The sequence below is a fragment of the Butyrivibrio sp. NC3005 genome (assembly GCF_000424545.1).
Lineage (GTDB): Bacteria > Bacillota > Clostridia > Lachnospirales > Lachnospiraceae > Butyrivibrio.
Genome location: NZ_AUKC01000007.1, coordinates 57,672 through 115,342 on the forward strand (window position 1 = coordinate 57,672; position 57,671 = coordinate 115,342).

The window sequence follows — 57,671 nt, forward strand, 5'->3', positions numbered from 1 at the left end:
AGTTGCAGCTATGATTATGGTTCTTACAATTGGTATTAGTTATTCTAGTGCTGGATGCCTTCCACTTTCATTTTGTAATGTATCTTTCTCGGGACTTGCAACTGGTTCTTTTGTGGGTATTTTGCTCAATGCAATACTTCCTGGAAAAGACTATAAGTTCGAGGAGGAATCTCCAAATGAAACAGGTGTTGACCTTGAAATGGCGCAGGGAAAACCTGTTGAAGAGGTTATGGAATAAAATTCGATTTTTAAATATATTGTAACAAAATATCGTTTACAAATTGCACTTCTTTGGTTATTATATTTACTGATAATAGGTGTTTGTAATTATATAACACTTTTCTTTTGGTAAATTATCATAATCAAAGGGTGCATTTTTTGTTAATTATTTTTACAAAAAAGTGTAAAGTTTTCTAAAGCCTTCACCGATATATATAAAGATTGGGTAGTTGTGTTGCTAGTAAATGAAATAAAGTTGCTGTTAACATGAATGCTAACAGTAATGTATAAAAAGAGGTACCGGCTATGGAGCAGGTTAATTTTCTAATTTTTCGTTTATTTGGCGCGGGACTGTTATCCATGATCTTATATAATATCCGTCGTAACCATAGTGGAAAGAATAAAGCGAGATTTTTTTTCTCGGTCGTTATTTTGGCACTACCGGTTGTTGGAATGAATATGCTGTGGCATATTGCAAGAATGCAGATAAGCACACTATGGAGTAGAGTTGCAGTTATTAGTAAGGCTTTATATTTTATTTCTTTTGCTTTGGTTCTCATTGCGCTTAGCGCTTATGCATACAGCTTTATTACTGTTCAACTTCCTATAAGGGGTAGGAAATTTCGGGAGGTCATGGAGCAAATTTTTATCTTTGTGCCAGAAGTTTTGCTTATTTTTACCCTTTTTGCAGAAAAAACTCAGACGTTTTCCTATGCGTGTTTATTACTATATCTCTTGTGGCTTTATAGTGACAATCAGAATGAACTGATTTCGCTTGATCCTTTAACACGGCTTAATAACCGAAACGAGTTTCAGGGTTATCTGTGGTATAAGCTTAGTACTCCGCTTCGTGGCAGAGTATGTCTTATTATGATGGATATGAATGATTTCAAATCTATCAATGATACTTATGGGCATGTGGAAGGGGATTTTGCCCTTACATGTGTCGCGCAGTGTTTAAAGAGAGCCTGCGGGGGAGTAGCCGGTCATCCGTTCCTTGCAAGATATGGAGGAGATGAGTTTTTGATTATCATGGAAACTTACAATGATGATGTTGTTAAGCATTTGATGGATTGTATTAATATGATGCTGGCAGTCGAGAATCATCGTTTGGAAAAACCATATACACTTAGTATTTCTATTGGGTGGGCGAGAAATGAGCAGCACAATCGATCTGTAAGAAAACTGATGCGCAGAGCAGATAAGCAGCTTTATGAAAAAAAGCGTATTTGGAAGGAGGGGAAAAAGACACTACAATATGGGTAATTACTACTTTGATTATTACTGCAGGGAAAATCAAAGTACAGGAATGTTAAGAAATTATTATTTAAAAGGTAGTTTATTTAGAAAAAAGATATGTTTGTTGTAAGTTTTTCCGATAAACACATTTGGTTTCCAGCACCATAATGTGAGGATTTCACAAAAGTGTGGAAGACATCGGAAAAAAGGGTGGAGAAGACTAAAGTTATTTGGGGTTCGACCGATAATGATAGTGAAAAGAAAAGTTACTAGCTAAGGATAGAGTCTCTCGTGACTAGGAACCGAATGAAGTATCGAGGGAAGTAACAAGGCATAAGGGTATATCTGACAAGGAAGCCGATATACTAGCGGTTTTTACAAATGGAGTAAAAACACAAGGTCCAAGAACTCCCTAGAAAGGAGAAGCAGTATGCGTATTGAAGCTTATAACCAGGTTCAGCAGATTTATAACGCATCATCTAAAAAGCATGTAGGTGCATCAGAAAAAATCTCAAAGGTAGATGGTTTTCAGATGTCATCAATTGGAAAGGACATTCAAGTTGCTAAACAGGCGGTGGCAAATGCTCCGGACATTAGAGAAGATGTAGTAGCAAGACTGCGTGAAAAGGTACAAAACGGAACTTACGATATTGATAACGATAAGTTTGCCGATAAGCTGCTTTCAAAGCTTTAAAGAGCGGCAGAGCAAATCGGCTGGAATATAAAAAGGAGATAATCCATGGCAAGTCTGATGCAAGATCTTATAGAAGTTCTTAATCAGGAAGTAGTAGCTTATAAACAGCTTTTGGGATTATCGAGCCAGAAGACGCCGGTTATAGTTTCCGGCGATCTTAAAAGACTTTCAGAAATCACGGATGAGGAGCAGTTGATAGTAGGAGATATACAAAAACTTGAAAAAACAAGAGTTTCTTCTATGGTTGATATTGCAAACGTTTTGAACATGGATGTCAAGACATTGAAACTGACCGATTTGGTTCGTATGCTGGATAAACGACCGTCGGAGCAACAGCAGCTTGCCAGGGTGCGCGATGAACTAAAATCTATCGCAGACCATGTTAGACTGGTAAACAGCCAAAATCAGGAACTCCTGCAGGGTTCACTGGAGATGGTGCAGTTCGAAATGAACATCCTGGAATCAACAGGCAGTGCTCCCGAAACGGCAAATTATAACAGATCAGCAGATACATCAGGCGATGTGATCGGAGTAAATATCGGCAGATTCGATGCAAGACAGTGATAAACTCACTAGCTCGAAGGTATGCTCGATTATTCCAAAGCAGACCAAGGATGTGTCTGCTTTTTTTATAGCAAAAGCATTATATGACAAGGAGTGATAGCCTATGCTGATGTCGAATTTATATGTTGGAGTAAGCGGATTGCAGACTTCACAAAATGCTCTTAATACAACTGCACATAACCTTGCGAATATAGGAACTGAAGGATATACAAGACAACAGGTTTCGCAGGGTACTAGAATATACAATACAATATCACAAACTCCGGCAATAGCAGATTCGCAGATTGGTCTTGGTGTTGCTTATACAAAGTGTAAACAGGTGCGCAGTGCTTTTTTAGACGCATCCTACAGACTGGAAAATGGTAGAGAACAATTTTATCAGATAAGCTATAAGGCTTTAAATGAAATTGAAGACCAGCTTCAGGAAATAAATGGAGCTGAATTCGCAGAAGCTTTGAATAACCTGTGGGTAAGTGTTCAGGAATTTTCTAAAGATCCTACAAGCGCAGTTACGCAAAATTCTTTCGTTCAGAGAAGTTCAGAATTTGTTGAATGTGCAAAATCTGTTTACAGAGGTCTTGTTTCCTATCAGGATAATCTCAATGACAATATCGCTAAGATAGTAAAAGAGATGAATAAAATCGGCGACCAGATTGATGAACTCAATAAAAAGATTGTGAGTATTGAAGCTGGCGGAGTAGAGCATGCAAATGATTTAAGAGATACTAGAAATTCTCTTTTGGATAGACTGGGTGAATTTGGAAATATAACATATGAAGAAGATCATCTTGGAATTGTAACAGTTCAATTTGAAGGAACCCAGTTTGTAACAAGCGATAATGTTCATCATCTAGGACTTGATACAGAGGAAACAGGTTGCGGGTACTATACACCATATTGGGAATTTGAAGCAAAAAAATATTATGACCTTGTAGGCGTGGAAAAGCTTGATATTAGCGGTGCACATATTATGGATTTGACACTGCCTGTTACAACGGGACTTAATACAGATGTTGGTATTCTAAGATCTACTCTTCTTGCAAGAGGTGATCACCATGCAACTTATCATGATATAGCAGATTCTGATGATACTTATTACAACACTATGGTGTCGCAGTCAGTAATGATGAACGTTGAGGCGGAATTTGACCAGCTCTTTAACAATGTAGTAACAGCAATAAACGATGTAATGTTGAATGCAGCAAGTAATCCTGCCACAATCGCAAGATTAAATGGAACAGATTATAATGATGATCCTCACAAATATCTTATGTTTGCGCTAGAGGATGATATAGATACACTTGATTATGCAATAAATGACAAGGAAGCTGGAACTATTTACAGTAAATATACGGTTTTGAATTCAAAGATGAATGATCATCTTTTGAGGAATCCATCAATATTCTCTTTTGTAACAATAGACAACGAAGCGGATAAGGCAGCAGCAACAGCTCTTAAACAGGCTTTTTCTCAGGAAAAATATACTTTAAATCCTAATGTTACTACAAAGATTAATTTGATTAACTACTATGATGCGCTGGTAGGGCAGGTTGCTAATACAGCATCGGTTGACAAGTCGATTTCAGATAACCAGCAGATTACTGTTGATACTATTTCTGCAGCTAGAGAACAGATTGTGGGCGTTTCGAGTGATGAGGAACTTGAGTTTATGATTCAGTTCCAGAATGCATATAATGCGTCAAGCCGCTTTATAAATGTTGTCAGTGAAATGCTTGAACACATTATTAATACTCTTGGACGCTGATAGGAGGTTTAGTTATGCCCTCTCAATTTTTTGGATTAAACATTGCAGCATCTGGTCTTAGAGCAGCTAATGCTGCAGTTAATACAACAGCCAATAATATTTCAAATGTTGAAACGAAGGATTATTCAAGACAGGAAGTTAAACAGCAGGCAAGTAATGCACTTAGAGTGTTTACAACTTATGGATGTGCCGGTGCGGGTGTTGATACTATCGCGATAGAAAGAATAAGAGATGCTTTTTATGATGACAGATATCGCACTAATGAAGCGCTTCTTGGCAATTATGCTAAGAAGAATTATTATAACTCACTTATTGAGCAGTATTTTAAAGATGACGGTACTACGGGATTTAATTCTCTTTTTGGAAAAGTACAGGCAAATCTTCAGTCTGCAATGACAGCTCCTAGCGTAACAACTACAAAACATACATTTGTTGCTGCTGTTGAAAAGATAGCAGACTATTTCAATGAAATGAGTACTAGTTTTAAAAATATGCAAAGTGATGTGAATGCTGAAATAAAGACAATAGCTGATGCTATTAACTCTATCGCAGAAGAAATAGCCCAGCTTAATGAGCAGATAAATGTCGTAGAAATGACTGGACCTAAGGCAAATGAACTTAGAGACAGGAGAGATGGTCTTGTAGATAAGCTTTCGGGTTATGTGTCTGTAAAAACGAAAGAAATTCCTATTATGGACGAGAATGACCCCAATAGAGAAACAGGTGCATCAAGGTTCCAGGTTTGGATAGCAGGTGGTCAGACGCTTGTAGATGCATATGATTACAGACAATTAAAATGTATCGCAAGGGATGGAAAAGAGACAGTTAATCAAACTGATATAAATGGCCTTTTTGATATCAAATGGGTTAGAAGTGATTTTACCGAAGAGACAGGATTTTATCTTGGAGATTTCGACTTGTATAATGCTAATATCGGTGGCAAAATGCAAGGACTTATCCACATGCGTGATGGTAATAACAGACAGTATTTTTCTGGTACCAGCACCGAGTGGGATATGGAGAACAGAACTCTTAAGGTTAGGGTATCTGATGACTATTTAAAAAACATGTCACAGTGTAATCTTCCAGGTGGTGGTCAGATTACGATAGGAACAAGAACATATGAGTATGAGAGCTGGGAATATGATGGAAAAGATTCTTATACTTTTGTTCTTCCTGAAAAGAATCACGCAAATGAGTTCTTTGATTTTTCCAGAGTTTTAGCAAGAGGTGATACGGTTAAAATTGGAGCTGGTATAGACTATCAGGGAATCCCGTATTATATGATGCAGATGAATGAATGGGTTAGAAATTTCTCTGATAAAGTTAACCAAGTGGTAACTTCCGGATTTACATCCGATGGAGAGGCTGGCATATATTTTTTGACTGGTAACAGAACGGTTAAGGCTGGCAATGATCCTGCGCAGTATACTTTTGAGGAATTGTCTATTACTAATAAAGGTTATTATTTTGTAAATGCTGAAAACTTTTCAGTAAATGATTTGATTTCTTCAAATGCAGCATTGCTTGCAACAAAGGTTGATATTTCAGAAGGTCAGGATGAAGGAAGATGCCTTAGAAAATTAAATGACATGATAAGTAAGACAGAGCTTTTCAGAGGAGCAACTTCGGGAGAATTTTTGGATAAAGTCTTAAGTGATGCAGCGCTTAATTCCAGCAACTGCAGAGTTATGGAAAAAACATATACAGCATTGCAGTCCACTATTGACAATCAGAGGCTTTCAATCTACGGAGTTGATTCAGATGAAGAAGCTGCTAACCTTGTTAAGTACCAAAATGCTTATGCGCTTAGTGCAAAGGTTGTTAATGTATTGCAGGAAATGTATGACAGGTTGATTCTGCAAACAGGCGTTTAACATAAAGCCGCAAAAAGAGGTAGTAATATGCGAATAACGAATAAGATTATGCACAATAATTCGATTTATAACATTAATAATAACAAGGTTTCTGAAGATACTATCAATACTCAGATTGCTACAGGTAAGAAGATAAATAGGGCTTCGGATGATCCGGTTATAGCTATTCGTGCACTGAGACTTCGAAGTAATGTTAGTCAGCTTACTCAGTATAGTAAGAAAAATGCAGAAGATGCTGCTTCATGGCTTAAAGTTACAGAAGATGCACTTGGAACTGTTACAGATGTTCTTACTGCAATGATTTCGGAAGCAAATAAAGCAGCTAATACATATAAGGAACTTCCGGATTTTAAGACTATGATTACTGAGCTTGATGCTCTTTCAAGAGAGTATTACGCAACAGGTAATGAAGATTATGCAGGAAGATATATTTTTACAGGCTATAGGACAGGTAATCCACTAACATTTAAGGATGCAGCTACCCTTCAATATAAGAATATACATGATGAATTTAACGCTAGGGATGTTGATGTTTCTAAAAGGATAGTAAATGCTCATAAACTTGCTGCAGGTGATAGTGATGTTTTTATAGAAAGTGATATTGAGGATGTAGAGGTTGGAAGAGTAAGACTTTCTTATGAAGATCTTGCAGATACTGATACAGATTCGGTTCGAATTCAGTATAGAAAGCCATTGGCAGTTGATGCTACGGCTGAGCTTACCAAAGCAGATGTCAGCAAATCGTTACAGATTTCGTTTAAGGATTCTTCAGGAACTACACATAGAGTTAATCTCTCAACAGGAGACAGATATGATGAAATAGGTAACACTGTTACGGTAACTGAGTATGACGAGCAGGGCAATCCTACTGATATAAAATACAATGCTCAGGTTGATACTGATGGAACTTTCAGAATTACAGGAAGTAATGATGGTGGTGCTACTAATATCTATGATCTTACAATAGATTCTGATGGAGTTATGAAAGCTCAAAATGGAACGGATGAAGTTAAAGATGTTGTTTGTAACATTTCTAAAACAGCGTTGTCAACAGTTACTTTCAAGACAGATGCATCTGATCCTTATACTGTAACAATTAAAGTTCCTTTAACAGAAGCAAGTGATTCACCGTATACAGTTGAAATTCCAAGTACAAGATCAGATGGAAGCGCAGGCGATTTGTATACTATCACAGTTAATACTGACGGAACTTTCCATCTAGAATCACCTGTAACTGGATCAGGAAACGCGTCAGATCCGTTTATGACAAGTGTAGTCAATCTTTCGACAAATGGTAGTATAAACAGTTCATATATAGAGCATACATTAGTTCCAGATGGTGTAATAACTGTTGCAACTACAGAGGATGAACTTGATAACATTTACAGAGAACTTGCAGATGGAACAAGTACTTGTTATTTAAATGCAGTTACAGGCGAAGTGCTTATGAACAATGAGTTGAAAACTACTTTGACGGCACTTACTGATGTTCATAATGCCAAAACAATCGATGTTGTGTACAGTAAAACAGCATGGAAATCAGGAGATACAAGACCTGAAAATCTCATGAAATGCACTAATTGGGATGGAAAGGCGCCTGTGGTATTCAATGGTGGTATTTCAGATCATATTATGGAATATGATGTTGGATATGGCCAGACTATTGAAGTCAATACTACAGCAGACGAAGTATTTACTACAAATGTTGCAAGAGACGTTGAAGATTTGAAGCGTGTTATTAATAAGTTATCAGATGTGACAGCAGTTCTTGGAAATCTGAAGGCAGCAGTTGACAGTGCAACAAACGATACGGATAGAGAAAGTGCCCAGAAAGAATATGATGCTGCAGCAAAGGCTAAGGATTACCTTATCAGGGATTTGAAAGATATGTGCGGCTCCAAGATTACTTCTTTCCAAAGAGCGCTTGATAAGGCAAATGTAGCGGTTTCTGAAAATGGAACCAGATCTAGCAGACTTGACATGATTTCAACAAGACTAACGAATCAACTTACAACATTTAAAGAGCTTCAGAGTAACAATGAAGATACCGATTTGGCAGAGGCAGCAACCGATCTTAATATGGCAAAACTTCAGTATCAGGCTTCTTTAATGGCTACCGGAAAGATATTACAGAATTCACTTATGGATTACATTTGATGCTAAAAAAATATAGGTTATTGTTTCTATATAGTCCGTTTTACTGTTTGTATATTTCGTCGCAGACACGCTTTCGCTTGATTATAAACGTAGTGGTACGTAATGCGCTAAAAAACAGCGCATAAGTAAATGCGGCATAATTTAAACACTTTTAAATTATGTCGTCTGCCGTAGGCAGATTTAAAGGCATTATTTATGCCTTTAAACCCCAGACCAACGTTTATAAACAGTTCTGCTCATGAAATATTACAAGCCAGCAAAACTCATCTATCATATGTTAAGAAACAATAACCTATAGGTTATTGTTTTCATCAGGAAAATCAATAACCGTACTAGACCAAAATTTGTCGTTAAGACAAATTTTGTCCTGTGAAGCAGGATTCTTGCTGATGATTATCCTAAATCTCAGCAAGAAGTCATAGATTATGGATTTTTGAGGTGTAGAATATGTGTTTTTTGCAAAAAAGAGTTTAAATTTTGTTGTTTTCTTATTATGAAAAAATAAAATTATTCCGACATATAAAATGATGGGAATTGGAATACTTAATCATTAAAATATGCGTCAAATGGAGGAACTATATGAAGCTTTTAACAAAAATATTTGGAGAGACTGAAATAAGTGATGACAAGATTTTAAGTTTTCCTAAGGGTATTATAGGTTTTCCAGATTTGAAGCGCTTTGCTCTTATGTATGACGAGGAAAAGGGAACACGGAATATCCAATGGCTTCAGTCTATAGATGAGCCGGCGTTTGCTATGCCGGTTATGGATCCTCTGCATGTTCGTGAAAACTATAGCCCCGAAGTTAACGATGATGTATTGGAAGATATTAAACCGATTGATGAGAATAACACGTTAGTGCTGGTTACAGTTACAGTGCCTCATGATCTTACAAAAATGACTGTTAATCTCAAGGGACCATTCTTGATTAATGCTGATACAAGAGTCGGTGTTCAGGTTATTTTAGATAGTGATGAATATCAGGTAAAGTATCCTATATACGATATTTTGAAGAAGATGAAAGAGCAGAATACTGTAATGTCATAAAAGTAATAACCCTCAGAATCCTGAATATCTTCAGTAATTAGCTGTCATGCAAATTCGTTATTGCAAGAATTGATAGACGGGCAAACGGTAATACGATTATGGATAAGTGCTATTAAATTTTGTGATTAATATTGCAATAATCGTATTAACGTGTTAATATAAAGCATAACTGGGATATTCTCGGGAAAAGTTTTGTCACGGAGGGACGTCGATGTTAGCATTATCAAGAAAGAAAAATGAAGCAATTATCATCAATAACAATATAGAAGTGACGGTGTTGGAGATTCGCGGAGATCAGGTAAAGCTTGGAATTGCTGCACCAAAAGAGATTCCGATTTATCGTCAAGAAGTTTATGCTCAGATTCAGGCAGAGAACAAGCAGGCAACAGATGTTGCGAACTTGGATGAATTGAATAAGCTGGCATAAACAGTATTTTGAATAGTTTTAGGACTGTTGCCTGAAATAGGGTGACAGTCTTTTTGCGTAGCAAAGTAAGACTCTTATGATTTTAATGGGAGTGGTATGCCTAAAAATGTAAGTAGTTTCATAAATATTTTTTAAGCATTTTTTCAATGGATTGAGGGAGGAGTATTATGAAGTATGATTATCTAGTTGTGGGAGCTGGTCTTTTTGGATGCGTTTTTGCACATGAAATGGCTAAGGCCGGCAAGAAATGTCTGGTAATAGATAAGAGAAACCAGATAGCAGGTAATATCTATACCAAAGATGAAAATGGAATTCAGGTACATGCTTATGGCGCGCACATTTTCCATACATCTGATAGTGAAGTGTGGAGTTATGTGAAGAAGTTTGCTAAATTCAATCATTATGTAAATTCTCCAATGGCTGTTTATAAGGATGAGCTTTATAATCTTCCTTTTAACATGAACACATTTTCTAGAATGTGGGGAATAAGAACTCCTGAGGAAGCTCAGGCTATTATTGGACGTCAGAGTAGAGAAGCAGTTGTTGAAATTTTGAAAAAAAGAGGTGTTAGCAACCCTGCTGAATATGATATTCAGAATTTCAAGGCAGAGAATCTTGAAGAGCAGGGGTTATCTCTTGCTGGAAAAGATATTTTTGAAAAGCTTGTAAAAGGTTATACAGAGAAACAGTGGGGAAGACCATGCAGTGAACTTCCTGCATTTATCATTAAACGTCTGCCTTTCCGCTTTGTATATGATAATAACTATTTTAACGATCCTCATCAGGGAATTCCCAAGGGTGGATACACCGCTATGTGCGAGAGACTTCTTGGTCTTTTGAATGACATGAGCAGCCAGATTTGTGGTATTCAGGCTTTTAGTAATATTACTGTTAAGCTTAACACAGATTATTTTACCTTCGTTGATCAGAAGCAGAAAAAGCCTGGAATGCCTTTCGTTTCTGTAGATGGCGATACTTTTGACAAGGTTGTTTATACAGGTATGATTGACGAGTTCTTTGGTTATAAGTATGGTATGTTAGAGTATCGTTCACTTTCCTTTGAAACTGAGTATCTTCCGGAAGTGGATAATTATCAGGGAAATGCTGTTGTCAACTATACAGAAAGAGAAGTTCCCTATACTCGTATTATTGAGCACAAGCACTTTGAGTTTGGTAAGGGCAAAGGTACTATCATTACCAAGGAATATCCTGCTACATGGAAGAAGGGTGATGAACCTTACTATCCAATGAATGATGAAAAGAACAATGCTTTATTTGAGAAGTACAAGGATATGTCCAAAGAATGGCCTCAGGTGATTTTTGGTGGACGTCTTGGTCAGTATAAGTATTTCAATATGGATCAGGTAGTAAGAAGCGCACTTGATGCTGCTAAAGCTGAGATTGGAAGATAAGATTAGAAAAGCTCTAGATGTACTTATTAGAACAAGATTATAGAATAATGAAAAAGAGAGTTGCCGGTTGTGCAACTCTCTTTTAGCAGTAATAATTAAACATCATTCCAGAATACTCACTTGTTATATATGGGGTTATTGTACCATGCCCTGGATTTTTATAATTTACAATAGGTCTGTTGGTGTATTTCATAGGGTCAAGCATTATTTCTGTAGTGTAGTTCTTTAATACATTGGTGAAATCTCGAAGAGGTTTTAGTGTTTCTTTCGGATCACTGGAATCTGAGATGAATTCACTCATAACCGCTTTCTCGATGTTCATTTTGCCTTTTTCATTCATAGTGAGGCCTAATTTATTCAAAGGTTCTTTTTCTAAAACGAAGTTGGCATTCAAACCTGAAATAATCTTAGAACAGTCTACTTTTCCCTTTGAATTTGTTGTCAGATTCTCTAAATTATCAACAAAATCGTTATAGTTATCTTTTAACTTTTCACTATTCTTTATTATAGTATTGTGATCAGATTTTAATCCTATTGTAATTGGGGGGCCTTCAGTTTCTTTTTTTAGTTCTACTTCGAATACATTGCCGAGTGTAAAATGATTAGTTGGACTATTATGTTCTGATCCATTAACTATGAATATGGCATTTGAAGGAGCCTGACTTACATTATCTAGTCCGAAATGCGGGACGATTCCGTGTCTTGGACTATTAAGTGAATCATGAATATCAAACCTAAGGAGCTGTCCATTTTCAGGATTGCCTGTTGCATTGGAGCTAATCTCTATTGCACAGTTGTTGTCTTCGTCTGTCAGGACATTAGCCGATAGTGAAACATTTGCCTTGTTTATTAATCTTGCTATTCTTTCTACCATTGTAGAGTTTGTATCCTGATTGTTAATGGAAAACTGAAATTCAAAATTGTTGTTTTCTATGCGCGCATTAAAGTAGTAACTCCCTTCCTGAATATCAAGCGAGTCACTAGGTAGGAACTTTCCAGTGTTTATTTGCGGCAATGCTAATTTCTTAATTTCGAGAGATAAGTCTGGAACATCATCCTTGTTATTACCGATATATGTGACATTTATTGCTTCTTCATCAGATGCAATAGCTACTTTCTGACAGAATCCATCTGTTTCTTCATTTTCAAGCATACATAGACTGTTGCGGAATTTTCTTGTATGTTCTTTTAGTGCTACAGCACTTTCTTCAATGTCACAATCCCGTTTTAGAAGATAAAGAGGTGCATCTTTGTTGATTCGCACTATGGACTTATAAATATCACGAAGTTCGTTTCGTTTATGTGTATCAGATTTGCTTGTATCTGGTGACGCATAAGTCGTCAAAAAGTGGTTATAAACACCACTCATGATTATATTTGCCATGACGTGCCCTCCTTTCTTCCTTGATAAACAGATCGGATTATATTGAATCATAACCCGTGGAGAAGTAGTTACTTATCCACATCCGCACTACGCATCCTTGCGTAGACTACTGTTGGGCATCGGCAATCGATATTATCTTGAAAATATATTATCACATTAACGATATAATATCAATGTTTTTAGTAAAAATATGATAATTAAAAAACAATAAAAAAGGATACCGCCATAAAGCGATACCCTTAAGTAGTTTGATAAAATTAACCAATTTCAGAATAGCCAAAACCATTACAGATAGCATCAACTTTTGCGCCTTCCTGACAAAGCTTACAGTTGTCATGACTATAGGAAGCATAATCAGGAATATCTGCCTTGGAATATAGGCTGTGAATATCATATCCGGCAACTTTGTTTCCTGCTGAAAATATTGCAGAAACACCTGAAATGAAACCACCATAGTACTTGATTCCATCTATTGCTCTGGAAACAGTTTTACCTGTAGTCATGGAAGCAAGAAGGAGAAGTACGTTCTTTTTGTCCAGCATCATTTTCATATTGTCTCTGAATATCATCTGTCCAAGTTGATCATATTCAGGGGTAACTACGTAAATTGTTTTGTGCTGGTTCATGGACATAACACCTGCTTTGGTAAGTTCATCAGCCAAATATGCACCTATAACTTCAGTTCCATCCATGCAGATAATAGTATCTACAATTGTAGTAGCAACATAATCATGTGCAAGTGCGTGCGCAACAGCTCTTGCTTCGCTTTGACGAGTTTTCATTGTCGTCATATCGATATAATAATTGATATGTGAATTTGGTGTTACGAAATGTCCTTTGATAACTTTGAGAGTGATGTCTGGATGCGTCTTCGAAATAATCTTTGTGTAATTCAACATTTTATTTGTCTCCTATTCTGGAAATAAAATTGTTGCCACCGTTAATGCAAAAACAAACAGTTATAATAATATATTAACTCATTAACGCTTTTACAACAATATTTTTTTGAAAAATAGGGTATACTAAATGTAGAGAAAGTGGCAAAAACTATACTTTATTGTTTCTATAATAGTCCGTTTTACTGTTTGTATATTTCGTCGCAGACACGCTTTCGCTTGATTATAAACGTAGTGGTACGTAATGCGCTAAAAAACAGCGCACAAGTACCAACGTTTATAAACAGTTCTGCTCATGAAATATTACAAGCCAGTAAAACTAATCTACTAAGTATTCAAAACAATAAAGTATAACTTTTTTGTCAACTTCATTCAGAAACTCGCATTTACTGCGAGTTTCGTGAGAACAAAAGTCAAGTGGCAAACTGGTCCAAGGCGACGCCTTTTTTAATGGCCAGTTTGCGTAGTTTTTGGAACGCAGTGACAAAAATCTATAGTTTTTGATGAATAATGTGGAGGAAAAAATGAATGTAAAGTCAGATATTGATAAAATCCTTGAAGAAGCATCTTATTATGAGTCGATTTTTGACACTGTGAATGAGAAAAAGGCGATTAATAGGGGGCTTTTAACATCGATTGATAATTACGAATTTTATTATATGTATGGACTTATGGAGGAGGTATTTAACTGTAATACGGCTTTCTTGTGCTTTGAGCATGCTCTTTTTTTGTGTGACAACGAGGATGATTATCGAATAATAGAGCAGGAAAAAAATAAGATGGAAAAGGAACCGGGATTTTGCGTTCACGGGACGTCCATTATTATCCTGTCTTATAATAATCTTGATATCATGAAAGAAAATCTCGAGGCAATTTATAGGTTCGCTAATATTGGCGGTTCTAATAGTGAAGTTATTGTAGTGGATAATAAGTCTACTGACGAGGTTACAGAATTTCTTTCGGTGCAAGATGATATTAAGTTTATTAAAAATGATGAAAATATGGGTTTTTCTTATGGTTGTAACCAGGGATTTAATATTGCCAAAAAAGAGAATGATATTTTACTTTTAAACAATGATGCTGTGCTTATGCCTAATTCGTTATTTTTTCTTAGAATGGCTTTATATGAATCACCTGAGATTGGGGCAAGTGGAGCTGTGTCTAATAATGCTCTTTTACAGATTGTTTCAGAGAAACTACAGGAAGATTTATCAGTAAGAAATAATCCTGATATTTCGATGCGTATTAAAAAGGCTATAGAAAAGAGTTGTAAGATAAATCTTTTTATAGATAGGGCTCTAGAAGATAGAACAAGGCTTACTGGATTTTGCGTACTTATAAAAAGAATAGCTGCGGATATTGTGTCAATAAATAAGAAAGCAGACAATAGCGAATTGTTAGATGAATATTTTTCTCCTGCATATTTTGAAGACGATGATCTTGGGATTAGATTAGCAAAAGCTGGTTTTAGACTGGTTTTGTGTCACAATGCTTTTGTCTATCACGTTGGAGGAGAAAATGATGGTAAGTCTTTTGATAACAGTCAAAAGAAAAAGGATAATTCAGTAAGTCTAATAGAGATAGGTAGAGAAAAATTCCAGAAGAAATGGGGATTTGATATATGGTCTTATATATCTTTTGATGAGAATATGCTGGAAAAGCTTTCTGGAATGTATCTGGAGACGGATTCTTTTACTCTTCTTGAGATAGGGTGCGGAATGGGGGCTTTTCTATCAGCAGTAGCCTATAGATTCCCTAATGCAAAAGTATTCGGAGTAGAGAATTTTGCACTTGTAGCTGGTATTGGTAAAAGAATGGGGAATATTACTTCTTGCAATATAGAAAAAGGTGAGTGGGATTATCCAGAGAACTTTTTTGATGTTATATTTGTTCATGATAGTATTCAAAACACAGAAAATCCTAAGGCATTTGAAGAAAAAATAAAAAAATATTTGAAAGATGGCGGAGAGATTTTTTACTAAGACTGCAGTACCACCAACTATTACATAAACTCTTTCAATCATAAGCACTCCTGTTATATAATAATTATAGAATAACGATAAATTGCCCTGTGAAAGCAATTTAAATTACTGATGTACTAAGGGAGAACATGCTTACATGTCAAATAAAGTATCCATCTGTATTATTGCAAAAAACGAAGAAAAAAACATACAAAAATGTCTTCGTGCCATAACTCCACTCCAATGCGAGATCATCTTGACAGATACTGGTTCAACAGATAAAACAGTTGAAATAGCAAGTCAATATACAGATCATATCTATCATTTTGATTGGTGTGATGACTTTTCAGCAGCTAGAAATTTCTGTGTCTCCCGAGCTTCAAATGACTGGATACTTCAGGTTGATTGTGATGAATATCTTGTTCTTGCCAACCTGATTAGACTAAGAGAAGTCATAAAGGATCACCCAAAAGAAATTGGACTTATAAATCGTATTAGTCCATATCCTGGAAATGATGTCCAGCAAAAAAAACACGAATTTCTTGCTCGACTTTATGACAGAAATTATTATTCCTATCAAGGAAATGTACAAGAACATATTGAAGCTTTCGATAAATCAACAGTTCCAACAACAAACGATAATTTAAACTATTTTGAAGTGCCATTGACGTTTTATCACGATGGATTTAAAAACACAGGTATGCGTAAGCAAAAAGCTGAAAGAGATTTAACACTCTTGCAGGAAAGTTTGAGTATCGAAGGACCTTCGCCATATATTTATTTTCAAATGGGAAAATGCTACGTAGCTATGAATGATCCGGCACTTGCGGCACACTATTTTGACCTGGGGTTATCAATGAATGTTAACCCGTCGCATACCTATGTACATGAGATGGTTGAAAGCTATGGATTTTGTCTCCTCGATTTAAAACAATACGATAAAGCTCTTTCGCTTGAAAATCTGTACGATATATATAATAACAGAGCAGATTTTGTATTCCTCATGGGTTTAATCTATATGAATAATGCCCGTTTTCAGGAAGCTATCAAACAATTCGAAAAAGCTACTAAGATGAACAATTATTCAATTGATGGTGTAAACAGTTACGCAGCTAATTACAATATAGGGCTTATATATGAAAGTATGAATGAGCCTCAAAAAGCAATTGAGTACTATACAAAATGCGGTAATTATCCTCCTGCTATAAAAAGAATCTCTGTGATTCGATGAAAATGTGGATTTGGACATGATGTCCAAATCCACATTTTAAATAACAAATCTTTTGTGATAAAACAAATTCACTGAAAAAATATTTCGAGAATGCCTATACTTTAGAATATATAAAGAAATTAGAAAAAATGTATACTAGTATAAGTGAGAATTTTTGGATAAAGAGTATCAGATGTTAAAATAGATTAATTATTCTATTATTAAAATAACAGGAGTATTTATGAATGAAAGAGTTTGTGTAATAGTTAGTGGCGCAGCGGGTTTTTTGGGGATTAATCTTGTGAAAGAATTATTGGAAAATGGTTATGAAGTTTTTGCGCAGGTTAGGCCGTTTTCTGCGCATAATAAAAGATTAGAAGATATTGAGTCTGAAAATCTTCATATCTTTCCTTTGGAGATGAATGAGTTTTCAAGGCTGCCAGAAGAGATATCAGAAAGGTTTCCTGAAATTTTTGATGAAGATATTAGGTTTAAGGCCTTTTTCCATTTAATGTGGGGGGGAGAAAGAAATGATTTTGAAAAACAGAAAATAAATATAGAAGAAACTCTTACTGCAATAAATATTTGCAAAGAGCTTCAGGTTGATAGATTCATTGCAACTGGTTCACAGGCAGAATATGGATATTTTTATAAAATTCAGAAAGAAGACTGTATGCCAAGGCCTGAGAATGCTTATGGGAGTTGCAAAACAAGTGCTATGTATCTTTCAAGAGAGCTTGCAAGGCAGTATGGAATTGAGTGGATCTGGACTAGAATTTTCAGTCTTATAGGTAGTTTCGAACCTGATGGAAGAATGTTTCCTATGCTTATAGACAATCTTTTGTCTGGGAAAGAAATAAATCTTTCTTCAGGAAAACAGATGTGGAACTATCTTGACGCAAAAGATGCAGCTAGAGCGCTTAGGCTGTTGTGCGAAAAAGGAAAAGATGGTGAAATTTACAATGTTGCAGGAAATGTTTCTATGCCGCTTATGAACTATGTGAAGATGGCAGAAATCTATATTTCTCAAAAAAATGGAAAAAAGGGCAGGATAAACTTTGGAGATGATGCCAATCCTTTTGTAAATCTAGTTCCTGATATTTCAAAGCTTGTGAATGATACAGGTTTTGAACAAGAAGTAAGCTTTGAAGAAAGTATTGAAAATCATTTGAAATTTAGAGATTAAAGAAGGAAAAATTATGTGTTCATTATTGTTGGAAACTTTTATTAGCGGATGGGCGTTATCCCTTGTTCTGTTTGTAGGAATGAGGAATATTTGGGAAGTTGCTATATTTGGATTTGTATATGCTTTTTTTAGGTGGAATAAAAAAGAAAACAGGACAAAGCTTTCTGATTCTAGAATAAAGCTAAGAAGACTGTTTGCGGCTGTTTTCAGTATTATGGTCCTTTTGGGAGGCTTTGAATCATATGTAAGTCGTTATAGTAACAAAGCATTCAGGATTATCATATGTATTTTAATTGCAGGTGGCATGCTTATTTTCTTTGAGAATACGCTTCTTTTTATAGAGAGTGAACTTATTTATAAGAAGAGAATTTCCGGCATATTTGAAAAAAATTCTGACAGCGATAATAAGTGCGAAAAGAAGCTGTTTTTTATCTATTTTGCAGTGATTTTACTTGCATATATTCCTTATTTTCTGTATGAATATCCGGGAATAATATCTCCTGATGGTATTAATCAGTTCTATCAGGTGGTTGGAATATCAAGATGGTCTAATCATCATCCAATTGCACATACGCTTTGCATTGCATTTTTTACAAAAATAGGAAGCTTTTTTTCTGATGATATAAATGTGGCATTTTCGTTTTATACAGCTTTCCAGATGGTATTTCTTGCATTGTCAGAAGCCTTTTTGTGTGTGACACTTATTAGACTTGGAGTGAAGAAAAAACTTTGCCATGTAATTACTTTTTTGTATGCATTTATACCGTTTAATGGTGTATTTTCTGTGTATATAACCAAGGATACAATGTTTTCAGCGATTACTATGATGCTATTGTCTGTTTTGGCGAGAATAATAATCGAAGAAAAAAATAATAAAAATTCAAAAAAACTATGGATTTTTTTCACGTTTTTGTGTATTCTATTTTCTTTGTTTAGAAGTAATGGTTATTATGCATATATTATTTTTGTGCCTTTTCTTATATATAGATTTAGAAGTAGAAAAGTAGTTTTTTTGAGTGTGCTTGCAGCTTTATTTATAAGTACATTCACAAAAGTATTCATTATGGACAAGATGAATGTTATTCAGCCTGATTTTGTAGAATCTTGCTGTGTTCCGCTCCAACAGATTGGAAGAACGATTACAAATGGGCATGAGCTTGATAATCGTGATAGAGAACTTCTTGAAAAAATCATGAATCTTGATGGAGTTCCTGTTATGTATAGGAAAGATCTTGCTGATGGTATGAAGGAATTGGTAAGAGCAGGGAATGAAGATTATCTTATAAATCACAAAAAAGATTATTTTGAATTGTGGCTTAGGCTTGGGGTAAAGCATCCTGGTTCTTATCTTCAGGCTTTTGTCGATTTAACAAAGGGAATTTGGTTCTATGATCAGGACTATGAAGTTGGTACTATTGAAGGTGTTATTGCAAATGAAGCTGGATTGTATAGAAAACCTTTGATTTCAGGAAAAGTTGTAGTAAAAACACATGAGCTTATGCTTAAGTTTGGAGATTTTATTCCTTTGTATAGCCTGCTTTTTTCTATGTGTACCTATACCTGGGGGGTGCTTGTTCTACTTTATTTGATGCTTTCTAATAGAGAGTTTAGAGGAAATATTATTGTAATACTTCTTCCTTTTATGATAATAGCAACGCTTCTGATAGCGACTCCTATATCAACAGAATTTAGATATATGCTGCCTATAGTTATGACGACACCTGTTTTCGTAATAACGTTTCTAGAAACACGCAAAGTTGCCTAAAAGAAATGCTTGTTAAAATGTTACAAAATTTTTTTGGTAAAAAAGTGTATTTTGTGTATAAAACTTATAAAAAGGCTAAAAAGGCTTATTTTGCGGCTATGTTATGAAACCGCATTATTTGGGCATTTTTATAAAATTCATAAAAAAGCGTATAATAATTCTACATCGTTTCACAGAAATTTTACACATTTTGGGGTTGTCGAAAAAAAGTTTATGCATTATACTTTGTTACTGATGTGCGTAGAAAACGCAGAATTAAGTTAAGTCAGACAACAATTTTGATTTATTTCACGATTATTGCCAGATATATTTTTAAATATTCAATTAAGCAGTATGAATATAATAAAGCATTTTGTTTTAGTTTTAGGAGGAAAGCATCATGACAAAGGCAGAAATATTAAAGAAAGAGATTCTAGCACAGTATAAGAGCGTAAGACAGTTTGCAATTGATATGTCTATTCCATATAGTACACTTGTAACTGCTTTGGATCGTGGAATTGAAGGAATGGCTTATGGTACAGTTATTCGTATGTGTGATAAACTCAACCTCAATCCTATTGATTTCACACCACTTGAAGGATCAAAGGATCTTGGCAACATGATTATTGAGAATCGTGTGATGCAGCAGTATATTAAGCTTAACAAGCCTGGTCGTAAGAAGATTCTTGAAATGATGAGTGATTTTTCTGAGCTTGAGAAATATCAGGCAGATTGATTATCATATTAAGATTAAATGTGAATATGATCATGTTTAGAATATGAGTAGTAGAAGCCTCTATATATTAAACTGTTTATGAGTTTAATATATAGGGGTTTTTATTTTGGTTTCTTACGAAACTCGTACTATATAAATACTATCTTATATGTTATGATACATTTAGTTAAGAGTACTGCGTGGTTTTTGGAATTAGTTTCCAAAAATCTAGAAATTTTTATGGTGGGAGATACATTTAGGTCATGAAGATCAAATGTTCAGATTATGTTGCTGCCTTTCTGGCAGAACGAGGAATTCATCGTGTATTTATGGTGGTAGGCGGTGGTGCGATGCACCTTGATGACAGCTTTGGTAGAGAGAAATCTTTGAAACTTACCTTCAATCATCATGAGCAGGCATGTGCAATAGCAGCGGAAAGCTATGCAAGGCTTAGCAAAGAGATGGCATGTGTATGCGTTACAACAGGTCCTGGTGGTATAAATGCGCTGACAGGTGTGGCAGGTGCTTATTTGGATTCTATTCCAATGATGGTAATAAGTGGTCAAGTTAGATTGGATAACACTGTTGTAAGCACAGGGCTACCTCTAAGAAGCCTTGGTGATCAGGAGTTTGATATAGTATCTGCAGTTAAGAAAATGACTAAATATGCAGTAATGATTAAAGATGCTTCGCTGATTCGTTATGAACTTGAGAAAGCCTATTATATAGCGGAAACTGGAAGAAAAGGTCCTGTATGGATTGATATTCCTGTTAATATTCAGGGAACATATATTGATACTGATAAACTTGAATCTTTTTTTGATAATTCTTCTAATTTTTTGCAGGAAGTTACCTATAGAAACGAGAAAGATATTCCGTCAGACTGTAAATGTCCATTGGTGTCAGAGAACGATATAGATAAGGTAATTGAGAGAATAGCTGGTGCTAAAAGACCTGTTTTGTATGCCGGTAACGGAATAAGACTTTCCGGAGCGCATGATATTTTTATTAAAGTGATAGATAAACTAGGTGTTCCAATTGTTACAGGATGGGACAGTATAGATGAAATATGGAATGAACATCCATTGTATGTTGGCAGAGGCGGTATGATGGGTGATAGAGCAGGTAATTTTGCTGTTGAGAATTCTGATTTGTGTATTGCAATAGGGAACAGGCTTTCAATAAGGCAGGTTGGGTATAACTGGAAGAATTGGGCGAAGAATTCGTTTGTAATAGATGTTGATGTAGACAGATATGAATTGTATAAACCTACGATTCATGTTGAAATGCCAATTTGGGCAGATGCAAAAGATTTTTTGCAAAAGCTTGATGATAGGCTTGATATTTATCTAAAGGATAAAGGAAAAGTTTTCTTGTACGATTCACAAACAGTTGTTACTGATTGTGCAGAGGGGGTTAAGAAGCGCCCTGATAATTGGAGGGATTTGTGTAGCTTTTGGAAAAAAGAGTATCCAGTTGTTACAGATAAGCATTACGCAGAAATAGAAAAAGTAAATGTATATGCTTTTTTCAACGAGTTGGGAAAGGCTTTACCACAGAATCAGACTATTGTGGTTTCCAATGGATCAGCCTGTGTTGTAGGAAGTCAGTCTTTTTACATAAAAAAAGGACAAAGGTTTATTATCAATTCTGCTATGGCTTCAATGGGATATGGACTCCCTGCCGCAATAGGGGCTTTTTTGGCCGACCATAAGGAAGGTAAAAATAAAAGTACGGTTCTTATAACAGGCGATGGTAGTATTCAAATGAATTTGCAGGAACTACAGACGATTGTTACTAATGATCTGGATATCAAGATATTTGTTATCAATAACGATGGATATCATTCGATAAGGCAGACACAGACTAACCTGTTCGAGAAGAATTTTGTTGGAATAGGAAAAGAAAGTGGTGGACTATCTTTTCCTGAATTGAAGAAACTTGCAGCAGCTTATGGATATCCATATTTTTGTTGTGATAATAACAAAAATCTTCAGGATATAATAAGTAAGACTATTGAAACGCAAGGTTATGCTATATGTGAGATAATGTGTTCGACAGATCAGTTCTTTGAACCAAAGTCTGCTACAAAGAAACTTGATGATGGCACACTTGTCTCTCCTATGCTTGATGATTTGAAACCGTTTTTGTCAAGCAAAGAACATTTGGCAAATATGGTTATAACTGATTGATATTAATGTTTGAAGCTATTATAAATTTGGCAGTAAAAAGACTAAGATTAGAGAAGGGTTTATGAAAAAAATAAGTATACTTATACCTTGTTTCAACGAAGTAGAAAATGTTGAAGCAATAAGTAGCGCTGTGGAAAAGGAGATAACGACTTCTTTGCCGGAGTACGATTATGAAATTGCATTTATAGACAATGCATCTACAGATGGAACTAGAGATAAGATTGAAGCAATATGTGCTTCGAATCCCAAAATAAAAGCTATTTTTAATGTTACTAATTTCGGACAGTTTAATTCTCCATTTTATGGAATGTGTGCACTTGATGGTGATTGCGTTATTCCAATATGTGCCGATTTTCAGGATCCAGTGGAGATGATAACAGTTTTTGTCCATGAATGGGAAAAAGGGCACAGAATAGTAAGCGGTGTAAAGACATCCAGCAGAGAGAATGGCTTTATTTATCTTCTTAGAACGGCGTATTACAAGCTTATAAAGAATATGTCAAGTACTCAGATGATTGAGCACTTTACTGGGTTTGGACTTTATGATAAGACTTTTATCCAGCTTTTAAGAAATTTGAATGATCCTGTTCCTTTTATAAGAGGTATTGTGGCAGAATATGGATCTGGATTTAATCTTAAGCTTATTCCATACGAACAACCAAAAAGAAGAGCAGGAAAAACTCATAATAATTTTTATACTTTATATGATGCAGCGATGCTGAGTATAACTTCTTATACGAAGGTCGGACTAAGACTTGCAACAATTGTAGGTTTTATTTGTTCATTATTATCCTTTGGAGTTGCGGTTGTCTACCTTTTTATGAAGCTTACCAATTGGTATGGATTTGATGCTGGGCAGGCTCCGCTTATAGTAGGTTTGTTCTTCTTTATGTCTATAGAGCTTTTTTTCATAGGACTAATGGGAGAATATATTCTCAATATAAACACAAGAACAATTCATAGGCCATTGGTAGTAGAGGAGAAACGAATCAATTTCTGACAATAGTTTAAGAGTGAGGTTTTTATGAAAACATTTGATATGTCTTTTTATAAAGGAAAAAAAGTACTGATAACAGGACATACAGGTTTTAAAGGTTCATGGATGTGTCTTATGCTTTTAATGCAGAATGCAAAAATAATAGGATACTCAAATGATGTTCCAACAAGTCCTTCTCTTTTTGATATTGCTAAGATTTCAGATGATATAGTTGATGTTAGAGGTGATATCAGAGATTTAGACAAGCTTATGGATGTTTTTAACAGATATGAGCCTGAAATTGTGATTCATATGGCAGCACAGCCAATTGTTAGGACTTCTTATGAAGAACCGGTTATGACATTTGAGACGAATGTTATGGGAACGGTAAATGTTCTTGAGTGTGTAAGAAAGACAAAAAGCGTAAAATCTTTCGTAAATGTAACAACTGATAAGGTTTATAAAAACAACGAGTGGGAGTGGGGATATCGTGAGAATGATGAACTATTTGGATTTGATCCTTATTCAAATTCTAAATCTTGTAGCGAACTGGCAACTAAATCCTATAGAGATTCTTTTTTTGAACAAGATGGAAAGTATAGTGTTGCAATATCGACACTAAGAGCTGGAAATGTTATCGGCGGAGGAGATTTTGCCAAAGACAGGATAATCCCTGATTGCGTTCGTTCTGCAATTTCCGGCAAGGATATAGTAATCAGAAACCCTAATTCTATTCGTCCTTATCAGTTTGTGTTGGAACCAGTTTATGCTTATCTTATGATTGCGGCTATGCAGTATGAAGAAAAGTCGTTTTCTGGTTCATACAATATAGGTCCTGATGATGAAGACACAGTCAATACAAGAAAACTTGTTGAAACTTTTTGCAGGCAGTGGAATTTAGAAAACAATAGTAATATAGGCTATGTATGCGAGAATAATAATGGCCCTCACGAAGCTTCATTTTTAAAACTGGATACTACGCACATTAAGAACACTTTTTCGTGGAAACCGCGTATCCATCTTGAAGATACTATGAAGAATATCATATGTTTTACTAAGGTTTGGCAGCAAAACGGTGATGTCAGAGATTGTATGAATAGACAGATTGAGGATTTTTTGAATTTATGAGTATTTTGAAAAAAAAAATTTCAAATCAGAGAAAAAAACGATAATAAAAAAAGCATCAAGAGATTTTTTGTTTTCTATTGCAGCGTTGCTTGTCTATAATGGTATTTTGCAGCTTATAGTAAATCCTAAACTGGAGAGTTATATAGGAGTTAAAGAATTCGGAACAGCGCAGTTTTTTATAGCAATAACATCTATTATGGGAACAAGTTTTGGTTCCGGGGCAAGCTATTCCAGAATGGTTGCAAGCAGGATAAGAACTCAGAAAAATGGAGATTATAATGTTTTTCTGAGTTTAATATTTTGTGTTTCAATTGCTTTGTCATCAGTTGTTATCATGATGGGGAAGAGTCTTAGTAAAACAGAAAATGTTGTAGTAGAGACTTTGTTATTGTCAGTGCTTATTGGAATAACAGTCATGCGTTATTATAGCGATGTTGAGTATCGTATGACTATTTCGTTCCAAAAATATTTTATTTTTTATTTATGTATTGCACTGGGCAATCTTGTAGGAATTGCAGTTTTTCCATACACAGGCAGTTGGTATTTTACTATTTTTTTAGGGGAAATCCTAGCAGTTATGTTTACTGTTTTGTCTGGAAGCATATATAAAAAACCTTTCTTTGAAAAATCTGATTCTTCGTGTGAAAATGTAAAGTCCTGTTTTGTACTTTCATTTGCGAATCTTTTAGCTTCACCTGTTATGTATGCAGACAGAATACTTACAGGAACTTTTGTTGGAGATGAAGCTGTCACCTGTTTTTATACCGCATCGTTAATCGGGAAGATTGTCGCAATGGTAACAACACCTTTAAATGGTATTATTATTAGTTATTTGACAAGGTATAAGGTTTCGTTCAGTAAAAAAGTGTTCAGACTTATTACAATAACAGCATTTATAATAGCTATTATTGGCAGTATTTGTACAAGTATAGTTTCGGAACTGTTTGTTCATACGCTTTATCCAGATGTTTATGGGATGGCAAAGCCATATTTTTTGCTTGCAAATGCAGGGCAGGTATTTTATTTTATTTCAGGTTCATTAATGGTTATCGTGCTTAACTTTACAAAGGAAAAGTGTCAGTTTTTAATAAATCTTATATATTTTGTCTTGTTTATGATAATTGTTGTTCCTGCAACTTTTTGGTTCGGATTATATGGAATTGCATATGGACTTTTGACTGTTAATATTGCACGTTTTCTGTTAGTATTTATTTTTGGACAAAAATCGTTGACAGCTATGGAAAAAGTATCTTGAAAGAATGACTTCTGCTGAGATTTAGGATAATCATCAGCAAGAATCCTGATTTGCAGGACAACATTTGTCTTAACGACAAATGTTGGTCTGGTACAGTTTTGGATTTTACTGATGAAAACAATAACCTATTTTTTGTTATTTGAACAAATTATATAAAACAAAAATCTATGACTTATTATTTTCTATAAAAAGAGGTAAAGATGGGAAATATTGTAACTTTAATTCGTATACTATTCTGGCTTATAGCAGTTCCGCTTGGAATAGGTATACTTCCGGGAAGTTTACTTCCAAAGAGTAAAAGAAGTGTTTTTATAACATATATATGTGGATTTTTGACAACAATAGCAGTCTTTGAAATTATTGCAATTCCTTGTATGTTGCTTATTATGTATGATGCATTCGAATACTGCAGGCTTATTAATGCTTCAGTACAGATGATTTTATTTGCGCTTGGAGTAAGCTATGCGATTTTAGTGGTTCATAAGGAAACCAAAAAGAATATTTTGGCTTTTGAAATAAAAGGTTTTAATTACAGAGCAATTAAACATAGGCTTGAAGCAGTTTTTCCGGGAGAATCGCATCCTGCTGCAGAAGATTACTTAAGTCCTCTAGACTGTGTTTTTGACAAAAAACAGCGCTACTCCAAGGAATCCAAGATCTTATGGGGGGTATTTTTTGCTATACTTCTTTTGCAAGTAGGCATGGGGGTGTTTTTTGCTTCATTCGATGGTGATGATGCGTATTACGTAGTTGAATCTGTTTTGGCATATCAGGCAGACGTTATGAATACAATTCTTCCCTATACAGGAAGTTCGACAGCGCTGGAAATCAGACATGCGTTTGCAGTTATTACTATGTGGATTGCGTACATCTCATCTATGTGCAAGGTACATGCTACAATCGTGTCACATACGATTTTACCTGCATTTTTGATACCGTTTACATATATGATTTATATGGAAATAGGAAGACTCCTTTTTAGAAGAAAAAATGATATGCTGCCTATGTTTATGATAATAATGGCTGTATTTATGATGTTTGGAAATACTTCGATTAATACTAGCGAGACTTTTTTTCTTACTAGAACATGGCAGGGAAAGGCAATGCTTGGTAATATCACAATCCCAATTATTATCTGGATTTTTTTGTGGATTGCACAGGATTACAGGTATGAGCGAATTACAGGCAGCATTGCACCATGGATGATTCTTACTTTGAATAATATGGTTTCGGGAACTTTTAGCTCAATGGGAGTTATGTTTGGATCGATTCTTATTATGATTTTAGCTATGTTAATAGCACTTTCCTACAGAAAGTTTTCCATAATATTTAAGTCGATTGTTACCATTGTGCCTAATGTTATATATATTGGAATGTATTTGGCTATGAAATAGTGGAGGAGCATGAAAACATATTTTTTATCTAACATAGATACGTTTTTTGCATATTGTGGAAAAGGAATACTACCTTTTCTTGCAATAGCTGCAGCTGTTTATATTTTAATAAAAGAAAAAAGTATATATAAAAAGCTTATACTAGGTTTGTTTCCAGTTGTTTATATTGTTATTTTTTTCTTTCCATTAACAAGGATGATTTTCGAAAAAGTCGGAATGGAAGATGGAACTTATTATAGAATGTTATGGCTTTTTCCGATGGGGTGTGTAATAGCATACGCAGCCTGTATTATTTTTTATGGTAAAAGAAGAATCGGAATTGCAGCTGCGGTACTTGCTATTATAGTATGCAGCAAAGCATCGCTTGTATACAGGAGTAAGTATATTACTCTGGCTGAGAATAAATTTCATATTCCGAATGCTGTAATACATATCTGCAATTTAATAGAGCCTAATGAAGGCGAGCCTAGGATAAGAGCAGCTTTTCCACCAGAACTTGTATACTTTGTGAGACAGTACAATACCAATATTATGATGCCATACGGAAGAGATTATGTTGAAGCACAGTGGGATTATTGGAATCCAGTATGCGAGCAGATGAACGTTACATCAGATGATGGCTATAAGATTAGAGATCTTGTAAAAACTACGAGAGAAAGTAAATGCATGTATGTTATCTTGAATATGAGCATTCCAACAGATATAGACCCTCAGGAAGAAGGATTAGCATTAATAGCTCAGATGGATGGATATTCAATTTATAAGGATCTTAAAGCTGAACAGTAACAAGCATTTAGCATAGTAACGTTGACTTGTGTGATAAAATAAAAGGTAGTGTGTTTGTTACTGCGTTGTTATGAAGACAAGAAAATGGTAACGCGTATTACATTTGTACTACTTAAGTTGGGAGATAGATTTTGGAAAATAATACGGGAAATAGGGATAATAGAAATAGAATAATTGATGGCGAAAGAAGTGGCAGGCAAAATATGTCAAGGAAAGCACCTTCAGAAAGTAATGGGGAAAGAAAAATATCCAGAGAAAACAGTTCAAGATATAATCAGAAAAGAGAGAACATTTCAAGAAATTCTGAGAATGGAAGAGTAAAAAAGACTTTATCAAGATCTTCTTTTGAATCGGCTGGAAGGATGCCAAATAGACGAAAGAAAAAGATATCTCTTCAAACAATTCTTCTTTTGGTTATATTGGCTTTTATACTTTTATTTGTTGTAATTTTTTGGAAGTTTCAGTTCGGGGGGATAAAACTTGAATATGATCCAAATTATACTCCTGAAATAAGTTTAGATGCTGAAGACATTGTGCTTTTACCACATGATGAGAACGGAGAACTCATATCCCAGGAAGGTGCAACAGATATTCTTTGCATAGGCAATGATGTTTTTTCTGATGATAGAGATAACGATACTTCACTTGCCAAAATGATAGAGAATAACACTAATGTCAAGGTATATAATGCTTCTTTTCCAGAAACCACAGTAGCTCTTAGCATTCCTGGAGCAGATGGAAATGTTGATCCAGCAGATTTCTTTTCCTTTTCCAAGGTGGCGAAGGCGATTTCAACAGGCGATTACTCTGAGATGGAAAGCCTTGCGTCAAATATGGGAGATGCATATGTAAAGGGGCTGGATACGCTTAAAAGTGTAGATATGTCAAAGGTTGGTACAATCTGTATTATGTATGATGGAAGCGATTATTTGAAGAATCGTATGTTATATGCACCTGACGATGTATCTGCAGGTGGTGCGGCAGTTGTTCAAGGCGAACATACTTTTAATACATATACATATCTTGGCGCACTTATTGATGGTATGCAAAATATCCATAAAGCATATCCTAAAGTTCGCATTGTAATGAATACATTTACATATTGCAGAGCTTCAAGTAGTGAAGGCAGCGATGAAAACGGAGATTTGTATTCAATTGGTAATGGAACACTTGTTGACTATTTCGGAAGACTTGTTCAGGCGTGTGAGTCAGAGAATGTTACTATGATAGATAACTATGACGGATTTATCACAACAGACAATTATAAGGAATATTTGACAGATAGTAAGCATTTGGCACCTAAAGCCAGACAGTATGTGGCATATCATTTCGCATATATAGTTTTTAATAAGGATAAAGATAAAGGAAATGAAGAAAAGAATTAATCTAGTAGATCTGGCTTTATTGCAACTGGCGGTTGTGATTTACAGTGTTAATACCGTTGTTGGTAAATATGTTGGAATTTCATTAAAAGAAAATGGAGTTTTTGATATTCAAACTCTTGGGCTTATGTTTATTGAAGTGGCAATTCTTGGAGTATATGCAATTTTTTGGCAGCAGATGATAAAAAAATTCGAGTTATCAATTGCTTATGCCAACAAAGCGTTAACTTTGTTATGGTCACTTTTATGGAGTACATTTTTGTTTCATGAGGCAGTAACTATAAAAAAAATACTTGGAGTATTGCTTGTTATTGCTGGAACAATTATTTTAAATGGTACAGGTAAGACTAAAGAGCAGGAGGAGGAACTTAAATGAATATTTATCTGATTCTTGCGCTGATTGGTCAGCTTATTGCATCTTTTTCACAAATTCTTTTGAAGAAAAGTTCCGCGAAAAAGTATGATAGTATTATTAAAGAGTATTTAAATGTTTTGGTAATAGCAGGTTATCTTATGCTGGGTATTTCAATGGTTGTAGCAGTTGTTTGCTACAGCGGACTTGATTATATGCAGGTCGTTGTTATAGAACCTATAGGTTATGTAATAGTAATGCTATTATCACGTTTGTTTTTTGATGAAAAAATAACGCTGCGAAAAATAATAGGTATGGCTGTGTTGCTTGCCGGAATTTTTGTTTTTTATAGTGTATAACAGTCAATGATTTTTTGTGGCAAACTTTTAAATAATAGTTCCAAATTGTTGCTGTTTATGAGTGATTGCAGGTAAATAGTAACCAAAAAACGTGGAGGAAAAAATGAAAAAACATCATAGTATATTTGGAACAAAGAGTGTTCCGAGGTATAAGAAAAAGGAATTTCACGAAAAACATACAAAGAGGAAAGATGCAAGTGTTTCTAAGAGTGTTGCTTCCAAAAAAACAGTAAATTATAAGAAAGAAAAAGCTTTTGATATTGAGTCTGAAACATTGGAGCCAGAGCATCTTAATGGAATTCTAGATGCTGTGGAGTCAGCAGGTGCAAGGCAGGTTGAAGTTCAAAAAGATAAATATATCGAGCAGGCATCAATGACTTTAGGAGTTGCCAATGATGAAGAAATTGATGAAATGTTAGAAACATCTGGTTTAGATGACTTTGAAGGCAACTTTGATAAGACATATGATGATCTTCATTTTCCCGATGAAAACGTAAAAGAAACGTATCAGGAAGATTATGAAGATACAGAAAATTATGAAGATAACGATGAAATCTATGATCTGGATAATTCAGATGAATTTGACGAACAAAAAGAAGATTCATATGAAGAGGATTTGTATGATGAATATGAATCAGAATCGGCTCAAGATGATATATATGAGGATGATTCATATGAAGAGGAATCGGCTCAAGATGACAGATATGAAGATTTGATTGATGATGACAAGTATTATGAAGATGAGTCTTATGAATCAAATGATTATGAAGAAATTCATGAAAATGTAAACAGCCCCAAAGATTCTTTTAGCGATAACGAAAACTACGATTTTGAAGACGATTTTGATAATACATTTTCTTTTGTTGAAAAAGATGATTATGATGATCTTTTAAGACCAAGCGAATTAAATAATAAGGTATCGAGCAAAGTTAAGAGAGGCCAGGAAAAGTCTTTTAGCTCAAAAAGTGTAGTAAATAACGACAAGAAAAGTGATACTAGAGAGAAAGCTGTACCTGTTTCTGGAAACAGAAAATCTTCGGGCAGTTATAAAAATAGGCGAAAGGCTGCAAGTTCTTCTAGAAAGATGAAGAAGTCATTTCTTGCAAATAAGACATCACTTGAGAGAGTATCTCTTGTGATTGGACTTTTAATTGTAATAATGATAGTTACTATGGGATCTGTCTTTATTCAGAGCAGAGCTAAAGCGAATGAGATTGCTTCTTTCGGAAATATTGGCTCGCAGGTTGAAGGCCTTACTATGATTGGCGAAGATGGTCTTGTAGCAGTATCAGATGCTCAGGCGGCTAAGAAGATGGTTGTAGATAACACGGCGCAGGAAGCGTCAAGTGCAGCAACCGAAAGTACTACTGCGGAAGAAGAAAAAGGTGTAAATGTTAAGATGACTCTTTCCAGTATCAAGCAGGACCTTAAGATTAAGTTTATTAATGCAAAAACATCAAGACTTGTTTCCAAGGTTCCGTTTGAAGTTGAGGTAAGTTACCCTGATGGTAAAGTAAGCAATTGGAAAGATGAGAATACAGATGGTATAATCTACCATTATGATATTCCTTCAGGAAACTATAAAGTAACATTAAAGCCGCTAGATGCAGATAAGTATGCTGACTATACAATCGATACCAAGCCTCAGACTATTAATGTCAAGGAAACTATTGCATATCAGGAAGTTGATGTTCATGATGAAGTTAAAACAGAGGCAGAAGTTAACGTTGCCAAAGAAGATACACAGGTACAGAAGACTGTAGTAGAGTCTGTTAACAAAGATACAGTTGAGTGGGTTGAATCTACAAAGACAGAAATTGGTTCAAATGGAACAGTATCTTATGAAGAAGTTAATAAGAGCAATATTAAAGATCCTAATTCTTCAATGATAATAAATTCAAAGATTAAGAAGATGTCTGCTGTTGATAATGCACTTCCTACTGAAACAACTGATAATAATTCTCAGCAGACAGATACTCCGGCACCTTCCACTGAAAACAATGGTACAGAAAATGGTGAAGGAAATAATTCTGGAAAAGAGAATACAAATTCTTCAAGCGGAGGAAATAATTCAGGAACAGGAGAAACAAATAATTCCTCAGCAGGAGGAACAACATCCAGTTCAACAGGTGGTACAAGCAACGCTTCAACAGGAGGAACAACATCTAGTTCAACTGGCGGTACAACAAAGCATGAAGTTAAAGAGTATGAATATAAGGTAAGCGAAAGTGGTGTCACAATTGAAGCAGGAAAGACACATAAGATATCTGCTTCTACAACAGATCCAAAGAATAATGTGTCATTTTCATCCTCTGATAATTCTATCGCAACAGTAGCTGCAGATGGTACAATAACAGCGATTAAGGCTGGAACAGCTACAATTACAGCTACTTTTAATGGAGGAATTACAAGAACTTGTACAGTAAAAGTAACTGCATCAAGTTCGTCTGCGTCAACAGCTAGTACTCAGGGAAAAGATAGCCTGAAATTATCAGCTTCCAGTATAAAAGTTGGTGAAACAATTACTGCAACTGCAACAACCGACTTAAAGGATAAGACGGTTGTATGGGCGACTTCTGATCCGTCGGTTGTTGAAATTAAACCAAACGGATTAACAGCTGCAATAAGAGGCCTTAAACAGGGAGCTGCCAAAATTACTGTTAGGTTTGCTGATAAAACAGAAAAAACATTACAAATAACAGTTACAAACAGTAATGTTAAGCTTGAAATTACTTCACAGAAATCAGTCCTTCTTGCTGGAAAAACACTTCAGCTTAAAGTTAAAGTTACTGGAGCAAAGACAGCAAATGTTAAGTGGGCAAGTTCAGATGCTTCAATTGCTCAGGTTAATGAAAAAGGTCTTGTTACAGCACTTAAAGCAGGTACTGTTGATATAGTTGCAAGTCTTGTTGAAGATGCAAATGTAAATGCTAAGTGTACTATCACTGTAAAGGACGGTACCGCTCCTCTTACAACAAAAGATGGAAGAACGGTTTATGTATCTGATGGAAATGGCGGTTTTAGACCTGCAACTACAGCAGATTACGATACAGCTAAAAAGTTCTTTGTACAGACAGAAGGAAAAAACTACAAATACACTGGATGGCAGACTATAGATGGTTATACCTATTATTTTGATAAAAACGGCAATCCTGTAACAGGTGAACAGGTAATTCAGGGAGCCAAGTATACATTTGGAAGTGACGGAAGACTTTCTAATGGTTCTGGTGTGTTAGGTATTGACGTTTCGAAATGGAATGGTAACATAGATTGGTCACAAGTAAAGAATTCTGGTGTATCTTATGTTATAATCAGATGCGGATATCGAGGTTCTTCGTCAGGCGCACTGATTCAGGATCCGAAATTTAGAGCCAACATAAATGGTGCAACAAGTGCAGGATTGAAGGTTGGTGTGTATTTCTTTACACAGGCTACAAGTGATGTTGAAGCTGTAGAAGAAGCTTCAATGGTATTGGAACTTGTAAAAGGTCACTCGCTTCCATGTGGAGTATACTTGGATGTTGAAGGTTCAGGCGGAAGAGCAGATTCTATTAGTACTGCTACTAGGACTGCAGTCTGCAAGGCTTTTTGCGCAACTATTGCTAACAGAGGATACAGAACAGGTATTTATGCCAATAAGACATGGCTTAGCAGCAGAATTAGTACATCAAGTCTTACAGGATATAAAATTTGGCTTGCACAGTACAGAGCTACTCCAACATATACAGCAACAAGATATGATATGTGGCAGTACACTTCTAGTGGTAATGTTAGAGGAATATCTGGCAGAGTTGATATGAATATTTCATATATGAATTTTTAATAAATTGAATAATGAACCGAAAGGGGTTATATTAGTAATGAAAGGTATTATACTTGCCGGTGGATCCGGCACAAGACTTTATCCACTCACAAAGGCTGTTTCAAAGCAGATTATGCCTGTTTATGATAAGCCGATGATTTATTATCCATTGTCAACACTTATGTTGGCAGGAATAAGAGAAGTTCTTATTATCTCAACTCCTAGAGATATTTCAGCATTTAAAGAATTATTTGGAGATGGAAGTCAGCTTGGACTTTCAATGAGTTATGCAGTTCAGGAACAGCCAAGAGGACTTGCTGATGCGTTCATTATTGGAGCAGATTTCATCGGACAGGATTCTGTAGCATTGGTTCTTGGAGATAATATTTTCTATGGACAGAGCTTCACTCATCTGCTTGGAAAGGTTTATGAGAGACATAATAAACCAAAGAGTGGTGCCACTATTTTTGGTTATTATGTAAGAGATCCAAGAGAATATGGTGTTGTTGAATTTGATAGTGAGGGAAGAGCTATTTCTATTGAAGAAAAGCCTGAGAAACCAAAGTCAAATTTTGCTGTACCAGGACTTTATTTCTATGATAATGATGTTGTAGAAATCGCTCGTAACGTTAAGCCAAGTGCACGTGGAGAGATTGAAATTACAAGTATTAATAATGAGTATTTGAGCAATGGAGCGCTCTATGTTGAGACTATGGGACGTGGTTTTGCATGGCTTGATACAGGAAATCATGATGCACTTTTAGATGCAGCAGATTTTGTGGCAGCATTCCAGAAGCGTCAGGGCTTGTATATTTCCTGCATTGAGGAAATTGCTTACAAGAGAGGATTTATTGACAAGGAGCAGCTTTTAAAGCTCGCGGAACCGTTAATGAAAACCAATTATGGTAAATATCTTGTTGAGGTAGCAAATGGACTCTAAAGTCATACGACTGGCAGTTGCAGTTTTTGTGAGCCTTATGGCTCTCATCTTGGTAATTGTATATGCAGTTAATGCCGATAAGATAAATGCTTTTTTGGGCATAAAAAGTTCTGATGAAGCAAGTTTGGATTCAGCCTTCGTTTCATCTATTGATATAGGTGAGCCTATCGGTAATAATATGCATGGTTTTATGGCAAAGAAGAATTTTTTTGATGAACCTGATGCTCTCGCCAGCATTCATGTTGAAGACGTAACAGGTCTTTATATGGATGTTAAGGCTGGCGCAGGTCAGATAAGGATAAGCATAAAGAATGCAAGGGGAGGCCTTGAAACGGGTACGCCCTTTGCAGTTATGCTTCAAAAAAGGGATGAAGAAGAATCTCATCCTGCAATCTATTCAGATGATGACCAGAATGGACAAATCCTTATTTCTGATTTGGAAAAAGGAAATTACGTATTAACATTACAGCCACGTGATGGGTATCATATCCCGCTTTCACCTGTAAATGTTAACATTACTGAGTCAAGTGTGTCACTTTCAGCTGCAAGTAGCAGTGTAAGTGCTACTACAGCTTTAGAAAGTAATGATGAAAGTGTGTCCTCTACAAGCGCATCAAAAGAATCATCTGATGACAGTTCGATAAAGGGAGCTTCAGGTCGTTCGTCAAGACTTGAAATGACAGACGTGTCATCGGGAGCTATTACAAGTGATTCTGGTGCTACGACTAAAAAATGAATTAGAAAGATACAAAGCAAATTTGCTTTGTTTGAGGAAAGTGTTTTGGTTAATAAAGGAAATAGAAGACAGGATTCTGCTGAAATAAAGCGACTTCCAGGAATAGGCATACTTCCAAAATGGGCAGGAATCCTTGTTTTTGTTGTACTTGCAGCAATTTTAGCATCTCTAATTATTTTTCATTATAATCCAGGAGCAGATGCTCACACAGAAATGCTAAAAAAAGTGTGTGCATGTGTTCTTATTTCATTATCCTGTATTATCTACATAGTTAAATATGACCGAATCATGGTTGTTCCAATGGAACTTTGGGATAATCGTAGACTTATTTGGAGAATGTCACTTAATGATTTCCGAAAGCGTTATGCTGGTTCTTATCTTGGTTCAGTTTGGGCATTTACACAGCCGCTTGTCACTATATTAATGTATTGGTTTGTGTTTGATAAGATTATGCAGGCAAAAGCAAGTGTTTTTGGACGTGGTCTTCCTGTTCCCTATGTAATCTTTCTTATGGCTGGTCTTGTTCCGTGGTTTTATTTTATGGAAGGACTTTCAAATGGTACAACATCCCTTTTGGAATATAGTTATCTGGTAAAAAAAGTCGTATTTAAAATAAGCATTCTTCCACTTATTAAGCTTATTGCAGCAACATTTACACATTTATTTTTCTGCATTATATTAGTTGCGGCAGCATGGATTGGCGGTTTTGCACCAAGTGCTTATACTTTGCAAATATTTTATTATATGTTTTGCGAATTTATGCTTCTTTTGGCGATGAGTTATGTAACAGCAGCAGTTCAGGTATTTTTTAGAGATTTAATGCAGATAATTAATATTGGTCTTCAGCTTGGACAGTGGGCTACACCTATATTGTGGAATATTGGCGGTTTTGATTATAGAATCCAGTGGATTATAAAGTTGAATCCTGTAACATATCTAGTTGAAGGATATAGAAGTTCAATTTATGAACAAAGATGGTTTTTTGAACACTTCTATTCCACAACATATTTTTGGATTGTAACAATCGGAATATTCTGCCTGGGTTCATTGATATTCAAGAAATCCAAGGTTCACTTTGCAGATATGTTGTAATGCCTAATCATGAACGAGATGGAAAAGGAAAATATGATAGAAAAAAAAGATGTGGCAATAGACGTAAGTCATGTAACCAAACAATATAAATTATACGAGCACAATATTGACAGACTTAAAGAGGCACTTGGTTTAAGTAAACAGAAAAAATATCATGAAAAACTTGCTTTAAATGATATTGATTTAAAAATATATCGAGGTGAGACTGTTGGTATTATAGGAACAAATGGTTCTGGAAAATCAACACTTCTTAAAATCGTAACCGGTGTTTTGACACCAACAAAGGGAACTGTAAAAGTTGATGGTCATATATCAGCTTTGTTGGAACTGGGAGCCGGATTTAATATGGAATATAACGGAATAGACAATATCTACCTAAATGGTATGATGATTGGATTTTCCGAAGAAGAAATAGAAAAAAGAATTGATGCAATTCTTGATTTTGCTGATATAGGCGAATATGTTTACCAACCGGTTAAAACATATTCAAGTGGTATGTTCGTAAGACTCGCATTTGCACTTGCAATAAATATCGATCCAGAGATACTTATTATTGATGAAGCTTTGTCAGTTGGTGATGTTTTCTTTCAGGCAAAATGTTATCACAAGTTTGAAGAATTCAAGAAGCAGGGTAAGACAATTCTTTTTGTTTCACATGATCTTTCGAGTATTAGTAAGTATTGTGATAGAGCAGTTCTTATAAATCAAGGTGTTAAAATAGGCGAAGGATCTCCAAAAGAAATGATAGATATCTACAAGCAGGTCTTGGTTGGTCAGTATCAGCCAAAAGAAAATCCTGTGCCCGTAAAAAATCTTTTGGAAGATGAGGATATAAGAAAACTTGCCAAAGAAGATTCAGATGCCTCAGATGCACTTGTAGGATCAAAGGCAAGTGAGCAAAAGTTACCAAAGAAAAAAGATTTAAATACCAGAAATCCAAATGCTTTTGAATATGGTAATGATACAGCTGAAATTGTCGATTATTATATGACCGATGAAGCTGGAAGAAAAATATCAACTTTACAAAAAGGGACTACATTTTCTATACATATGGATGTAGAATTTAAAAAGGATGCAGCGGCACCTATTTTTGCATTTACAATAAAGAATATACTGGGTATAGAGATAACTGGAACAAATACAATGTTTGAGAAGGCATTTCTTGATTCAGTGAAAGCGGGTGATAGAAAGCATATCACATTCGTTCAGAAAATGGACCTGCAGGGCGGAGAGTATCTGGTTTCATTTGGTGTGACAGGGTATGAGCAGGAAGTATTTACGGTTTATCACCGCCTCTATGATGCACTTAACATTACGGTTATATCTGATAAGAATACCGTAGGCTACTATGATATGAATTCAAAGGTAACAGTGGAATAATGAGTATTAATTTGTCTGGCGAAGCCAAAATCGGAAATGTAAAGCTTAATTTAGATCACTACAGTGGAAAGGATCTTTACTGTGATGGTGCAGTTGAAGATCAGCTTTTGGATATTGTGAAGAATCATACCAAAGAGGAGTTTCCACAGATTATTGAAGAGTATGCTAGTTGGCCGGTACTCTATCATCTTTCTGAGATGAGAAGTAATATCGTTGAATGGATTCCAATGAATCACATGGAGAAAGTTCTTGAAGTCGGAGCAGGATGCGGAGCTATTACAGGTAAGCTTGCAGAAAAAGCGGCTTCAGTAACATGCGTAGAGTTATCACAAAAAAGAAGTGAAATAAATGCTTATCGAAACAAAGACTGTGATAACATCACTATTCATATTGGTAATTTTACCGATATTGAGCCAGATCTTCCAAATGATTTTGATTATATATTCCTTATTGGAGTATTTGAATATGGTCAGAGTTATATTGGAGGTGATACTCCATACGAAGATTTTATTAAGATGCTTCAAAAGCACCTTAGTATCAATGGAAGAATAGTAATTGCGATAGAGAATAGAACAGGTCTTAAATATTTTGCAGGATGTAGAGAAGATCATCTTGGAACTTATTTTTCAGGAATTGAAGGGTATACAAAAGAGAGCGTAGCCAGAACCTTTACTCGTAACGCTCTTATCAGCCTTATGAAAAAATGTGGAATAAAAAATTACCATTTTTATTATCCATATCCTGATTATAAACTTCCTACAATGATTCATTCTGATATATATTTACCAGGACTTGGAGAATTGTCTGATTGTGTAAGAAACTTTGACAATCCGAGAATGCGTCTTTTTGATGAGAAGTATGCATATGATTCCTTGATAAAGGATGGAATGTATCCGGATTTTGCAAACTCTTTTGAAATAATAATTGGAAATGGATTTCCTACGGTGTTTAGTAAATTCAGTAATGACAGAGGTGATGAATTTAAGATTCGTACAGACATAACTCTTGATATTATGAGACATACTCTCATTACTAAAACGCCTATGACAGAAAAGGCAAAGGTGCATATAAAGAATATAAGAAATGCCTATGTTGCGCTCAAAGAGCGTTATGAAGGTGGTGAATTGGAAATAAACGAGTGTAATGTCAATCCTACAACAGGTGCAGCAGCATTTCCGTTTGTAGAGGGAGAACCACTTTCAGCGCTTATGGACAGATGTATTATGGCAGATGACATGGAAGGATTCAAAGCTCTTTTTGAAGAATATATGAGAAGAACTTCTTACCATGAAGATGTAGAAGTTGCTGACTATGATCTTATTTTTAGTAATATTCTGGTAGATAAAGATAAGTGGACTGTAATAGATTATGAATGGACTTATGGAAGGCAGATTCCTGCAAAAGAAATTGCTTTCAGAGCGCTTTACTGCTATCTTGAAGAAGATCCTAGAAGACGCAAAATAAATGTAGAACAATTCTATGAAATGCTTGGAATTGACGAGAAAGAACAAGAGCGTCTTTTAGAGGTTGAGGCAGAATTCCAGAAATATGTTACTAATAATCGTAAGTCTCTTGTTGAGATGTGGAATAAGATTGGAAGAAAAGTAACTGTCCCCGAGGAAATGAAGCCAGATAGACTGACACATGATCACGAGATTCTTGATGACAGAATACAAGTATATTTTGATTATGGACAGGGACTTTCAGAAGAACAGTCACAGTATGTTCCTGAAAAGTATGATGCAGATGGAAGAGTTACTATTAATCTTGAACTTGAAGATGGTGTAAGAGATATCAGAATAGATCCTGCTATCACTACTTGTATGATGACAATTGAGAGTGTATTGTGGAATGATGTTGAAGTGTTTATCGATCAGGATAAGCTCAAGATATATCCAAATGGAGTTTGGCTCTCTAATCATTCGCTTATTTTTGGAACAGATGATCCAGGTGTGACTTTTAAGTTTAGGGAAAGTAAGCTTAAGAGACGTGCCATAAATAGATTTTCTATTACCTTTACGAAGGTAAAACTTGACAGAAAAGTTGCAGGAGATATCATTTCCTACCAGCAAAGACCAACTGAGGAAATTCCGCAGGAACAGTCTCATGGAATTGGCAAAATAAAGGATATCCTAAAAACAATTTAAGGATTAGTAATATAATGTTAAAACAATATATTCGAAAAAAACTTACAGAAAAAGCGCACGCTGACTATGATAGGAGGGTGCGCCATGTACGTTTTTATTATGATGATTTTGTAAATGAATTTGAAAAAAAAGAAACCGGATTTCCGGAACATGAAAAAATGCTCCGGATTTTTTATGACCAGATTTCATCAAAAATTTTGACTCAAATGGAAGATTTGCCGGATGATACTCCGGTAATTTTTGCGTGCAGAAGAGGAAGAATATTAGAATGTGCTGATTCGTGGTTTGGCCATTTTTTTGCAACGCATGAAAATGTGCAGCTTGCATATGCCGATGAAGATGAAGTATCTGAGAGTGGTTATTTATCAAATCCTTATCTAAAACCAGATTGGTCTCCCGATTCTTATGAGAACGCATTTTATATAGGGAGCATCTTTGCTGCAAGGACAGGAATTGTTAGAAAGGCTATTTATGAAATTGAGTCAGGCAGAGGATTTTATGGAGCAGAAGGAACAAAAGTTATTGCTGCTGACAGGCTTTTTGGTACAATAGCAAAACTTTGCAAGGGATTTGAGAAAAGGGAAAAAATGGATTTTCCTATTGGACATGTTGATGAAATACTTTTTCACAGAGATAGTAAAGAAAGCCTCTTCTATGGAAGACCATTCCATAAGCAGTATCATAAGCTTGAAAAAAATCATGTGGTATCAATTGTTATTCCGTCCAAAGATCATCCAGATATATTAGGACAATGTATTAACTCTCTTATCGATATAAGCCAGAAAAGTTCACAGCTGAAAATAGAAATAATTGTTGTAGATAATGGAAGTAGTGATGACAACAAGACCAAAATTGAAGAAATGCTTCAAACATCGCGTGAAAGAGGAATTAGTAAGATAAATCTTATAAATATAGAATATCTGTACCAGAAAATGGATTTTAATTTCTCGAAAATGTGCAACCTTGGAGCTGATAAATCACAAGGTGATATGGTTCTGTTTCTGAATGACGATATTGAGATTGTTGATTCCATGTGGCTTACAGAACTTGTATATCAGGCTGAGAAAAGCTATGTAGGAGCGGTAGGAGCAAAACTTCTGTATCCTGAAAAAAATCTTATACAGCACGCAGGTATTACTAACATTCATTTAGGGCCTATGCACAAGTTACAAAGGCTTGATGATTCTAAGGAATACTATTTTCGTATGAACAGAGGTATACATGATATGGCAGGAGTAACTGCAGCATGCATACTTATGACCAAAGAACACTTTGTTGAGGCTGGAAAATACGATGAGAATATGGCAGTTGCTTTCAATGATGTTGATTTGAATTATAGATTGCTCAAAAAAGGTTATTATAATGTTTGTTGCAATCATATATCTCTTTTTCATCATGAATCTCTTAGCAGAGGTGATGATAATCAGGACGCTGCTAAACTTGAAAGAATGCTCAAGGAAAATGATATTCTTTTTGGAAAGCATGCGGATATGTATGACAGAGATCCGTTCTATCACAAATATCTAGATGGAAGACGAGTTCATCCTGAATATGAGATACTTGCTTATGAGAAAACTGTTCCTGCTGATCATCTAGGAGTATCTATGCCTGAAATAGTTAAAAATGGATACCCTGCACAATGGAAAAATGACTGTGTATGGGTAAGAGTTGAGTACAAAGGCACACTTAAGAAATGGAACAGATTATATTATACAGGAAAGAACAAGAACAAAGAAAAAAGTAGTGAAGGATATCTTGTTTCTGGTTATAGCTTTGTAATAGGAAGTGACAATAGTATTTATAAAAGAAAACTTGTGCTTAAGAGAGTAAAATCTGGAACAGACTTTACACCTGTTGAGAAGAAAGTTTATTCTTTTGATGTAAATGATGATTTGAGGGAAGATATTCGCAAGAATATATCTGACCAGGTTAATGTTGAGCTTACAGGTTATAGAGTGCGTATAGCCCAAAAGGCTCTTCCTGCAGGATATTATCAGATAGGAATGGTATATTTTGACAAGACAGGAAGAACCAGAGTAATGAACTGGGAAGAAAAAGCAATTAGCGTTGGATAAATAAAGTATTGAAGGGATGTAGAGGCATCATGGCAAATGAAGAAAAGGATTATAAGAGTGCATATGAGCATGAGCGATTGAAAAGTGCAGCGTTAGCTCAGAAAGTTGCAAGACTTGAGGATAAAAATCAAGAAATTCAGGCAAAGCTTGACCATATCAAAAACAATCCTATATGGAAAGCTTCCAAGCCTGCTAGAGATGTAATGCACTTTGTAATTCGACAGAAGGATAGAGTGGCAAATCAAGGCTCTCTTGCTGGTGTTGTTCGTAAAATTAAGTATAAACAAAGAGAAAAGAAAGCTAAGGCTTTTTATGGAACAGTTAGTTTTCCAGATGTAGCTACAAGAGAACAGGAGGAGAAAACTGTTTTTCCAAAGATGGTGAAAATCAGTATCCTTACACCTCTTTATAATACCCCTGAGAAGTTTTTGCGTGACATGATTGAATCGGTTATAAATCAGACTTATCAGAACTGGCAACTTTGTCTTGCTGATGGCAGTGATAAAGATCATGGTAGAGTAGCTGAGATTGTAAAAGAATATCAGGAAAAAGACAAAAAAGGAAGAATATCCTACGAGAAGCTCAAAGTAAATGATGGTATTTCTGGAAATACTAATGAATGTCTTAAGATGGCTACAGGAGAGTACATAGGACTTCTTGACCATGATGATATTCTTCATCCAGAAGTATTGTTTGCATATGTTAAGGCAATTAATGAACAGAACGCTGATTATCTTTATTGTGATGAAGCAACATTCCATAATGACAGCGTAGATAATATGATTACAATGCATTTTAAACCTGATTATGCAGTAGATACATTAAGAGCAAACAACTATATTTGTCATTTTTCAGTGTTTTTAAGAGATTTGTTATCAGAAACAGAGCTTTTTAGAAAAGAATTTGATGGAAGCCAAGATCATGATATGATCCTTCGCTTGACTGATAATGCCAAGAATATCGTACATATTCCTAGAATCTTATATTATTGGAGATCTCACGCAGGTTCAGTAGCATCAAGTATTACAGCTAAAGATTATGCTATAGAGGCTGCAAGAGGTGCAGTTGCAGACCATCTTAGAAGACATGGTTTCGAAAATTTTTCTATTACAAGTACTAGAGCTTTTGAGACTATTTTCAAGATTACATATGATATAAAGAATAATCCTAAGATTTCCATCATAATACCAAACTGTGATCATGAAGAAGATCTTAGAAGATGCATAAACTCAATAATAGAGAAATCTACATATGAAAATTATGAAATTGTAGTTGTAGAGAATAACAGTACAAGTAATGCCATAAGAAATTACTACAAAGAACTTGAGCAGGGTGAATATAAGTCTATTGTTAAAGTTGTAGATTTCGGAAAGCAGAAAAGCTTTAATTATTCGCAGGTAGTAAATTTTGGTGTTAAGAATTCTAGCGGTGAATATGTTCTTTTATTGAACAATGATACTTCGGTTATTACAGTAAATTGGATGGAAGAACTTCTTATGTATGCACAAAGAAGTGATGTCGGGGCAGTAGGTGGAAAATTATATTTCCCTAACAGGAAGATTCAGCATGCAGGAATAATTCTTCGTCTAGGTGCACATAGAACAGCAGGTCATGCTCACTATGGACAGGCTGGTCAGAATCTTGGGTACATGGGAAGATTATGCTATGCACAGGATATGAGTGCAGTGACAGGGGCTTGTCTTATGGTTTCCAGACAAAAGTATGATGAGGTTGGGGGCTTTGGAGAAGATTTTGAAATATCATTAAATGATGTGGATTTTTGCCTTAAACTTAGAGAGAAAAAATATTTAAATGTATTTACTCCTTTTGCAGAGCTTTATCATTATGAATCATTATCCAGAGGACTTGATAATGAAGGAGAAAAGGCAAAGAGATACGCTTTGGAATCAGATAAATTCAAGACAAAATGGAAAGATGTTTTGGATAAAGGCGATCCATATTATAATCCGAATTTTTCTTTGGATAGAAGCGATTTTTCTATAAATCTCAAAGGAATTGGAAATACAATTCTTGGAGGAGAATGAAAGGAAGTTAAAAATGAGCAAAGCACAAGAACAGTTTGAGTATTGGTTAAATGATCCGTATTTTGATGACGAAGTAAAAAAAGAACTTTTAGCTATCAGAAACAATAAAGAAGAAGTTGAAGATAGATTCTATCGCGAACTAGAATTTGGTACAGGCGGACTTAGGGGAGTCATAGGTAATGGAACTAATAGAATGAATATCTATACAGTTCGTAAGGCGACTCAGGGACTTGCTAATTACATTGTAAAAAACGCAGGCGAAGAAGGAAAGAAAAAAGGAGTAGCTATTTCTTTTGACTGTAGGCTATATTCTCCAGAATTTGCAGACGAGACTGCAAGATGTCTGGCAGCAAACGGAATTAAAGCTTATATTTTTAAAGAACTTCGTCCTACACCTGAGCTTTCATTTGCACTTAGATATCTTGGATGTATAGCAGGTGTAATGATTACAGCAAGCCACAATCCTCCGGAATATAATGGATATAAAGTGTATTGGGAAGACGGCGCGCAGATTACGCCTCCTCATGATAAAGGTATTATCGAAGAAGTCAAGTCTATTACAAATTATAATGATGTTAAAACTATATCTAAGAAAGAAGCTATGGAAAGCGGATTATATAATTTCGTTTTAGATGAAATTGATGATGCGTATATGGCTGAACTTAAAAAGCAGATACTTCATCCAGAAATTATTCAGGAAATGGCTGATAAACTCAGCATTGTTTATACTCCTTTCCACGGGACAGGCAATAAGCCGGTTAGACGTGTGCTTAAGGAACTTGGTTTTAAGAATGTATACGTAGTTCCGGAGCAGGAACTTCCAGATCCAAAGTTTACAACACTTGAGTATCCTAACCCAGAAGATCCGAAGGCATTTGAACTTGCTCTTAAACTTGCCAAGGAAAAGGATGCAGACATTGTTCTTGCAACAGATCCTGATGCAGATAGACTTGGTGTATATGCAAAAGATTCAAAGACTGGTGAATATAAGCAGTTTACAGGTAATATGTCAGGTATGCTTATTGGAGAATACATCCTTCGTGAGCGAAAGGCTCTTTGTAAGATGCCTGCTAATCCGGCTTTTGTAACAACAATAGTTACTACTAACATGGCGAGAAAAGTTGCAGAAAAGTATAATCAGCATTTTGTAGAAGTACTTACTGGTTTTAAGTATATCGGAGAGCAGATTAAGTTCTTTGAAGAAAACAACAATGAGTATAGTTATGTATTCGGACTTGAAGAAAGCTATGGCTGCCTTGCAGGAACACATGCAAGAGATAAGGATGCTGTAGTAGCAGTTATGATGTTATGCGAACTTGCTGCATTCTATAAGAAGAATAACAAAACAATATATGATGCAATGCTTGACATGTACAATGAGTATGGCTTCTACAAGGAAGGTCAGTATTCTATTACCATGAAGGGTATTGAAGGAGCAAAACAGATAAGTGCAATCATGGAAAAGCTCAGAAGTAATCCACCAAAGACTTTTGGAGAATGGAATGTTGAAGAGTTCAGAGATTATAAGAGCGGTGAGGTGATTGAACTTGCAACCGGAAACAAAAAGCGTACAAATCTTCCTGTTTCTAACGTTCTTTATTTTGCTCTTAATGACGATTGCTGGTGCTGTGCAAGGCCATCTGGTACAGAACCCAAAATCAAGTTCTATATGGGTGTGAAGGCAGAAAGCCTTGAAGAAGCAAATCAAAAAGAAGAAGAACTTACAAACGCAGTTAAAGCTTTGATAAAGTAAAAACATAATAAAAATATTAGAAAACAGATTTTTGTGTAACTAAATTGCTCAAAAGTCTGTTTTTTGTTGTGAAAAAAGGCTATAATCATAAAGGCTATCTAGGAAAAGAGTTTTTGATTGCCTGTTGGCAACTATTGGATTTGAGGTGACAAAATGCTTAATTCAATTAGAAAAACAATTAATTACGCAAAAAGAAATGGAATTAAGTCGGCATGTTATGCAGCCTTGGAGAGGCTTGGTGACAGTAAAGTTCCATATGTTTTTAACGCACCTTCAGATAATGAATTGATTAGAGAAAGAGAAGAGGTAAAATCATGGAAACTAGGAGAGAAAAATGGCGGTAAAAAAATGCCATTTTTCAGTATACTTGTTCCATGTTATAATACACCGGTTACATATTTTAAGGAAATGGTATCATCTGTTCTTTCACAAACATATCCTGACTTTGAACTGATTCTTGCAGATGCTTCAAAAGTTCCTGTATTAAAGCAGATTGCAGACGAATATTCAGATCATAGAATAAGATATGTTCATTTAGAAAAAAATAGTGGAATATCAGAGAATACCAATAAAGCATTAGAACTTGCCAATGGAGATTATTGCGCTCTTTTAGATCATGATGATTTATTAAGTGGTGATGCACTATATCATTTTGCTAAAAAAATACTTGGTTCATCTACACTGTCTGAGAGTAATTATCCTATTAGACTTCTTTATTCAGATGAAGATAAGTGTGATGGAGAGGGAAGAAAATTTTATGAGCCGCATATAAAGCCGGATTATAATTTTGATTATCTTCTTTCTAATAACTATATCTGTCATTTTACTGCAGTGCGAACAGATATTTTGAAGGAAATCAAATTTAGAGAGTACTATGATGGTGCTCAGGATTTTGATATGATTCTTAGAGTTTGCATGCAGGCTACAATTAATTCGGATGAAAAAAATATAGTGCATATTCCAAGAGTTTTGTATCATTGGAGATGTCATAATAATTCTACCGCTGTTAATCCTGAGAGCAAATCCTATGCTTATAATGCTGGAAGAAGAAATGTTGAAGATAATCTTAATGCTTCGGGAATAAAGGCTGAAGTTACAGACCTTCCTCATGTTGGCTTTTACAGAGTCAGCTATCCGGATGGAATTTTCAAGGCAAGAAGAGATATAGGAGTTGTTGGTGGAACAATCTATGGAAAAAGCAATGAGATAGTTGGAGGCCTTTATAAGGAAAATGGTGAAGTTATGTTTAAAGGACTTCATAAAGGTTTTAGTGGAGGATTTCAGCATAGAGCTGTGTGTCAGCAGGATGCTGAGGCTGTTGATTTAAGATGTATGAAAATTAGAAAAAATCTTAGACCATTATTAAAAGAAGTTACGGGATTAACCTATCTTGGGAAAAAAGAAAGAATGGCACTTAAATCAAGTGATGAAGTGTTTGAAACAACATCTTATGAAAAAGAAACAGGACATAGGATTGAAATTCCAAAAAACTGGGATGAAGAGAAGATTCGAAGAGAAAGTATTCGTTTCTGCAAGGTAGTCAGGAAACAGGGATATAAAATTCTCTGGGATCCTATGATGAAACAAAAATAGGAGTACTGTTTGCTTTTAGAAAAGTAAATGAGTAAGAAGTGATAGAACTTAAATTTAGAAAGGTTTGTAATGATAAAGACCACCGTAATAATACCCAATTACAATGGGAAAGCCTATCTAGAAAAGTGTATTGAATCGGTGAAAAATCAAACGGTTGAAGTTGACATAATAGTTGTTGATAATGCTTCAACTGATGATAGTTTGGAATATTTGGAAAGTCTTCCTGTAAAATTAATAAAACTTGGCGAGAATACAGGGTTTTCAAATGCTGTAAATGTTGGAATACAAAGTGCAGTCACTCCATATGTTTTTCTTTTGAACAATGACACAGAATGTGAAAATGATGCAATTGAAAGACTTGAAAGAGCAATGGAACAAAATAAAAGAGTATTTTCGGTTCAGGCAATGATGGTTTCTTTGAAGAACAAAGACATTGTTGATGACAGCGGAGATTATTATTGTGCGCTTGGAATGGCTTTTACTCTTGGAAAAGATAGGAATAAATCACGATTTAACAGAATAAGAAAGATTACAAGTGCCTGTGCAGGTGCAGCACTATATAACAAAAAAGCCTTTGATGAAATAGGCTTTTTTGATGTGGCTCATTTTTGTTACCTTGAAGATGTAGATATAGGTTATAGAGCAAGACTTTATGGATATACAAATCTTATAGAACCAAAAGCTGTAGTGTATCATGCAGGAAGCGCCACAAGCGGTTCAAGATACAATCCTTTTAAGCAAAGATTTAGTGCTGGAAATAATATCTATTTTTTATGGAAAAACATGCCGCTTTTTCAGCTTTTAATAAATTTTCCGTTGCTGCTTTTGGGAATAGGATTAAAAGGATGTTTCTTTTTGAAAAAAGGCTTGGGAAAACCTTATTTTCAGGGGATTTCAGAGGGACTGAAAAAGATAAAGGACAATCCTGATAAAAAAATTAAGTTTACGTTAAGACGTTTGTTATATTATGTTAAGATACAGATGGAACTGTGGTATAATACGATTATAAAAATGGTTGGCTGACTTAGGTTAGTGGGAGGATTATGATTAAGGATAACCAAAAACATCTCAACCGCATGCAGGTTATACTTGATGGATGCGTTGTTGCGATTTCATATATAATTGCGTATTACATGCGATTTTATTCAAGATTTGCAGACCCAAATGATGTAAAGGTTGCATATTCGGCAGAAGTGTATTTTAAGGCACTTTATTTTATTGTGCCCTGCTATCTTTTTGCTTATAATTTTGTGAATCTGTATGCATCTAGGCGTACATCACATGGAAGAAGTGATTTTTATAAGATAGTTAAAGGAAATCTTATAGGTCTTCCGGGATTTATTGTGAGTTTGTACATGATTCAAGTAAGTGATTTCTCTAGAGGAATGTTGTTTATTTTCTTTGGAGTTAATATCTTTTTATGTACATTTGGAAGACTTGTTATAAGGTTTATATTGCAGTATTTTAGAGAAAAAGGATACAACTTAAAACATGTTCTTTTAGTTGGATATTCTCGTTCAGCTGAAAGTTATATTAGAAGAATAGAGGATAATCCTCAGTGGGGATATGTTATAACAGGAATTCTTGATAATAGAGTGCCAGTAGGAACTGCTTATCATAAAGTTAAAGTGATAGGTAAAATTAATCAGCTCCAAGAGTTTATTGAGCAAAATGAGTATGATGAAATAACAATTACCTTGGCTCTTGATCATTATGACAGTCTTGAAAAATTAGTGTCTATTAGTGAGAAGTCAGGAATTCATACAAAGTTTATTCCTGATTACTCATCATTGTTTCCCAGTAACCCCTATACGGAAGATGTTGAAGGGTTACCTGTTATCAACATCAGGTATGTACCTTTGACTGATACATGGAATAAGCTTATAAAGCGTATCGTGGATATAATAGGTTCACTTTTATGTATAATAATTTTTTCTCCTGCAATGATATTTGCTGCAATTGCGGTAGGAATAAGTACAGACGATTCAATTATATATAAGCAGGAAAGAATAGGACTTAACGGCAAACCCTTTAAAATGTACAAATTCCGCACAATGATTTCGCAGAATGTTAAGGATGAAGCAAAAGCATGGACTATAAAAAATGACCCTAGGGTAACACCTGTTGGAAGATTTTTGAGAAAAACAAGTATTGATGAAATGCCTCAATTTTTCAATGTTCTTATGGGCTCAATGTCACTTGTAGGGCCAAGGCCTGAAAGACCAAGTTACGTAGAAAAGTTCAAGGAACAAATACCACGTTATATGGTTAAACATCAAGTTAGACCTGGTATAACAGGATGGGCACAAATAAATGGATTTAGAGGTGATACATCCATTAAACAGAGAATTGATTATGATATTTATTATATAGAAAACTGGACGTTGGGTTTTGATATAGAAATCCTGTTCGGTACTATTTTTCATGGTTTTGTCAATAAAAATGCGTACTAATAATTTTGCGACTATTTTATTTGAGCAAGAGTAGGTTGCTGGATTAAGAAAAATACTACTTGGTAGCCAGTATTTGAATGAAATTGACGTGAACATACAAAATGTGGCAAAATATAAAGTAGCGTGTTTATTAGAAGAATTAAATGCGCTATTTTTGTGGTGTAGGAGCACTTGTTTTAATAAGAGTGTTAAAGATGAAAAGAATATAAATAAGAGTTAGAGGAGCAAGATTTTTAAATGGGAGAATATGAAAATCGAAACAGAGCTTCTAGACCTGTGGGCAGATCTGGCGCTGATTCAAACAGAAGATATCAAAGAGATGAAATGGATTTTTCGGAATATCGCGAAGCAGATAGAAGAAGACCTCAGCATAGAACTGAAGCTGCTAGAAAGATTTCACAGCAGGGTAGAAGACCGGCGCCTTCTAAAGGGGCAAGAGGAACTTCTTATGGAGAAAGAAGACCTCAGGATGATTATAGACGGCCAGCTGGAAATGGAAGAAGACCTCAGAATTCATCAAGTAGGCAGAACATGTCAAGAAGACCTGAAAATCATAGAAGGAAGAATAAAAAGAGCTCAATTGCGATTATTATTGTAGAACTTATCGTAATTGCTCTTTTAGCCAGTTTTGCATGTTTTTTTGTCTTTAAACTTAATGTAAGCAAGGTAACAGAAGTTAAGGTTAATGAGGATGATATTAATAAAAAAATTGCCCAGAAAGTTAATGAAAACGTTGCAATGAAAGATTATTGGAACATAGCTTTGTTTGGCGTTGATTCAAGGGATGGAGTACTTAGCAGTGGAACAAGAACTGACTGTATTATCATTGCGTCTGTAAATCAGAAGACTGGTGCTATTAAGCTTTGCAGTGTTTATCGTGATACTTATCTTAATCAATCTTTTTCCAGCAAACAGCAGTATGGAAAATGTAACGCAGCTTATTCCTATGGTGGACCTGAACAGGCTATCAACATGCTTAATACTAATCTCGACATGGATATTAGAGATTTTGTTACAATTGGTTTTGGTGGTCTTACAGATATTATTGATGAACTTGGTGGAGTTGAGATATCCGTAGAAGATGATGAAATTGTACACCTTAACAACTATCAGAGCACTATGGCTAAAGAGCTTAACAAGAAGTATAAAGCGGTAACAGCACCTGGAGTGCAGACTCTTACAGGACTTCAGGCAACTGCTTATTGTAGAATACGTTATACTGCAGGAAATGATTTCGCACGTGCGCAGCGTCAAAGAGAAGTGATTCAGGCTATAATGACAAAAGCTCGTACAGCAAATGTTAATACTCTAACAAATATTGCCAATAGAGTATTTGATGAAATGGCAACATCGTTAAAACTTTCAGATGTAGTAGATTTACTGGGTAACATTACTAAGTATCAGATTGTGGCAGATGACGGGTTTCCACAGGAAAATCAAAGATGGACAGGTAAGGTTGGCGGAGCCAGCAGTATTGTTCCTGTTTCACTTGAATCAAATGTTTCATGGTTACATCAATTCCTGTTTGATGAAAGCGGATACGCAGTTTCTGATACAGTAAAGAATTATAGTGGTACTATTTCTTCAAAGACAGCAGGACTTTATTAAAACGTTGTTGTTCACAACAGAATATTACAGTGTACTTTGAGATGATGCATAGAGTGAATTTATTTCAACTTGCCTGAGTTTGCTCTTATAACACTATCTCATGAAATGCGCAAGATAGTGCACATTTTTGTTTGAACAGTAGCTGATAAAAATTATATGGAGTCGGGGAAATACCTCGACTCTTTTTAAGGAAAAGAATAAAATGTTTAATGTAGATATAATTATACCAACCTACAAACCAGGGAAAGAACTGTTAACTCTTTTAGATAGGCTTTGTGAGCAAACTCTTTTACCTAAAAAGATTATTATAATGAACACGGAAAAAAGTGAATTTTCTAAGAATTTTACTGATGAAGAATTAAAAAATCGATATAATAATGTTGAAATCATAATAAGTCATATTTCAAAAAATGAGTTTGATCATGGTGGAACCAGAAGAAAGGCAGTTGAAGAATATTCCACTTCGGAACTTTTTCTTTGTATGACACAAGATGCAATTCCAGCGGATAGAACATTTTTATTAGAGCTTAGTAGAGTTTTCGAAAAAGATGAGAACGTTGCGGCAGCATATGCACGACAGCTTCCAAGACATGATTGCAGCCCTGAAGAATTATATGCCAGAAAGTTTAATTATTCCGTATCACCAATCAGAAAGACCAAGAAAGATATACCTGTGCTTGGAATTAAGACTTTTTTCTGCTCTAATGTATCTGCAATGTATAGAAGACAAATATATGATAAGCTTGGAGGCTTTTTAAAAAAAGCAATATTTAATGAAGATATGGTTTATGCAGGAAATGCAATAAAGGCTGATTATGCAATATGTTATGTGCCTACAGCGGGCGTTGTTCATTCACATAATTACAGTTGCAGTCAGCAATTTCACAGAAATTTTGACAATGGTGTTTCCCAGGCGATGCATCCAGAAGTATTTGCAAATATTGTCTCTGAGTCAGAAGGAATGAAAATGGTTAAAGGAACTGTAAGGTATCTTCAAGATATTCATAAATCTTACCGTATACCATACTATATTCTTTCAGTATCAAGCAGATATTTAGGTTTCAGACTTGGAAAAATGTATAAGGTATTGCCTAAATGGTTTGTGAAAAAATGTAGTCTTAACAAGAACTTTTGGAATAACAGATAATATGGTTGCTGCGTACTGTAAAGCAAGAAAATAGTACCAAAAGATGTCTCGGAAAGGGGATAGTGTATGGAACTTAAAATTGGAAACGAGCAAGATATTCATACATGGGAAGAAGTTATCTTGATTTATCATTCTGCATTAAAGCAGATAAATACTAAGATTGAAATTCTTAATGACGAATTTCAGCAGGTTCATCGTTATAACCCTATTGAGCACATTAAATCCAGAATTAAGACTTCTGAAAGTATTGTGAAAAAATTAAAAAGACATGGATATGACGTAACTATCGAAAACATGGTAAAATATGTCAATGATATTGCAGGTATTCGTGTAATATGTTCTTTTTCTGATGATATCTATCAAATTGCAGATATGATCAGTAACCAGAGCGATATAAGGACAATAGCTGTAAAAGATTATATTATGAATCCCAAGTCAAGCGGCTATAGAAGCTACCATATGGTAGTAACTGTTCCTGTTTATCTATCTGATAGAATTATAGATACGCGCGTAGAAATTCAAATACGTACAGTAGCTATGGATTTCTGGGCTTCACTCGAGCACAAAATTCAGTATAAATTCGAAGGAAATGCGCCTACTCATATCAATACAGAGCTTTTAGAATGTGCACATATGGTTTCAGAACTTGACACCAGAATGTTGGCGCTTAATAATGAGATACAAGAAATTGCGGCTCAAAAAGAGCGAGAAAAACTAGAGATGCAAAAGGTTAATTAATGAGGAGTGCCCAGACACCTTTCGGCGCCTGGGCTATTATGAAAAAATTATCTATCTTGCGAGTTGGAATAGTTGCACAACTCATTGATTGAGTATGAATATACTATAGTTAATAAATGTGAACATAATATGAACATGTGATGAATAACTATTTAATTTGCATAAAAAAAGCATAAAGTTCCCGAAGACGTTGTACAATGTATACAATAGCATTTGTGCAACTCGGTAGTAATTATTGTTACTGATTGCTTAAGAGAGCAATTCAGGTGTATGTACATTCCATTTTAAAAAAGAGGACTGGAATGAATGGAGAGTGATTATGAAGAGAAGGAACAATGAGACTTGGGGAGAAAGGATCATGGACAATCTAATGGATAGGGTAGCAGAGAGAATAAGCGCTCAGGAAATGATAAAAGCTAATGCTGCTGCGGAGGCTGCTGAGACAGAACGATTACGTACGCAGGTTATGCAGCATCAGCAGGAAATGGATGAGATTAGAGAAAAAGCTAACGAACTAAGTGATATTCTTCAAGAAATGAGAACATTTCTTGAAAAGAAGACTAATGAGAACAGTTTGAATATAAGCGAAGAGCGCATCAAACAGATGATACAGGTTATGACTAATCAGGCCAAAGATATTAAGGCATTATCTAATATCACTACTACGGTACTGACAAAATTTGAATCACTAGTTGAAGGCGTTAATTCATGCAGTGAAAAAGATGATGCTATCTTTGAAAAAATTGATGATTTTGAACAAAAAACAGAGAATGTATCTTTAAAATTTGAAGATATAGTTCTAAAACTTAGAGATGTATCCCTTAAAATCGAAGATAAAAGTCAGATTGAGGATATGAATAGAAAAGTCGGAGACTTTTCTGCTAAAACTGATGATATATGCTCGGGGATTGCTGAAATTAAGAGCAATAGCAGCGAACTTTTTTCTAAAATTGATGATTTTAGTTCGAAACAGACAGAGCTTTCTGTTAAAATAGAAGAACTGAAAAAAGGTTTATCAGAATTAGTACTTCAGGATATGCAAAAGTATTTGGATGAACATTTTGATAAATCAGATAAACAGACTCACGACATAGGTGTTCAGGTATATCGAAATGTTCAAAGTTCGATTGTTGAAGAGCAAAAAAAACAGTCAGCTGAACTAATTGATAATATCAAGAAAGAAAATGATTCTTTAGCTGGAATTATTGCTGAAGAAACTTCTGCGGAGCTTCACGGAGAAATTGAGAAATTATCAGAAGATATTAAAAACCAGCAAGAATTAATTGATCAACTGTCCAGACAGGTATCAAAAAATAAATCCTCTAAGGGACTTAATGTCATAATACTGATTTTTGTATTGGCAATGTTTATTATTAAGGTCCTGGAGTTATGTCAGTTATTGTAAAGGAATGAAAAATGGCAAAAGAAATGTGGAAACCGGGAAATATGTTATATCCAATTCCGGCAGTGATGGTTTCTTGTCAAAGGAAGGGTGAGAAGCCAAATATTATTACAGTTGCATGGGCGGGGAATATATGTTCAACACCTGCTATGCTGTCAATTTCTGTAAGAGAGTCACGATACTCATATGACATCATAAAAGAGTCAGGTGAATTTGTGGTAAATCTTGTGAACCGAAAACTAACAAAAGCTGCAGACTGGTGCGGTGTTAGAAGTGGAAGAGACTATGACAAATTTGCTGAAATGAATCTAACACAGCAAAAGTCTAATATGATTTCTGCCCCAGGAATACTTGAAAGTCCTGTAAATATCGAGTGCAAAGTTAAAGATGTAATAAAGCTTGGTACACATGATATGTTTATAGCGGAAGTTATGTGCGTTGATATTGATGATAGATATCTTGATGAAAATAAGACTCTTGATTTGAAAAAGGCAGATCTTGTAAGTTACAGCCACGGAGAATATTTTGCACTTGGTGAAAAACTTGGAAAATTCGGCTATTCAGTTGCCAAAAAGGTAAGTTCACAGTCAGGCGGGAAAGATCAAAAGACTTCATATAAAACAAAATCTAAAAAGTCTTTCGATAAAACGAAGTCTTTTGTCTCAAAGTCTTCAAAAAAACAGGCTGCATTTAAAAAGAAGAAGCCAAAAAAGTGATAATAAAAGGGAATTTAAAAGGGTAAATAAAATAAGGGAGTATGGGGAAACCCAAAGTATTACTGTTTGCAAAAGAACTAGTAATGTCAAGTTTTAAATGAAACAATTTACAAGTCATTATAAAAAAATAAAATATAAGTTTTATACTACATCTTTAGTTTGTGTAGGAATATGGACAATTCTATTTTTTCCAAATATAAAAAAAATTGATATGTCTGGTGATAACGTGTATGTTGTCAGGCTGAATGGAGAGGAAGTTGGAGTAGTGTCAGATAAAAACGATGCTAAATCCGCACTTCGAAAGGCAAGAAAGAAGCTTGCCGGTGATGGTGACGAGCTTGTTATGGCAAAATCCAAGCTTTCATTTACAGGAAAACATGCCGTTTGGCAGGCAGTGGATGATGAAAAAGAGCTTTCATCAAAAATGCTGGATGTTTTGAACAGAAATAAAAAGAGTACTCTTCAAAGATGCTTTACAATAAAGATAAATGAGTTTTCTATAAACGTTGCAAGCATGGAAGATGTTCAGACTATTCTTGAGGCAGCAATGAGTAAGTATGATTCCGACAAGAAGTTTGCGCCTGAACTTGTCACAGATCCTGATAGAGAAGTTAATGTTCTAACAGCAAAAATAAATACAACCGAGATAATCAAGAAAAGAGAAGAACAGGCTAATTCGCTTTTTCCGAAGGCTGGAGTTGCACTAGCACTTGAAAATCCGGAATTTGAAGGCGAGACTGATTTTAAGAGTATGGATTTCTCTGATTATGAACTCGGAATACAGGATATGAAGTTTGGAGATAAGGTTGAAATCGTCGAAGCATATCTACCGACTTATGAAATAAGCGACACTAAGACAGCGATAGAAAGTGTCACCAAAGATCAGGAAAAAAATCAGATTTATGAAGTACGTTCTGGCGATACACTTGGTGCAATTGCCATGAAATATAATTTGAGCTTAAAAGATCTTATAGCAATGAATGAATCGCTTGAGAATGAAAATTCCATGATAAGAGTTGGTGATGAACTTACAGTTACAGTTCCTCAGCCGGAGTTGTCAATTATACATACCGAACTTCAGTGCTATGAAGAAGATTATGATGAAAAAACAAAATATGTTGATAATGATTCCTGGTTTACCAATAAGAGTGTAGTAGTTCAGGAAAAGCAGACAGGCCATCATAGAGTTGTAAATTTGAATACATACCAGAATGATTCGAAGATAGAAAATGAAACTATCAAAGAAGAAGTAACCAAAAAAGCTATTCCTCTTATAGTAGAACGAGGAACACTCGTTCCTCCAACGTACATTAAGCCGATTTCAGGAGGACGTCTCTCGTCAGGATTTGGAAGACGTAACAGGCCTACAAGAGGTGCCAGTTCCTTCCACAAGGGCATAGACTGGGCGACTCCTGTAGGAACAGCAGTCATGGCTTCCTCTGGCGGTACAGTAGCTAGAGCGGGCTGGGCAAGTGGTTATGGTTATTGTATATATATCAACCATTCTGATGGTAAGCAGACACGATATGGACATTTATCAAGAGTTCTTGTATCTGTTGGTCAAAGAGTAAGACAAGGAGAAAAGATTGCACTTAGTGGAAATACTGGTGTTAGTACGGGTGCTCATCTGCATTTTGAGATATTGGTAAATGGAACGCAGGTTAATCCGTTCTCCATTCTCTAATTGTATAAAATTACATTTACAAAACAAACATTCCTTGCT

The 57,671-nt window shown here is 35.2% G+C and carries 44 protein-coding genes (1 of these 44 only partly in view); 42 read left to right on the top strand and 2 right to left on the bottom strand.

Going from position 1 to position 57,671, the window contains the following annotated elements; all coding sequences use genetic code 11:
- The 10 genes from G634_RS0103315 to glf form a co-directional block, all read left to right on the top strand.
- Positions 1 to 238: the final stretch of a uracil-xanthine permease family protein gene (locus G634_RS0103315; protein ID WP_026504096.1), read on the top strand. 1,169 nt of this gene lie to the left of the window's left edge; the window shows 238 of its 1,407 coding nt (coding positions 1,170-1,407); its start codon lies off the left edge, out of view; its stop codon occupies positions 236 to 238.
- Between the two features lie 287 nt (positions 239 to 525).
- Positions 526 to 1,485, top strand: a complete 960-nt coding sequence (locus G634_RS20115) for a GGDEF domain-containing protein (protein WP_051233653.1) — start codon at positions 526 to 528, stop codon at positions 1,483 to 1,485.
- Between the two features lie 403 nt (positions 1,486 to 1,888).
- Complete coding sequence (flgM, locus tag G634_RS0103325; RefSeq protein ID WP_026504097.1) at positions 1,889 to 2,152, top strand: flagellar biosynthesis anti-sigma factor FlgM; 264 nt, start codon at positions 1,889 to 1,891, stop codon at positions 2,150 to 2,152.
- Between the two features lie 45 nt (positions 2,153 to 2,197).
- The gene (locus G634_RS0103330) at positions 2,198 to 2,716 is read left to right on the top strand and encodes a flagellar protein FlgN (protein ID WP_026504098.1); all 519 of its coding nucleotides are present in this window, start codon (positions 2,198 to 2,200) and stop codon (positions 2,714 to 2,716) included.
- 103 nt (positions 2,717 to 2,819) lie between these two features.
- Positions 2,820 to 4,481, top strand: a complete 1,662-nt coding sequence (gene flgK, locus G634_RS0103335) for a flagellar hook-associated protein FlgK (RefSeq protein WP_026504099.1) — start codon at positions 2,820 to 2,822, stop codon at positions 4,479 to 4,481.
- Positions 4,482 to 4,495: 14 nt separating this feature from the next.
- Complete coding sequence (flgK, locus tag G634_RS0103340; protein ID WP_026504100.1) at positions 4,496 to 6,358, top strand: flagellar hook-associated protein FlgK; 1,863 nt, start codon at positions 4,496 to 4,498, stop codon at positions 6,356 to 6,358.
- 27 nt (positions 6,359 to 6,385) lie between these two features.
- Positions 6,386 to 8,515, top strand: coding sequence for a flagellin N-terminal helical domain-containing protein (locus tag G634_RS20120; protein WP_051233654.1), 2,130 nt, complete (start codon positions 6,386 to 6,388; stop codon positions 8,513 to 8,515).
- A 579-nt stretch (positions 8,516 to 9,094) separates the two neighbouring features.
- A complete protein-coding gene (gene fliW, locus G634_RS0103350) occupies positions 9,095 to 9,562 on the top strand; it encodes a flagellar assembly protein FliW (protein WP_026504101.1) in 468 nt (155 codons plus the stop codon).
- A 211-nt stretch (positions 9,563 to 9,773) separates the two neighbouring features.
- Positions 9,774 to 9,989, top strand: coding sequence for a carbon storage regulator CsrA (csrA, locus tag G634_RS0103355; RefSeq protein WP_026504102.1), 216 nt, complete (start codon positions 9,774 to 9,776; stop codon positions 9,987 to 9,989).
- A 167-nt stretch (positions 9,990 to 10,156) separates the two neighbouring features.
- Positions 10,157 to 11,401 (top strand): UDP-galactopyranose mutase, encoded by a 1,245-nt coding sequence (glf, locus tag G634_RS0103360; protein ID WP_026504103.1) that lies wholly within the window; start codon positions 10,157 to 10,159, stop codon positions 11,399 to 11,401.
- An 82-nt stretch (positions 11,402 to 11,483) separates the two neighbouring features.
- Here the strand turns inward: glf and fliD are convergent, their stop codons facing one another.
- Complete coding sequence (gene fliD / locus G634_RS0103365) at positions 11,484 to 12,785, bottom strand: flagellar filament capping protein FliD (protein ID WP_026504104.1); 1,302 nt, start codon at positions 12,783 to 12,785, stop codon at positions 11,484 to 11,486.
- Positions 12,786 to 13,042: 257 nt separating this feature from the next.
- Positions 13,043 to 13,684 (bottom strand): orotate phosphoribosyltransferase, encoded by a 642-nt coding sequence (locus G634_RS0103370; RefSeq protein ID WP_026504105.1) that lies wholly within the window; start codon positions 13,682 to 13,684, stop codon positions 13,043 to 13,045.
- A 521-nt stretch (positions 13,685 to 14,205) separates the two neighbouring features.
- Here G634_RS0103370 and G634_RS0103375 point away from each other — a divergent pair.
- The 32 genes from G634_RS0103375 to G634_RS0103540 all read left to right on the top strand — a co-directional run bounded on the left by G634_RS0103375 (position 14,206) and on the right by G634_RS0103540 (position 57,632).
- A complete protein-coding gene (locus tag G634_RS0103375; protein WP_026504106.1) occupies positions 14,206 to 15,663 on the top strand; it encodes a glycosyltransferase in 1,458 nt (485 codons plus the stop codon).
- Between the two features lie 136 nt (positions 15,664 to 15,799).
- The gene (locus G634_RS0103380; protein ID WP_026504107.1) at positions 15,800 to 16,873 is read left to right on the top strand and encodes a glycosyltransferase family 2 protein; all 1,074 of its coding nucleotides are present in this window, start codon (positions 15,800 to 15,802) and stop codon (positions 16,871 to 16,873) included.
- Positions 16,874 to 17,093: 220 nt separating this feature from the next.
- Positions 17,094 to 18,038, top strand: a complete 945-nt coding sequence (locus G634_RS17825) for an NAD-dependent epimerase/dehydratase family protein (RefSeq protein ID WP_051233655.1) — start codon at positions 17,094 to 17,096, stop codon at positions 18,036 to 18,038.
- A gap of 13 nt (positions 18,039 to 18,051) precedes the next feature.
- Positions 18,052 to 19,803 (top strand): DUF6020 family protein, encoded by a 1,752-nt coding sequence (locus G634_RS0103390; protein ID WP_026504108.1) that lies wholly within the window; start codon positions 18,052 to 18,054, stop codon positions 19,801 to 19,803.
- A 379-nt stretch (positions 19,804 to 20,182) separates the two neighbouring features.
- Positions 20,183 to 20,518, top strand: coding sequence for a hypothetical protein (locus tag G634_RS0103395; protein ID WP_026504109.1), 336 nt, complete (start codon positions 20,183 to 20,185; stop codon positions 20,516 to 20,518).
- Between the two features lie 242 nt (positions 20,519 to 20,760).
- The gene (locus G634_RS0103400) at positions 20,761 to 22,689 is read left to right on the top strand and encodes a thiamine pyrophosphate-binding protein (RefSeq protein WP_026504110.1); all 1,929 of its coding nucleotides are present in this window, start codon (positions 20,761 to 20,763) and stop codon (positions 22,687 to 22,689) included.
- 61 nt (positions 22,690 to 22,750) lie between these two features.
- On the top strand, positions 22,751 to 23,689 hold the full coding sequence (locus G634_RS0103405; RefSeq protein WP_026504111.1) for a glycosyltransferase family 2 protein: 939 nt from the start codon (positions 22,751 to 22,753) through the stop codon (positions 23,687 to 23,689).
- Positions 23,690 to 23,713: 24 nt separating this feature from the next.
- Positions 23,714 to 24,793 (top strand): CDP-glucose 4,6-dehydratase, encoded by a 1,080-nt coding sequence (rfbG, locus tag G634_RS0103410; protein WP_026504112.1) that lies wholly within the window; start codon positions 23,714 to 23,716, stop codon positions 24,791 to 24,793.
- 67 nt (positions 24,794 to 24,860) lie between these two features.
- Positions 24,861 to 26,048, top strand: coding sequence for a lipopolysaccharide biosynthesis protein (locus G634_RS0103415; protein ID WP_026504113.1), 1,188 nt, complete (start codon positions 24,861 to 24,863; stop codon positions 26,046 to 26,048).
- 200 nt (positions 26,049 to 26,248) lie between these two features.
- Positions 26,249 to 27,442 (top strand): DUF6077 domain-containing protein, encoded by a 1,194-nt coding sequence (locus G634_RS0103420; protein ID WP_026504114.1) that lies wholly within the window; start codon positions 26,249 to 26,251, stop codon positions 27,440 to 27,442.
- Between the two features lie 9 nt (positions 27,443 to 27,451).
- Positions 27,452 to 28,228 (top strand): hypothetical protein, encoded by a 777-nt coding sequence (locus G634_RS0103425; protein WP_026504115.1) that lies wholly within the window; start codon positions 27,452 to 27,454, stop codon positions 28,226 to 28,228.
- Positions 28,229 to 28,359: 131 nt separating this feature from the next.
- The gene (locus G634_RS17830; protein WP_035798727.1) at positions 28,360 to 29,613 is read left to right on the top strand and encodes a hypothetical protein; all 1,254 of its coding nucleotides are present in this window, start codon (positions 28,360 to 28,362) and stop codon (positions 29,611 to 29,613) included.
- Complete coding sequence (locus G634_RS0103435) at positions 29,597 to 29,986, top strand: hypothetical protein (RefSeq protein WP_026504116.1); 390 nt, start codon at positions 29,597 to 29,599, stop codon at positions 29,984 to 29,986. Before G634_RS17830 ends, G634_RS0103435 begins: the two co-directional genes overlap by 17 nt.
- Entirely contained in the window at positions 29,983 to 30,321 is a 339-nt protein-coding gene (locus tag G634_RS0103440) for a multidrug ABC transporter (RefSeq protein ID WP_026504117.1), read from the top strand. Before G634_RS0103435 ends, G634_RS0103440 begins: the two co-directional genes overlap by 4 nt.
- Positions 30,322 to 30,424: 103 nt before the next feature.
- Positions 30,425 to 34,144, top strand: coding sequence for a GH25 family lysozyme (locus G634_RS20125; protein WP_051233656.1), 3,720 nt, complete (start codon positions 30,425 to 30,427; stop codon positions 34,142 to 34,144).
- A 37-nt stretch (positions 34,145 to 34,181) separates the two neighbouring features.
- Positions 34,182 to 35,063 (top strand): glucose-1-phosphate thymidylyltransferase RfbA, encoded by an 882-nt coding sequence (rfbA, locus tag G634_RS0103455; RefSeq protein WP_026504118.1) that lies wholly within the window; start codon positions 34,182 to 34,184, stop codon positions 35,061 to 35,063.
- A complete protein-coding gene (locus G634_RS0103460) occupies positions 35,053 to 35,799 on the top strand; it encodes a prealbumin-like fold domain-containing protein (protein ID WP_026504119.1) in 747 nt (248 codons plus the stop codon). The genes rfbA and G634_RS0103460 overlap by 11 nt, the downstream gene beginning before the upstream one ends.
- Positions 35,800 to 35,844: 45 nt before the next feature.
- Entirely contained in the window at positions 35,845 to 36,891 is a 1,047-nt protein-coding gene (locus G634_RS0103465) for an ABC transporter permease (protein WP_242826756.1), read from the top strand.
- Between the two features lie 33 nt (positions 36,892 to 36,924).
- Positions 36,925 to 38,271, top strand: a complete 1,347-nt coding sequence (locus G634_RS0103470) for an ABC transporter ATP-binding protein (protein WP_026504121.1) — start codon at positions 36,925 to 36,927, stop codon at positions 38,269 to 38,271.
- On the top strand, positions 38,271 to 40,418 hold the full coding sequence (locus G634_RS20695) for a class I SAM-dependent methyltransferase (RefSeq protein ID WP_081676447.1): 2,148 nt from the start codon (positions 38,271 to 38,273) through the stop codon (positions 40,416 to 40,418). Before G634_RS0103470 ends, G634_RS20695 begins: the two co-directional genes overlap by 1 nt.
- A gap of 14 nt (positions 40,419 to 40,432) precedes the next feature.
- Complete coding sequence (locus G634_RS0103480; RefSeq protein WP_035798730.1) at positions 40,433 to 42,493, top strand: glycosyltransferase family 2 protein; 2,061 nt, start codon at positions 40,433 to 40,435, stop codon at positions 42,491 to 42,493.
- 29 nt (positions 42,494 to 42,522) lie between these two features.
- Entirely contained in the window at positions 42,523 to 44,538 is a 2,016-nt protein-coding gene (locus tag G634_RS0103485; protein ID WP_035798733.1) for a glycosyltransferase family 2 protein, read from the top strand.
- A 13-nt stretch (positions 44,539 to 44,551) separates the two neighbouring features.
- Entirely contained in the window at positions 44,552 to 46,291 is a 1,740-nt protein-coding gene (locus tag G634_RS0103490) for a phospho-sugar mutase (protein WP_026504124.1), read from the top strand.
- Between the two features lie 153 nt (positions 46,292 to 46,444).
- Positions 46,445 to 47,884 carry a glycosyltransferase family 2 protein gene (locus tag G634_RS17850; RefSeq protein WP_051233657.1) on the top strand — a complete coding sequence of 480 codons (1,440 nt, stop codon included), beginning with the start codon at positions 46,445 to 46,447 and terminating at the stop codon, positions 47,882 to 47,884.
- Between the two features lie 69 nt (positions 47,885 to 47,953).
- The gene (locus G634_RS0103500; RefSeq protein WP_026504125.1) at positions 47,954 to 48,907 is read left to right on the top strand and encodes a glycosyltransferase family 2 protein; all 954 of its coding nucleotides are present in this window, start codon (positions 47,954 to 47,956) and stop codon (positions 48,905 to 48,907) included.
- 20 nt (positions 48,908 to 48,927) lie between these two features.
- Positions 48,928 to 50,337, top strand: a complete 1,410-nt coding sequence (locus G634_RS0103505) for an undecaprenyl-phosphate glucose phosphotransferase (protein WP_026504126.1) — start codon at positions 48,928 to 48,930, stop codon at positions 50,335 to 50,337.
- Between the two features lie 237 nt (positions 50,338 to 50,574).
- Positions 50,575 to 51,945: an LCP family protein gene (locus G634_RS17855; protein ID WP_155830499.1), complete on the top strand. Its 1,371-nt coding sequence runs from the start codon at positions 50,575 to 50,577 to the stop codon at positions 51,943 to 51,945.
- A 202-nt stretch (positions 51,946 to 52,147) separates the two neighbouring features.
- A complete protein-coding gene (locus G634_RS0103515) occupies positions 52,148 to 53,092 on the top strand; it encodes a glycosyltransferase (protein ID WP_026504127.1) in 945 nt (314 codons plus the stop codon).
- Between the two features lie 66 nt (positions 53,093 to 53,158).
- Positions 53,159 to 53,830, top strand: a complete 672-nt coding sequence (locus G634_RS0103520) for a GTP pyrophosphokinase (RefSeq protein WP_026504128.1) — start codon at positions 53,159 to 53,161, stop codon at positions 53,828 to 53,830.
- A 319-nt stretch (positions 53,831 to 54,149) separates the two neighbouring features.
- Complete coding sequence (locus tag G634_RS0103530; protein WP_026504129.1) at positions 54,150 to 55,235, top strand: hypothetical protein; 1,086 nt, start codon at positions 54,150 to 54,152, stop codon at positions 55,233 to 55,235.
- Positions 55,236 to 55,246: 11 nt separating this feature from the next.
- Positions 55,247 to 55,948 carry a flavin reductase family protein gene (locus G634_RS17860; RefSeq protein ID WP_051233658.1) on the top strand — a complete coding sequence of 234 codons (702 nt, stop codon included), beginning with the start codon at positions 55,247 to 55,249 and terminating at the stop codon, positions 55,946 to 55,948.
- 265 nt (positions 55,949 to 56,213) lie between these two features.
- On the top strand, positions 56,214 to 57,632 hold the full coding sequence (locus tag G634_RS0103540; RefSeq protein WP_242826757.1) for a M23 family metallopeptidase: 1,419 nt from the start codon (positions 56,214 to 56,216) through the stop codon (positions 57,630 to 57,632).
- Positions 57,633 to 57,671 lie beyond the last annotated feature (39 nt).

Bases quoted from the DNA above. Each gene is read 5' to 3' on its own strand.
- G634_RS20115 (WP_051233653.1), top strand. From the start codon at position 526: ATGGAGCAGGTTAATTTTCTAATTTTTCGTTTATTTGGCGCGGGACTG.
- flgM (WP_026504097.1), top strand. From the start codon at position 1,889: ATGCGTATTGAAGCTTATAACCAGGTTCAGCAGATTTATAACGCATCA.
- G634_RS0103330 (WP_026504098.1), top strand. From the start codon at position 2,198: ATGGCAAGTCTGATGCAAGATCTTATAGAAGTTCTTAATCAGGAAGTA.
- flgK (WP_026504099.1), top strand. From the start codon at position 2,820: ATGCTGATGTCGAATTTATATGTTGGAGTAAGCGGATTGCAGACTTCA.
- flgK (WP_026504100.1), top strand. From the start codon at position 4,496: ATGCCCTCTCAATTTTTTGGATTAAACATTGCAGCATCTGGTCTTAGA.
- G634_RS20120 (WP_051233654.1), top strand. From the start codon at position 6,386: ATGCGAATAACGAATAAGATTATGCACAATAATTCGATTTATAACATT.
- fliW (WP_026504101.1), top strand. From the start codon at position 9,095: ATGAAGCTTTTAACAAAAATATTTGGAGAGACTGAAATAAGTGATGAC.
- csrA (WP_026504102.1), top strand. From the start codon at position 9,774: ATGTTAGCATTATCAAGAAAGAAAAATGAAGCAATTATCATCAATAAC.
- glf (WP_026504103.1), top strand. From the start codon at position 10,157: ATGAAGTATGATTATCTAGTTGTGGGAGCTGGTCTTTTTGGATGCGTT.
- fliD (WP_026504104.1), bottom strand. From the start codon at position 12,785: ATGGCAAATATAATCATGAGTGGTGTTTATAACCACTTTTTGACGACT.
- G634_RS0103370 (WP_026504105.1), bottom strand. From the start codon at position 13,684: ATGTTGAATTACACAAAGATTATTTCGAAGACGCATCCAGACATCACT.
- G634_RS0103375 (WP_026504106.1), top strand. From the start codon at position 14,206: ATGAATGTAAAGTCAGATATTGATAAAATCCTTGAAGAAGCATCTTAT.
- G634_RS0103380 (WP_026504107.1), top strand. From the start codon at position 15,800: ATGTCAAATAAAGTATCCATCTGTATTATTGCAAAAAACGAAGAAAAA.
- G634_RS17825 (WP_051233655.1), top strand. From the start codon at position 17,094: ATGAATGAAAGAGTTTGTGTAATAGTTAGTGGCGCAGCGGGTTTTTTG.
- G634_RS0103390 (WP_026504108.1), top strand. From the start codon at position 18,052: ATGTGTTCATTATTGTTGGAAACTTTTATTAGCGGATGGGCGTTATCC.
- G634_RS0103395 (WP_026504109.1), top strand. From the start codon at position 20,183: ATGACAAAGGCAGAAATATTAAAGAAAGAGATTCTAGCACAGTATAAG.
- G634_RS0103400 (WP_026504110.1), top strand. From the start codon at position 20,761: ATGAAGATCAAATGTTCAGATTATGTTGCTGCCTTTCTGGCAGAACGA.
- G634_RS0103405 (WP_026504111.1), top strand. From the start codon at position 22,751: ATGAAAAAAATAAGTATACTTATACCTTGTTTCAACGAAGTAGAAAAT.
- rfbG (WP_026504112.1), top strand. From the start codon at position 23,714: ATGAAAACATTTGATATGTCTTTTTATAAAGGAAAAAAAGTACTGATA.
- G634_RS0103420 (WP_026504114.1), top strand. From the start codon at position 26,249: ATGGGAAATATTGTAACTTTAATTCGTATACTATTCTGGCTTATAGCA.
- G634_RS0103425 (WP_026504115.1), top strand. From the start codon at position 27,452: ATGAAAACATATTTTTTATCTAACATAGATACGTTTTTTGCATATTGT.
- G634_RS0103435 (WP_026504116.1), top strand. From the start codon at position 29,597: ATGAAGAAAAGAATTAATCTAGTAGATCTGGCTTTATTGCAACTGGCG.
- G634_RS0103440 (WP_026504117.1), top strand. From the start codon at position 29,983: ATGAATATTTATCTGATTCTTGCGCTGATTGGTCAGCTTATTGCATCT.
- G634_RS20125 (WP_051233656.1), top strand. From the start codon at position 30,425: ATGAAAAAACATCATAGTATATTTGGAACAAAGAGTGTTCCGAGGTAT.
- rfbA (WP_026504118.1), top strand. From the start codon at position 34,182: ATGAAAGGTATTATACTTGCCGGTGGATCCGGCACAAGACTTTATCCA.
- G634_RS0103460 (WP_026504119.1), top strand. From the start codon at position 35,053: ATGGACTCTAAAGTCATACGACTGGCAGTTGCAGTTTTTGTGAGCCTT.
- G634_RS0103470 (WP_026504121.1), top strand. From the start codon at position 36,925: ATGATAGAAAAAAAAGATGTGGCAATAGACGTAAGTCATGTAACCAAA.
- G634_RS20695 (WP_081676447.1), top strand. From the start codon at position 38,271: ATGAGTATTAATTTGTCTGGCGAAGCCAAAATCGGAAATGTAAAGCTT.
- G634_RS0103480 (WP_035798730.1), top strand. From the start codon at position 40,433: ATGTTAAAACAATATATTCGAAAAAAACTTACAGAAAAAGCGCACGCT.
- G634_RS0103485 (WP_035798733.1), top strand. From the start codon at position 42,523: ATGGCAAATGAAGAAAAGGATTATAAGAGTGCATATGAGCATGAGCGA.
- G634_RS0103490 (WP_026504124.1), top strand. From the start codon at position 44,552: ATGAGCAAAGCACAAGAACAGTTTGAGTATTGGTTAAATGATCCGTAT.
- G634_RS17850 (WP_051233657.1), top strand. From the start codon at position 46,445: ATGCTTAATTCAATTAGAAAAACAATTAATTACGCAAAAAGAAATGGA.
- G634_RS0103500 (WP_026504125.1), top strand. From the start codon at position 47,954: ATGATAAAGACCACCGTAATAATACCCAATTACAATGGGAAAGCCTAT.
- G634_RS0103505 (WP_026504126.1), top strand. From the start codon at position 48,928: ATGATTAAGGATAACCAAAAACATCTCAACCGCATGCAGGTTATACTT.
- G634_RS17855 (WP_155830499.1), top strand. From the start codon at position 50,575: ATGGGAGAATATGAAAATCGAAACAGAGCTTCTAGACCTGTGGGCAGA.
- G634_RS0103515 (WP_026504127.1), top strand. From the start codon at position 52,148: ATGTTTAATGTAGATATAATTATACCAACCTACAAACCAGGGAAAGAA.
- G634_RS0103520 (WP_026504128.1), top strand. From the start codon at position 53,159: ATGGAACTTAAAATTGGAAACGAGCAAGATATTCATACATGGGAAGAA.
- G634_RS0103530 (WP_026504129.1), top strand. From the start codon at position 54,150: ATGAAGAGAAGGAACAATGAGACTTGGGGAGAAAGGATCATGGACAAT.
- G634_RS17860 (WP_051233658.1), top strand. From the start codon at position 55,247: ATGGCAAAAGAAATGTGGAAACCGGGAAATATGTTATATCCAATTCCG.